Raw genomic sequence first — 57,671 nt, 5'->3', positions numbered from 1 at the left:
CAGAGGCGTCTGCGGTTGCAACAACCTCGATTCCCAAGAGCGCAGCCGAGGCGAGAATCGTGGGAATCGACATCAGCATCGATATTTTTGCCGCGTCATGGCGATTATAGCCCATAAAACGGGCACCTGTGATTGTGATGCCGGACCGTGATGTGCCTGGAATCAGGGCGACGGCCTGCCAAAACCCCAGCATGAGCGCGTCGCGCGTGCCCCATTCGCGGGCTTCTTTGGTCTCTGGTCCCTTTTGGTCGGCCCAATAGAGGACAATGCCGAACAAAAGCATCGTCCAGCCAATGACTTTGACCGACCGCATCGCATCATCAAGGCCGGTGACTTTGAGTGCGAGGCCCAATAAAATAACGGGAATCGTCGCGATAATCAGGCTGAAGGCCAGTCGGTCGCCGTCGCTGTTGATCCGTCCGCGCAGGGCGTTCGGCAGGCCGATCAGGCCCGCTTTGACATCGGACCAGAAGAAGAGAACGACGGCAAAAAGGGTGCCGAAATGCACCGCGACGTCGATGACTTGGCCCTGATCCGCCATGCCGGAGAGGGCGGGTAATAGAATGAGGTGGCCGGAGGAGGAAATGGGCAGAAATTCCGTGATCCCTTGGATCACGGCGACTAGAAATAGATGAAAGAGGGTCATGCTGCGTCCGCAATGGAAATAAATACTGCCGCTGCAGCATAGGGGGTGCTGATATCTTTGGCGAATATTTCCTTTAGGTCCGGATCGGACTTAAAAAAGGCGCCCAAATCGAAAATTTCTGCGCTGCAAAGCCGTAAATCAGAATTTAGGTCAGTACTTATGACTTTTCATCTGATCGATACTGTTTTAATAGGCGCTCAACAGAGAAACCTTTAGGGAGCTGACCACCATGGCGAAGCAACCCATGCTCAAGTTCGTTAAAGTCGAACGCGACATGCCGACGAAGCGGACTGCAGAAGACCGCAAACAGGACTTCAACGAGATTTATGCCGAGTTCGCAGCCGCCAAGGCGAACGAACAGGCCAGCCGTTGCAGCCAGTGCGGCGTCCCTTACTGCCAGAACCACTGCCCGCTGCATAACAACATTCCCGACTGGCTGAACATGACAGCAACCGGTCGTCTGGAAGAAGCGTATGCGATCAGCCAGTCCACCAACACCTTCCCCGAGATCTGCGGCCGTATCTGCCCGCAGGACCGTCTGTGCGAAGGCAACTGTGTGATCGAACAGTCCGGACACGGCACTGTCACCATCGGCGCAGTCGAAAAGTACATCACCGACACCGCGTGGGATAACGGCTGGGTCAAGCCCATCGTTCCCGACGCAGAGCGCACCGAAAGCGTTGGCATCATCGGCGCAGGCCCCGGCGGTCTGGCTGCTGCGGACATGCTGCGCCGCGCTGGCATTCAGGTCACCATCTACGACCGTTACGACCGCGCAGGCGGCCTGCTGACCTACGGCATCCCCGGCTTCAAGCTGGAGAAGGACGTTGTGATGCGCCGCAACAAGCTGCTCGAAGATGGCGGCGTGCGTTTCGTGCTGAACTGCAACATCGGCGAGGACCTGTCGTTCGACGAGATCCGCGAACAGCATGATGCTGTGATTATCGCGACCGGCGTGTACAAAACCCGCGATTTGCAAGGCCCTGGCGCTGGTGCCAAGGGTATCGTTCGCGCGATCGATTACCTGACCGCCAGCAACAAGGCGTCTTTCGGTGACGAAGTGGCTGAGCTGGTCGACGGCACGCTGAACGCCGAAGGCAAGTCGGTTGTGGTCATCGGTGGTGGTGACACCGCGATGGACTGTGTGCGGACCGCGATCCGTCAGGGTGCGACCTCGGTCAAGTGTCTGTACCGCCGTGACCGCGCCAACATGCCCGGCTCGCAGCGCGAAGTGCAGAACGCCGAGGAAGAAGGCGCAGAATTTGTCTGGCTGGCCGCGCCCAAGGCGTTTGCCGGTGACCCCGTCACCAGCGTGAAGGTTCAGCAGATGCGTCTGGGCGCCCCCGATGCGTCGGGCCGTCAGAGCCCCGAAGTGATCGAAGGCGCGGATTTCGACGAATCTGCCGATCTGGTCATCAAGGCGCTGGGCTTCGAGCCCGAGGACCTGCCCAAGCTTTGGGGCACCGATGGTCTGGAAGTGACCCGTTGGGGCACCGTAAAGGCGAACTTTGGCACCGGTGAGACCAGCCTCGATGGCGTCTATGCAGTGGGCGATATCGTCCGCGGCGCGTCGCTGGTGGTCTGGGCGATCCGTGATGGCCGCGATACCGCGCAAGCCATCCTGGAAAAGTTTAACGCCAAGGCAGCCATCGCCGCCGAATAAGGGTCTGGCCCACGTATGGTTCGGGTATGGCACACGTCATGACGTTGTGCCTGCCGCGCCAAGCCAGTGAGATTTGATTAGGGCAACAGCCCTGACCCACCAGCGAAGGAAGGGTTAAAGCAATGCAAAAGTTTGATGAGAACTGGGTCCGCGCCGAGGAAGAAAAGCGCAAGTGGATGGACGAGAACAGCCTCTACCGTGAAGAGGCAGAGCATTCGTCCTGTGGCGTTGGTCTGGTCGTCAGCATCGACGGTAAATCCAGCCGCAAGGTTGTTGAAGCCGGTATCGACGCGCTGAAGGCGATCTGGCACCGCGGTGCCGTGGACGCAGACGGCAAAACCGGTGACGGCGCGGGTATCCACGTTCAGATCCCTGTACCGTTCTTCTACGAGCAGATCCGCCGCACGGGCCACGAGCCCAAGAAAGATCAACTGCTGGCCGTTGGTCAGGTGTTCCTGCCCCGCACCGATTTCGGCGCACAGGAAACCTGCCGGACCATCGTGGAAACCGAAGTCCTGCGCATGGGCTACGGCATCTACGGCTGGCGCCACGTGCCCGTCGATGTGACTTGCTTGGGTGACAAGGCGAACGCGACCCGCCCCGAGATCGAGCAGATCCTGATCTCGAACTCCAAGGGTGCGGACGAAGAGACCTTTGAGCGCGAACTGTATGTCATTCGCCGCCGCATCGAGAAGGCCGCGTCGGCTGCACAGATCAACGGTCTGTACATCGCGTCGCTGTCCTGCCGCTCGATCATCTACAAAGGCATGATGCTGGCCGAGCAGGTTGCGGTGTTCTACCCCGACCTGATGGACGAGCGTTTTGAATCGTCCTTTGCGATCTACCACCAGCGTTACTCGACCAACACCTTCCCGCAGTGGTGGCTGGCGCAGCCGTTCCGCATGCTGGCGCACAACGGCGAGATCAACACCATCAAGGGCAACACCAACTGGATGAAGAGCCACGAGATCCGTATGGCCTCTTCGACCTTTGGTGACATGGCCGAGGACATCAAGCCGATCATCGCGAACGGTGCGTCGGACTCGGCGGCGTTGGACGCTGTGTTCGAAGTTCTGGTCCGTGCGGGTCGCAACGCGCCTATGGCGAAAACCATGCTGGTCCCCGAATCGTGGTCCAAGCAGGCGGTTGAGCTGCCCGAATCGTGGCGCGACATGTACGCCTACTGCAACGCCGTGATGGAGCCGTGGGACGGCCCCGCCGCGCTGGCCATGACCGACGGTCGTTGGGTCTGCGGTGGTCTGGACCGGAACGGTCTGCGCCCCATGCGCTATGTTGTGACAGGCGATGGCCTGCTGATCGCAGGGTCCGAGGCGGGCATGGTGCCCACCGACGAAGCCACTGTTGTGGAAAAGGGTGCCTTGGGCCCCGGTCAGCTGATCGGCGTCGATATGAAAGAGGGCAAGCTCTACCACGACACCGAGATCAAGGACGCTCTGGCAGGCAGCCAGCCGTTCGGTGAGTGGGTCGGCAAGATCAACGATCTGGACGAAGCGCTGGGTCAGGTGACCGAGAAGCCGATGTTCGACGGTGCCGAACTGCGCAAGCGTCAGATCGCGGCTGGTTTCAGCCTCGAAGAGCTGGAGCAGATTCTGGCCCCGATGGCCGAAGACGGCAAAGAAGCACTGGCGTCCATGGGCGACGATACTCCTTCGGCTGTTCTGTCGGCCAAGTATCGCCCCCTGAGCCACTACTTCCGCCAGAACTTCAGCCAGGTGACCAACCCGCCGATCGACTCGCTGCGCGAATTCCGCGTGATGTCGCTGAAGACCCGTTTCGGCAATCTGAAGAATGTTCTGGACGAGTCCTCGTCGCAGACCGAGATTCTGGTGCTGGACAGCCCCTTTGTCGGCAACGCGCAGTGGACTGAACTGCAGAACCACTTCAACGCGACGCTGGTCGAGATCGACTGTACCTTTGCTCCCGGCGCAGACCTGCGCGGCGAGCTGGAGCGTATTCGCGCCGAAGCCGAGGACGCGGTACGTTCGGGTGCAGGCCACATCATCCTGACCGACCACAAGCTGAGCGCAGATAAAGTCGGCATGCCGATGATTCTGGCGACCAGCGCGGTGCACAGCCACCTGACGCGCAAGGGTCTGCGGACCTTCTGCAGCCTGAACGTGCGTTCGGCCGAGTGTGTGGACCCCCACTACTTTGCCGTGCTGGTGGGCTGTGGTGCGACCACTGTGAACCCCTATCTGGCCGAAGATTCGCTGGCCGACCGTATCGAGCGTGGCCTGCTGGAAGGCAGCCTGACCGAGAACGTCAGCCGTTACCGCGACGCCATCGATCAGGGTCTGCTCAAGATCATGGCAAAGATGGGTATCTCGGTGATTTCGTCCTACCGTGGTGGTCTGAACTTCGAAGCTGTGGGTCTGTCGCGCGCCATGTGTGCCGAATACTTCCCCGGCCTGATCAGCCGCATTTCGGGTATCGGTGTTTCTGGCATCCAGAAAAAGGCCGAAGACGTGCACGCGGCGGGCTTCAAGTCGAACCGTGACGTGCTGCCGATCGGTGGTTTCTACAAGTCGCGTCGTCAGGGCGAGACCCACGCTTGGGGTGCAAACAACATGCACCTGCTGCAGTCGGCCTGTGACCGTGGATCGTTCGAGCTGTGGAAGCAGTACTCGGCGCTGATGAAAGCGAACCCGCCGATCCACCTGCGCGACCTGTTGGACATCAAGCCCTTGGGCAAAGCGATCCCGCTGGAAGAAGTTGAATCGATCACCTCGATCCGCAAGCGTTTCGTGACCCCCGGTATGTCGCTGGGCGCTCTGTCGCCCGAAGCGCACAAGACCCTGAACGTTGCGATGAACCGTATCGGCGCGAAGTCGGATTCGGGTGAGGGCGGCGAAGATCCCGCACACTTCCACCCCGAGCCCAACGGCGACAACCCGTCGGCCAAGATCAAACAGGTGGCCTCTGGTCGTTTCGGTGTGACCGCCGAATACCTGAACCAGTGTGAAGAACTGGAGATCAAGGTCGCACAGGGCGCGAAGCCCGGTGAAGGTGGTCAGCTGCCCGGCATGAAGGTCACCGACCTGATCGCCCGTCTGCGCCACTCGACCAAGGGTGTGACCCTGATTTCGCCGCCGCCGCACCACGATATCTACTCGATCGAGGACCTCGCGCAGCTGATCTACGACCTGAAGCAGATCAACCCGCGTTGTAAGGTCACCGTGAAGCTGGTGGCGTCGTCGGGCGTTGGCACCATCGCCGCTGGTGTTGCCAAGGCGAAGGCGGACGTGATCCTGATTTCGGGCCACAACGGTGGTACCGGTGCATCGCCTGCGACCTCGATCAAATACTGCGGCCTGCCGTGGGAAATGGGTCTGACCGAAGCGCATCAGGTTCTGGCAATGAACCACCTGCGTGGTCGCGTGACCCTGCGGACCGACGGTGGCCTGCGCACCGGTCGTGACATCGTCATGGCTGCGATGATGGGTGCCGAAGAGTACGGCATCGGCACCGCGGCTCTGATCGCGATGGGCTGTATCATGGTGCGTCAGTGTCAGTCGAACACCTGCCCCGTTGGTGTCTGTACTCAGGACGAAGACCTGCGTGCGAAATTCACCGGCAACGCGGACAAGGTTGTGAACCTGATCACCTTCTACGCTCAGGAAGTTCGCGAGATTCTGGCATCGATCGGTGCCCGTTCGCTGGACGACGTGATCGGCCGCGCGGACCTGCTGAGCCAGGTCAGCCGTGGTTCGGCGCACCTGGATGATCTGGACCTGAACCCGCTGCTCATCACTGTCGATGGCTCGGAGCAGATCGAGTACGACCGCAACCGTCCGCGCAACGCTGTGCCGGATACTCTGGACGCGGAAATCGTCAAGGACGCGGCACGCTTCCTTGAAGATGGCGAGAAGATGCAGCTGAGCTATGCGGTGCAGAACACGCACCGTACCGTCGGCACCCGCACCTCGAGCCACATCGTGCGTCGGTTCGGCATGCGCAATAGCCTGCAGGCGGACCACCTGACCGTGAAACTGCGCGGTTCGGCGGGTCAGGCCTTGGGTGCGTTCGCAGCGCCCGGTCTGAAGATCGAAGTGTCTGGCGATGCCAACGACTATGTTGGCAAGGGTCTGTCGGGCGGTACCGTTGTGGTTCGTCCCCCGATGGAAAGCCCGCTGGTCGCCGCTGACAACACCATCATCGGCAACACCGTTCTGTACGGTGCGACCGACGGCTACCTGTTTGCGGCTGGCCGCGCAGGCGAGCGTTTCGCCGTCCGTAACTCGGGTGCGAAAGTGGTGATCGAGGGCTGCGGCAGCAACGGTTGTGAATACATGACCGGCGGTGTGGCTGTGATCCTTGGGTCGATCGGTGCGAACTTTGGCGCGGGTATGACCGGCGGTATGGCCTATCTGTGGGATCCTGAAGGTGTCGCTGAAAAGCACATGAACATGGAGACCTTGGTCACCTGCACTCCGGCGAACCCGCACTGGATTGCTCAGCTGAAAGACCTGGTCGAGCGTCACTACGCCGAGACCAGCAGCCGCAAGGCAGGCGAGATCCTGCAGAACTGGGAAGAGAACCTGCCCAAGTTCCTGCAGATCTGCCCCAAGGAGATGCTGAACAAGATGGCGCATCCGCTGACCGCAGATGGCCAAGAGGCAATCCCCGCCGAGTAAGGCACTGCACACTTGAGATAATGAACCCCGCCGCGATACCGTTGGCGGGGTTTTTTCATTTTTGAACAAGGGGATTAGGATGACGGTCGGATTGCTGACGCCCGAAGTGGCCGCAGAGATTGATAGCGCGGTGCTGTGCTGGATGGCGACATCGGACGACGCAGGGCGGCCCAGTGTGTCGCCCAAGGAGATGTTTCTGGTGTATGACGCCGAACGCCTGCTGATCGCCGAGATCGCCTCGCCGCGCAGTATGCGGAACGTCCGGCAGAACGCGCAGGTTTGCGTCAGCGTCTTGGACATCTTTTTGCAGCGGGGGCACAAGATGGAGGGGACCTGCCGGATCGTGAGCCCCGAGGATGCGGATTTCGAAGAGCTGTCCGCGCCGCTCCAAGAGATGGCGGGCAGTTTCGAAGTGCGCCATGTGTTCGAACTGACCGTGACCCGCCTGACGCCCATTCTGGCCCCAAGCTATGTGAAGCATCCCGAGCGGACCGAGGCCTATTTCCGCGAGAATGCCTATCAGGCGTACGGGGTGCGGCCTGTGGACGGGCAATGAGTTCGGCGCAGGCGTTTGGTCCGGCGCGTGCTATCACTTTGATGCGGGTGGGCGTAGGGCCTTGACCGTTCTGGCGGGGCGGGCTTACTGACCTTATGGCAAAGAGCACCAAGAAAAAACCCGCAAAGAGGAAGACAACGCGCAAGACCAAGGTCAGCCTTGGGCAACGGGTGCGGCGGTGGCTGCGCTATGGCGTGTTTGCCGTGATCGGGTTGGTGGCTCTGGCTGTGATCCTGCCGTCGTTTTTGCCCGTGCCGCAGGGGTTCTATATGCGGTCCGAGGCGCGGCGGTTGGGGGACATTCAGCGGGTCTGGACCCCGATGGACGAGATTGCCCCCGTGATGGCGCGCTCTGTCGTGGCTGCCGAGGATGCGAATTTCTGCAACCACTGGGGCTTTGACATGTCGGCCATCCGCGATGCGATTGAGGATGGCGGCAATCGCGGAGCCTCGACCCTGAGCCAGCAGGTGGTCAAGAATGTCTACCTGTGGCAGGGGCGTAACTGGACGCGCAAGGCCCTAGAGGCGCTGATGACCCCGCTGGTCGAGGCGGCGTGGAGCAAACGCCGGATTGTCGAGGTCTACCTGAACGTGGCCGAGTTCGACGAAGGTATCTTTGGCGTTGAGGCAGCCGCCCGCACATATTTCGGCACCACGCCAGAGGATTTGACCGCGCGCGAGGCCGCTTTGCTGGCTGCGCTCTTGCCGAATCCCAAAGAGCGGGACGCCGCCAATCCCAGCCAGTTTGTTGCCCGCCGGGCTTCACAAATTGCGGATGGAGCGGCGACTATCGCAAGAGACGGCCGTGCCGCCTGTTTCGAGGATTGAAAACGGTCCACGAGACAGGCATTGAAGGTGAACTCCCAACAAGATCGAAGGACGCTATGAATCGCCTCTATCATGTTCCGCTCTCGCCGTTCTGCCGCAAGGTCCGTCTGGTGCTGGCCGAAAAGCGGATTGAGGTCGAGCTGGTCGAAGAGCGCTATTGGGAAATGGACACCGATTTCCTGCGCCGCAATCCGGCGGGCAAGGTGCCTGTGCTGCGCTTGAACGGCAAAATCCTGTCCGAGAGCATGGCCATCTGCGAGTATATCGAAGAGGTCTACCCTGACCCCGCCTTGATGCCCTATTCGCCCGAAGAGCGCTACGAAGTGCGCCGGTTGGTCAGCTGGTTCGACGACAAGTTCCATTCCGAGGTCACGCAGAACCTGCTGTACGAGCGGGTGAACAAGAAGCTGATGAAATCGGGCTATCCGGACAGCAAAGCGGTCAAGATGGGCGCGCAGAAGATCAAGTACCACTTGGACTATATGGCGTGGCTCTTGGATCATCGCCGTTGGCTGGCCGGGGACCGCATGACCTTGGCCGATTTCGCGGCGGCGGCGCATCTGAGCGCTTTGGACTATATCAGTGATGTGGACTGGAACCGCAGCGAGGTCGTCAAGGACTGGTACGCGAAGATCAAATCGCGCCCTGCGTTCCGGAGCATTCTGGCCGACCAGATCCCCGGCTTTCCGCAGCCGCCCCATTATTCCGACCTGGATTTCTGATCTGTGGCGACGCGGGGGCCAGCCCCCGCACCCCCGGGGTATTTGGGCAAGAAAGAGATGACTGACGCGTTGAAAGCCCGATTGGTGGCGCAGGCGCGGGCCGAGGGATTTTCCGAGGTTCGCGTGTGTCGCCCTTGGGACGTGCCGGAGGTTCCGGCGCGATTGGAGGCGTTTGTCGCGCAGGGCTTTCATGGCCAGATGGGCTGGATGGAAGAGCGGATGTCTTGGCGGGGCGATCCTGCTGCGCTGTGGCCCGAGGCGCGGTCGGTGATTGTGTTGGGCGAGAGTTATACCCCTGAGGACAATCCGATGGACGTGGTGGGACTGCCTGATCGCGGGGCGATTTCCGTGTATGCGCGGGGCAAGGATTACCACGATCTGGTCAAGAAGCGGCTGAAGCGTTTGGCGCGCTGGCTGATTGCCGAAGGCGGCGGCGAGGTGAAGGTGTTCGTGGACACTGCTCCTGTGCCGGAGAAGCCTTTGGGGCAGGCGGCGGGTTTGGGTTGGCAGGGCAAGCACACCAATCTGGTCAGTCGGCAGATGGGGAACTGGTTCTTTATCGGGTCGGTGTTTACGACACTGGATTTGCCCGTGGACGAGCCCGAGGTGGACCATTGTGGGCGCTGTGACCGGTGTTTGCGGGCCTGTCCGACCGACGCTTTTGTTGCGCCCTATCAGATGGATGCGCGGCGGTGCATTTCGTACCTGACGATCGAGCATAAGGGGCCGGTGGACGAGGCGCTGCGCGGGCGCTTGGGGAACCGGATTTACGGGTGTGATGACTGTCTGGCGGCGTGCCCGTGGAACAAGTTCGCCGTGGCGGCCAGTGACATGCGCTATGCGGCCCGAGAGGGGACTGTGGCGCCGGAATTGCGGGAGTTGGCCGCGCTGGACGATGCGGCGTTTCGCGAGCGGTTCAGTGGTAGTCCGATCAAACGGATCGGGCGCGATCGCTTCGTGCGAAACGTTCTGTATGCCATCGGGAATTCAGGGGATGCGTCGCTGAAAGAGGTGGCCACCGCGCTGTTTACCGACCCCGATGAGGGCGTGGCCGATGCAGCGCGGTGGGCTGCCTTACAACTAGGGTGACTCTATCCTTGTTTCGCGGCGGATACCAGAGCTCTCACTGCGTCGTCATGATAATGTTATAGGGGTTTGCCGAAGGCCTGTGGCGCCCCACATTAGGGACATCCAAGCAAAGAGGAGTGGTCTGTTGGCCAAGTATACCCGTGACCCCGATGTGATCGCTGCGCTGGAGCCTGATGCCTATTACGTGACCCAAGAGAGCGGCACGGAACGGCCCGGCACAGGGCGCTATCTGGGGAACAAGCAAAAGGGCCTCTATGTGGATATCGTCAGCGGGGAGCCGCTGTTCGTGTCCGCGGCCAAATATGAATCGGGCTGTGGGTGGCCGAGCTTTACCCGCCCCGTGAGCGAAGAGTTCATTCAGGAATTGCGTGACACCACCCATGGCATGGTGCGGACCGAAGTGCGGTCGACCTATGGCGACAGCCATTTGGGGCATGTGTTCGATGATGGTCCGCGCGATCAGGGTGGGCTACGGTATTGCATCAACTCGGCGGCGCTACGGTTTGTCCCGCTCGAGGATATGGAGGCCGAAGGGTACGGCGACTTCGTGCCCTTGGTCGAGAAGGAGTAAGAGATATGGCACAAGAGCGCGCAGTTCTGGCGGGCGGCTGTTTCTGGGGGATGCAGGATCTGATCCGCAAACTGCCCGGGGTAGAGTCCACCCGCGTCGGCTATACAGGTGGGGACGTGCCGAACGCGACCTACCGCAACCATGGCACCCATGCCGAGGGGATCGAGATCCTGTTCGATCCGGCGGTGATCAGCTATCGGCAGTTGCTGGAGTTTTTCTTCCAGATCCACGATCCGACCACGCTGAACCGGCAGGGCAACGATCTGGGGATGAGCTATCGCAGCGCGATTTACTATGTGGATGATGCGCAGAAGGCCGTGGCCGAGGATACCATCGCAGACGTCAATGCCAGCGGCATCTGGCCCGGTACTGTTGTGACCGAGGTGGAACCCGTCGGCGATTTCTGGGAGGCGGAGCCAGAGCATCAGGATTATCTGGAGCGGTTTCCGAATGGCTATACCTGCCATTTCCCGCGGCCCGACTGGGTGCTGCCCAAGCGCGACGCAGCGGAATGAACGAAAGCCGGCCTTCGGGCCGGTTTTTCTATGTCCGAGGACCCAAACGAAAGCCCCCCGCGGTGAAGCGGGGGGCCTACTCGTACTTGGGTTACTGGGGATGTGGGTTACTTACCCGTTTCACTCGTTAAAAGCGGTAGGACATCCGAACCTGAGCGGTGGTCGCATCAGCGTCTGTGTTGGTGTCGTCCATATCGATAAAGCGGTGACGCAGGACTTCGCCGCCGACGGTCACATTGTCGGTGACCTTGTGCTCGTAGCCGAGACCGACAAAGCCGCCTTCGTTATAGCCAGCCTCTTCGAAGTTGGCGCCCGCTGCACCGGCGGTGATGTAGGGCAGGCCTTGGCCCATGTCATAGCCAGCCTTCAGTTTCAGGCGGGTGACGTCTTGCAGAGTTTCGTCGCCGTCATCCAGTTCGATGTTGCCTGCGTCGAATTCAATGCCTGCACCCAGAACGTATTTTCCGAAGTCGTAATCATAGCCCAGGTGCACACCGCCGAGACCGCCGTTGCCGTCCATGTCGATTGCGCCTTCGTCGGTTTCGACTTTGCCGCCGCCCGCTTGGATACCGCCGTAGAAGCCGGTCCAGTTGCCATCAACGCTGACAGGTTCGGGTGCCACGATGGGCGCGGGTTCGGTGGGCGGGGGGGTCAGCGAGCCAGCCAGAACAGGTGCTGCCGACAGGGCAATAATCGAAGTGAGGGCTGCGGTTTTGATAGCCATGATCTCAACCTTTCTTTCTTTTAAACAAAACAAATCCGCCGGTGTTCGGCGTTGGTGGATATCTGTGGTGGGATAAGGCATTGTTCAATCACAGGAAAATCACTTGTAAGGCGCGAAGTCGTGACCGGATCGGCGGGAACATGTGCATGAGGTCGGCGAAAAATGCCGATGGCGGGCATGGAGCGCGGGGATTTGGAATAGCGTGTTTGCCGTGGCCGCATGGCTAAAAGCTTGACCGATGGGTCAAAGAGGCGCACTGCCAAGGCATGCCCTACGAAACTTACCAGCCTTTTAAGGCCATTACGCTCAAACTTGTCTCGGTTGTCGCCTTTACCTCTATGGCGGCGATGGTGAAAGCAACAGCGGATGTGGTGCCGACGGGCGAAGCGGTGTTTTTCCGCTCGGCGTTTGCGATGCCGGTTTTGTTCACGTGGCTGTGGATCAGCGGCAGTCTGCGCAGCGGCATCAAAGTGAAAAGCCCGGTTGGCCACGTTCTGCGCGGATTGATCGGATCTAGCGCGATGGGCATGAACTTTCTGGCGCTGGGCTTGCTGCCCTTGCCCGAAGTGACGGCGATCGGGTTCGCGGCACCGCTGCTGACTGTGGTCTTTGCCGCACTGCTGCTCAAAGAGCGTGTGGGGCCGTTCCGACTGTCCATGGTGCTGTTGGGTCTTGTCGGGGTGATGATTGTCCTGTCGCCGCGCATGACGCTGGATACGGCTGCGGATGGTGCGGCCTTGGGCGCTGTGTTGGTGCTGTGCTCGGCCGTGGCGCGGGCGCTTGCGCAAATCCAGATCCGCCGTCTGGTCGAGATCGACAACACGACAGCCATTGTGTTCTGGTTCACAGTCACAACCACGGGGCTGTCCCTGCTGACCGCGCCCTTTGGTTGGGTGATGCCAGACCCGATTTCGCTGGGGCTGCTGATCGGGGCGGGGCTGCTAGGAGGGCTGGGGCAAATCCTGATGACCTCGGCCTACCGGTTTGCCGGAGCGGCGTTGGTCGCGCCGTTTGACTACAGCGCGATCATCATGGCGCTGGGGATGGGGTATTTCCTGTTTGACGAGATCCCGACCGTTCAAATGCTGATCGGATCTTGCGTGGTGATCGCGGCTGGGGGCCTGATCATCTGGCGCGAGCACCGTCTGGGTTTGCGGCGCGGCAAAGCCCGTTCTGGCATGACGCCGCAAGGATAATACTTAGGTATTATCCGCAATACGTAAGTTTTAATCCGTAATTACAAGACATCCGAATCTACTCCGAACGATATTTGCAAAATGAGACCCATTTTTGTTTGCGTATGCGCAAAACAAAGTTTGTGGATGTTAGCGGAAAACCTGACCGGTCGGGTAGATCTATCCGGATAAGAAAATTCCTAAATTCAAATATACTTGATTTTCAGGGCGTTACTACGACCCGAAGGACGTCTAATTCCGGATGCTTTTGTATCCGCAGTGGATAATTCGGCGGTCGCGGTGGGGTATGGTGGGGCGACCCGACTGGGTGAAATACGTTCCTAAGGGCAACTTATTATGTCATAGTGGGCCTATCGGTTGAGAGTAGATGGTTCCTGGTTTTTCGAAACTCTGACCCGCGCAATGATAACGGTTTTTGCCCTTTTACGGGACGCGCAGGTCGGCAATGAAAAGGAACAAACAATGCGTATTCTTATTGCAGACGACCACGAACTGCTTCGGGATACCCTAGAGCTTTACCTCAAGCAGGAAGGCAACATCGAGACCCGCACCGCCGAGGATCTGGATGGCGCGGTTCAGTTGATCGAAGACGAAGGCGATTTCGATCTGGTCCTGCTGGACTTCAACATGCCCGGGATGAATGGGCTGGAAGGTCTGAAAAAGGTCAAAGCCATGAATGGTGGCCAGCGCGTTGCCCTGATCTCTGGTGTGGCCAGCCGCGATGTGGCCGAGCAGGCACTGGCGGAAAATGCGGCAGGCTTCCTGCCCAAGACCCTGTCGGCCCGTAGTGTCGTAAATGCCGTGCGCTTCATGGCGATGGGCGAGCAGTACGCACCGCTGGATTTCATGTCCCAAGAGGACGAAAGCTCTGCACAGAACCATCCGCTGGCGTCGCAACTGTCGCGTCGTGAGATGCAGGTTCTCGAAGGTCTGAGCGGCGGCCTGTCGAACAAAGAGATTGCTCGCAATCTGGACGTTCGTGAGCCCACTGTTAAGCTGCACGTCAAAACCCTGTACCGCAAAATCGGCGTCCATAACCGGACCCAAGCGGCCTTGATCGCGAAAGAGTCCGGCCTGTTCTAAACAGTTGGGCGCTCACGAGATCAGGGAGGAAAGTAATGACCGCACAGACAGTTACGGCATGGATGCAATGATGCGCCGCGCCGGATCGGGCGAGACCCGGCGGGCTGTTGTTGGATGTGCAGGTGTTGACTGATCGACGCAAAGTCTGTGGCCCGAAGAGGGGCAAGGCAATCTAGCGGGAAACCGCTGTTACAACGAAGTGCTGGTGCAAAGCTCTTTTCGTTGGCCTAATCTGCCCCAGAGCACTAGGTGTGGGCCGATGGATAGACTTTTTCGTTCAGTATTTTCGAGCGCGGTTTTGACAGCGCTTTTCACGACTGCAGCTTGGCCTGCGATTGATATCGATCTCTCCGTATCGGGCGGGGATGACGCATTAGAAGACCGTCTGCGGACTGCGTCGCGCCTCTATGCGGCAAACGAGACCGAAGATGTGACGGCGCAAGATTACGCCGCTGCGGCCTTGGCGGAGTACAACACCATCGTGGGTGTTCTGTACGAAGAGGGCTATTATGGACCGAACGTCAGTGTGCGGCTGGATGGCAACGAGGCCAGCCAGCTGAACCCGTTCCGGTTGCCAGCAGAATTTCAGTCAGCCCAGATCACTGTCGAGACCGGACCACGCTTTGTGTTCCGAGAGGCAGAGGTGGGGCCGTTGCCCGACGGCACCGAACCGCCCGCAGAGTTCGCGCGCGGCCAAGATGCGCGTCTGGATGTAATCCGCAGCACCGGTCAGGACGCCGTGGATGCATGGCGCGAGGTGGGCTACGCGAAAGCAGACCTGACCGGACAGCGCATTGTGGCAGATCACCCTGCCGAAGCGCTTGATGTGTCACTGGGGATTACAACGGGGCCGCAGCTGCGGTTTGGCCGTTTGGCCGTCGAAAATAACCGTAATGTGCGCGAAGAGCGTATCCGCGCAATCGCGGGGCTGCCGCGCGGCGAGATTTATGATCCCGCTTTGGTCGCAGATGCGTCGACACGCTTGCGCAATACCGGTGCGTTCAGCGCTGTTGCCATGCGCGAGGCGGACGAGATCCGCGATGGCGATACGCTCGACTTTACGGTGAATGTGGTCGAAGCCAAGCCACGACGCTTTGGGTTCGGGGCGGAGCTGATCTCGGACGAGGGGGTGACGCTGTCCAGCTTCTGGATGCACCGCAACATCCTTGGTGGCGCGGAAAAGCTGCGGTTTGACGTCGAGGTCGCAGGGATCGGCGGAACCACTGGGGGCGAGGACGTAAACCTGACCACCCGTTTCGAACGTCCGGCGACCTTTGACCCGCGCAATATCTTGTTCGTGCAGACCGCGTTGGAGCGCATGAACGAGCCAGAGTATAACAGCGACCAGTTCCGGACCGATGTCGGTATCCTGCGCCGTGCGAGCGATGATCTGACCGTGCAATACGGTGTCGCGTTCCGCCGCGCCACGATTGAGGACAGCGATGGCGAGACCAGCTACAGCCAACTGCTGTTCCCAGTCTCGGCCACTTATGACAAGCGCGAAGGCGGCAGCAACGCCGTGGGCGGCTATTATCTAAGCGGTGAGGTCATGCCTTTTTACGGGCTGAATGACTCGCCAGAGGGCATCCGATCGACTTTTGATGCGCGAACGTATTTCAGCGCGACCGAAACAACGGTGTTTGCCCTGCGCGGTCAGCTTGGCTTTATCGAGGGCGCCAAGGCCGAGGATGTTCCCGCGGACTTCCAGTTCTATTCGGGGGGCGGGGGCACCGTCCGCGGCCAGAACTACCAATCGCTGGGCTATAATGACGGCGGCGGGGCGAGCTTCCTTGGGGCGTCCCTAGAGCTGCGTCAGGGCATCACGGACGCGATCAGCGCGGTTGGCTTTGTCGATTATGGCTTTGTCGGTGGCGAGCTGGGGCTGGACACCGAGGGCGAGGACCACGCGGGTGCAGGGATCGGCGTGCGGTACAACACACCTATCGGCCCCTTGCGACTGGACGTCGCGACGCCAATGAGCGGTGATGACATTGGCCGTGAATACGAAATCTATATCGGGATCGGACAGGCGTTTTGAGACGGATATTTGCAGCATTTTTGGTGCTGCTGCTGCCCGTTGGGGCAGTGGCGCAGGATGACGACGGCCAAGGCTACCTAGAGCGGCTGTTGCAGGACACTTTGTCCGGAGCTGGACGCGAGGTTCGGATCGAAGGGTTCGAGGGCGCGCTTAGCTCCCGCGCGACCATCGACCGTTTGACCATCGCGGACGATCAGGGCGTGTGGCTGGATGCGACAGGACTGGCGCTGGATTGGAGCCGCGCGGCCCTGCTGCGGGGCCGGATCGAGGTGAACGAGCTGTCCGCCGAGAGCATCTCGATGCCGCGCAAACCGATCTCGAACGAGGTTGATGTTCCCGCACCCGAGGCGACGGCGTTTTCTCTGCCGGATCTGCCTGTGTCGGTGAATGTCGACACATTGCAGGTGGATCGTGCGGCTTTGGGCGCCGATGTGATTGGTCAGGACGCGGTTATGACCCTGAGTGGGTCGGCACAACTGGCCAATGGAGCGGGCACTGTTTCCCTAAACGCGGAACGTACGGACGGCCCGAACGGTCAGTTCGAAGTCGATCTGGCCTATGATCCTGGCGAAAATACGGCCTCTATTTTGGTGGCCGCGTCAGAGGATGCGGGCGGGATCGTAGCGACCTTGGCGGGTATTCCGCAAAACCCAAGCATTGATCTGCGGATCGAAGGCGAGGGGCCTGCAGACGATCTGACGGTGGATATTGCGCTGCGGACCGACAGTTCGCTGCGTTTGGGCGGGCAGGTGACCCTGCGCGGACAGGCATTGGACGTCGATCTGGGGGGCGATCTGCGCCCCTTGGTCGAGCCGCTTTACCACGATTTGCTGGGGAATGATGCGCGGGTTGTCGCTTCGGCGGCCAAGGCGGATGATGGCACTCTCACGCTCGATAATCTGTTGATCGAGGCGCGCGCCGCCAATGTACAGGGCGCGGCTGTGATCGGGCCCTCGGGTCTGCCCCAGAGCATTGAACTCGAAGGTTCCTTGCGGGCACCGGATGGATCGCCCCTGACCTTGGCCGAGGATGTCACTGTTAAAAGTGTGACGCTCGATGTGAACCACGATGCCGCGTCGAGCGCGGATTGGCAGGGCGAGGTGGTGCTGAACGGCCTCAACCAAGCGGCTGTGACCCTGCCCAAAGCAGTTCTGACAGGTCGAGGACAGATCACACCGGCGGACGAGAATACGCCCCAGACGGTGACTGCCCGCTTTGATTTCGAGACGACGGACCTGCAAATGACCGACGCGGCGCTTCAGGCGCTATTGGGGCCACAGGTGACGGGTGGTGTCAGCTTGACTGCGGTCGAGGGACAGCCCTTGGATCTGAGCGATTTGGCGATCAACGCGCTAGCCTTTGTGGCCACGGGGTCTGCGACGATTGATGGTCTGGAGAGCGGATATGACACCAAGCTCGACCTGAACGTGACTGCGGATGATCTGTCCAAAGCGCGAGAGATAGCGGGCTTCGATCTGGATGGCGCAGCCGAGTTTGCGGTGTCGGGGACGGTGGTGCCCTTGTCCGGTGCCTTTGACCTGCGGGCGACGGGGGACGCGCGGGCGCTGGAGATCGGCCAAGAGATGCTGGACGGTCTGGTGGGCGGCGATGGCAGTCTGTCTGTCGTGGCACGCCGCGATGAAACGGGCCTGACGATTGACGAACTGCTGGCGAACACGGACGGCGCGCGGGTGCAGGCGAATGGCACTATCGGCAGCGCGGAGACGAATTTCGAGTTTAACACCTTTGTCAAAGATTTCAGCCGGTTGGGTCGGGGCGGTTCTGGCCGGGCAGCTTTGGACGGTGACATTGTTCTGTCGGGCGCGATCCTGAAATCCCTGTCAGTGGACGGAGTTCTGAGCGGACCGAGCGGATTGGTGATCCCCTTGGGCGAGGACCAATTGGCAATGTCGGGAGGCAAAATCGACCTGAGCGCCGGAGATGGACGCTGGAACATCGACACAGACCTGAGCGGCGTGAACCATCCGCTGGGGGCGGTGGCCGAGGCGCTGATCAAGGGATCTGGAAGCTACGCGCAAGGCGAGAACGGCATTGTAGAAGCCGTGCGTGGGTCGATCGATGCGGCGCTGACGGGTCTGAGACTTCAAGATGCTGCGCTGGCGCAGGCTTTGGGGCAGGAGGTCAGTTTCCAAACTTCGTTTGATTACGCTGATGGCAATCCCTTGGTGCTGGACCCGCTGCGCTTGCAGGGGGCGGATTACGGGGCCTCGGGCGATGTGTCAGTGGATATGGAAACACAGATTGCCACAGTCGATCTGACGGCGAATGTGCGGGATGCCTCGCGGTTCTCTGGCTTGGCGGGTCGTCAGTTGCGCGGGGCTGCGCAACTCGATGTGGATGGCACAGTGTCTGCGACCACGGCGGATGTGACGGTGACCGGATCGGGGAGCGGCCTTGATCTGGGGGACCCGCATATCAACGGCGTGCTGGCGGGGCGGTTCGATCTGGACACCCATGTGATCCGTGACGGGAGCAACATCACCATCGAGCGTCTGTCGCTGGACGCTGGTAACCTTAACCTGACAGCGAGCGGGTCCCTGACCGAAGAGGGCAAATCCCTGACCGCGGATGCACGTGTCCCTGATGTGGGGCGGATCAACGGTGACTTCTCTGGCCCTGTCACGGTGAATGCTCAAGTGGGTGGCGACGCTGATACCACGACGATTGATGCCACGCTGACCGGCCCTGCGGGGATGACGGCGAATGTGGACGGCGCGATCCTGAGCAACGGAAATCTGGACCTGACGGCAACCGGCGGTGTGCCCTTGGGACTGGCCAATCCGATGATCGCACCGCGACGCGTGTCGGGAGACGCGCGGTTCGATCTGGCGCTACGGGGGCCTGCGGGTCTGGATGCGCTGAGCGGGACCGTGACCCTGTCGGACGGGCTGTTTTCCGAGCCGTCGTCGGGCATTACGCTGAATAATATCGGCGGCACCGCGACACTTGGTGGCAATCAGGTGCGCCTGGACCTGAACGCAAGCAACAGTCAGGGGGGCAGCATTGGGGTGAGCGGCACCGTAGGGCTGACCGGCAATTACAACGTTGATGCCAATGTCTCGATCGTGGATCTGACCTTGGTCGATCCGGGTCTGTACGAGGCAACTTTGGGCGGCGATTTGCGGTTTCGGGGTCCTGCTCTGGATGGTGGACGCCTGTCTGGGGACATTACTCTGAGCGAAGCTGAACTGCGTATTCCCGAAACGGGCGCGGGCGCGGCAGGCAGTATTCCGGATATTGAGCATCTAGGGACGCCGGCTGACGTGCGTCGGACCTTGGACAAAGCAGGGCTGTCGACGACAGCGACCCCAGAAGCCGCAGACGAAGGCCCCGGCATCGCCATTCCGCTGGATGTCACGATCAGCGCGCCATCGCGTATTTTTGTCCGTGGTCGTGGGCTAGATGCCGAGCTTGGGGGGCAAATCCGTCTGACCGGCACGACAGCGAATATCATCCCGATTGGTCGTTTCGATTTGGTGCGCGGGCGCTTGCTGTTGCTGGGGCAACGCTTTGACTTTGACGAAGGGTATATCAGCCTTGAAGGGGCCTTGGTTCCTGTAATCCGACTGGTGGTCGAGACCGAGCAAGGCGATGTGATGACCTATATCATCGTAGACGGTGAAGCATCGTCGCCCGAGGTGTCCTTTAGCTCTTCTCCGGAATTGCCCGAGGACGAGGTTTTGGCACAGCTGCTGTTCGGTCGTGACATGAGCCGCCTGTCTGCCTTCCAGGCGCTGCAACTCGCAAATGCGGTGGCGGTTCTAGCTGGACGCGGCGGCGAGGGGATCGTCTCTAGATTGCGTCAGGGCTTTGATCTGGATGATCTGGATGTGACCACGGATGAACAGGGCAATGCGGCGCTGCGGGCGGGCAAGTACATCTCTGACAACGTCTACACCGATGTCACCGTGGGGGCGACGGGGCAGACCGAGTTGAACCTGAATATCGATATCAGTCCGTCAGTTACGGCGCGCGGTGGTGTGGATAACGATGGCCAGAGTAGCGTCGGGATTTTCTTTGAGCGGGATTATTAATCTTTTGATAACGCCGGTCAGTAAATTTGACGTTTAGAGTGATACGAATAGTTTCCGTTTAGATTGAAGGCAGGCGGGTACCCTGCTAACCAAACTGCTAACTGCAACTAATTGAGGGTCCAGCCCCGGTGTCACTCTTTCTGATCGCTGCTCTACCCTTCATTGGCGCTTTGCTGCCCGGCCTGATGATCCAGGCGGGGCGGAATACCTGTTCGACCTGGACGGGTATTATCTCTCTGTCCGCATTGATTGGCCTGTTGGTCCATGCCCCCGCCGTGCTGCGGGGCGAAGTGATCACGGCCTCGGTCGAATGGATGCCTGCGCTTGGTCTTAACGCTAGTTTCTACCTTGATGGTTTGGGGCTGCTTTTCGGGACGCTGATCCTGGGTATCGGGTGTTTGATCATCCTGTACGCTCGGTTCTATCTGTCCACGAAAGACCCGATGGGGAACTTCTACACCTACCTCCTGCTGTTCCAAGGCGCGATGGTGGGGATTGTCCTGTCGGATAACATCTTGCTTTTGCTGGTTTTCTGGGAGCTGACCTCGCTGTCGTCCTTCCTGCTGATCGGTTATTGGAAGCACCTGCCCGAAGGGCGCCAAGGCGCACGGATGGCTCTGACTGTGACCGGCATGGGCGGTTTGGCCCTAATCGGCGGCATGCTGATGCTCGGGAATATCGCGGGCACCTACGAGCTGACCGAGCTTTTGGAAAAGCGCGATCTGATCCAAGCGGACCCGCTGTACGTTCCGGCGCTGTTGCTGATCCTTTTGGGTGCGTTCACCAAGTCTGCGCAATTCCCCTTCCACTTCTGGCTGCCGCGCGCGATGGCTGCGCCGACGCCTGTGTCGGCCTATCTGCACTCGGCTACCATGGTGAAGGCGGGCCTGTTCTTGATGGCGCGCCTGTATCCCGTGATGTCTGGCACCGCGGAATGGTTCTGGATCGTCACGCTGGCGGGTCTGATCACAATGGTCTTGGGCGCGCTGATCGGCATCTTCCAGAATGACCTGAAGGGGCTGTTGGCCTACTCGACCGTCAGCCATCTGGGCCTGATCACCATGCTGCTGGGCTTTAGCACCGAAGCGGCTGTAATCGGCGCTGTGTTCCACATCATCAACCACGCGACCTTCAAGGCTTCGCTCTTTATGACCGCTGGCATTGTCGATCACGAGGCGCATACGCGCGACATCACCCGATTGGGCGGCTTGCGGCACTTGATGCCGATCACCTTTATCATTTCGGCTGTGGCGTCTCTGTCGATGGCGGGCATTCCGCCGTTCAACGGCTTCCTGTCCAAAGAAATGATGCTCGAGGCGGCTGCGCACACCTATCTGGGGGACAATCACTGGCTGGTGCCTGCGCTGGCGACCTTGGGCGCGCTGTTCTCGGTTGCGTATTCGTTCCGCCTGCTGATCCACACTTGGTTCGGCCCTGTGCGTGATGACTATCCGCACAAGCCCCACGATCCGCCGTTCGGCATGTGGCTGTCGCCTGCGTTCCTTGCCATTCTGGTGGTGATGATCGGTCTCTTTAGCCAAGCGCTGGTGGGTCCGCTGGTCGATACGACCGCTGCGTCTGTGATGGGCAATGGTGCGCATCCCCATGCGCATCTGAAGTTGTGGCATGGCGTGACACCTGCACTCTACATGTCGGGAATCGCTGTTCTGGGTGGTCTGGTGCTGTTGGCGCTGTACCGGCCGGCCAACGGACTGTGGCATGCGGTGCCCCGTCCCGATGCCAAGGTTATCTTTGATGCTATCGTGGGCGCTGTATCGTCCGCTGCGGCTTGGATCACCGGAACCCTGCACGATGGCAAGCTGACCCGCTATGCGGCGATCTTCTTTGTCTTTGCGGTTCTGGCCTCGTGGCATGCCTTTACCGGTGGCCAAGGTGTAAGCCTGCCGCGCGAGCCGATGCAGGCTGACATCATTCCGATCATTGCGTGGTTTGCGCTGATCGTTGGTACAGGCGTCACTGTCTTCTATCACCGTCATCGCCTGTTGGCGCTGGTCGTGCTGGGGATCATCGGCGTCGTGATTTCGCTGTCGTTTAACTACCTGTCCGCGCCTGACCTTGCCTTGACCCAGTTGTCGGTCGAGGTTGTGACCATCGTCTTGCTGCTGCTGGCGCTGAACTTCCTGCCGGAATTCACGCCGCGTGAGAGCAGCACAGCGCGTAAGGCACGCGACCTGATCATCGCGGGCGGTGTTGGGGTGGCAGTCGCCGCGCTAGCTTATACCGTGATGCTGACCGACTTTGCGATGCCCTCGATCGCGGAATACCATCTGGCCAACAGCCACGATCTGGGTGGCGGGGATAACGTGGTGAACGTTATCCTCGTGGACTTCCGTGGCTTTGATACCTTTGGCGAGATCACCGTTCTGGGGATCGCCGCTCTGATCATCTATGGCGTGACCGAAGGGCTCTTGGGGTCCAAAGTGCGCCTGAGCTTGCTGGAGCGTACGCCGAACCATCCCGTCGCGGGCGACGAGCACCCGCTGATGATGGTGGTCGCGACCCGTCTGCTGCTGCCCATCGCGATCATGGTGGGCGTCTACATCTTCTTGCGGGGTCACAATGATCCAGGGGGCGGCTTCGTCGCCGGTCTGGTCGTGGCTATTGCGCTGCTGATGCAGTACATGGCGTCGGGCTATGACTGGGCTGACCAGCGTCAGCGCTATCCCTACCACGCCACGATCGCGAGCGGTGTGATCATCGCAGCGATCACGGGCATCGGGGCGTTCTTTAACAACATGCCGTTCCTGACCAGTGATTACGGGTACTTCCAGTTCCCGCCGCTGGAGAAGTTCGAGCTGGCGACGGCCATGGGCTTTGACCTTGGGGTGTTCCTCGCGGTTGTTGGCGCTGTCATGCTGACACTGGAAAGCCTGTCGCGTCTGGCTTACCGCCGCGGTGATGTGCCTGATGAATACCCGATGGACATCAACCCATCGCGCCTGCCCAAGAGCGAGGATCACTAACTATGACCATCGAGTTTCTTGTCGCGAGCGCCATCGGTGTGCTGACCGCAGCAGGGATCTATCTGATCCTGCGCTTCCGGACGTTCCCGGTCATTCTGGGAACCTCTTTCCTATCCTATGCTGTGAACATCTACCTGTTCTCGACCGGTCGCTTGATTGTGGGCGCGCCGCCCGTGCTGCAAGGATACGGAGACTATACCTACACGGACCCGCTGCCGCAGGCGCTGGTTCTGACTGCCATCGTGATCGGTTTCGGCATGACTGCCGTCGTTCTGATGATCGCCCTCGCGGCGTATTTGTCGGGCGGCCATGACAAGATCGACATGCAAGACGACGACGCATCGGAGGACCGGGCATGAGCCACTGGATCATTACGCCGATCCTGCTGCCGACCCTTCTCGGCGCATTCATTGTTCTGTCCGTTCGCCATCAAGTGGCGCTGCAGCGGGTCTTCTCGCTGGTCGGACTGTCCTTGCTGCTAATCAACGCGCTCGGCCTGTTTGTCTATGCCCAAAGCGGGGATATCTGGGTTTACGAGCTGGGGGCATGGCCTGCGCCCTTTGGCATTGTCATCATGCTGGACCGGTTGTCCGCGTTGATGGTGCTGCTGACTGCGGTGTTGGCAATGTGCGTCATGCTGTATGCCATTGGGTCCGACTGGGACAAACGCGGCAAGCATTTCCATGCGCTTTTCCAGTTCCAGCTGATGGGCGTGATCGGCGCCTTTATGACGGGCGACGCGTTCAACCTGTTCGTTTTCTTCGAGATCTTGCTGATCGCCAGCTATGGTCTGATGACCTTTGGCGGGGGGACGCGCCGTCTACAGGCAGGTACGCAATACGTGATTTACAACCTGCTGGGATCGACCCTGTTCCTGTTTGCTTTGGGGACGCTGTATAACGTCACTGGCACGCTGAACATGGCAGACATGGCAGCCCGCATTGCTGTGCTAGAGCCGGAGCACACAGCGCTCTTGCGCGTCGGTGTGGTCATGGCGCTGATGGTCTTCGCGGTCAAAGCTGCGATCCTGCCACTGCACTTCTGGCTGCCCGAAAGCTATGCTGCGGGTCCCGCGCCTGTGGCTGCCTTGTTCGCGATCATGACCAAGGTTGGCGCCTACGCGATTTTGCGCATGTTCACGCTGGCCTTCCCGCAGGACTCGCCCGCAATTGCAGGCAGCTATGATGTCTGGCTCTTGCCTGTGATCGTTATTTCGCTTGCTGTTGGCATGATCGGTATTCTGGGGGCCAAATCGCTGTCCAAGATGGTGGCTTACGCTGCCATCGGTTCGGTCGGTACCCTGCTGATCGCGATCGCGCTGTTCACTCCCGAAGCAACTGCCGCCGCGATTTACTACGTGGTGCATTCGACGCTGGCGACTGCAGCGCTGTTCCTGATCGTCGATTTGATCGTCTCCCGCCGGCCACAGTGGCAGGACACCATCCGCGAAGATCGCCCGATGCCGCAGAATGGTTTGGTTGCTGCATTTTATTTCGCCGCCGCGATTGCGATGGCGGGGATGCCGCCGCTGTCCGGCTTCTTGGGTAAGCTGCTGATCCTCGATGCTGCTGTGGGCAACTGGTGGCTTTGGGGCGCGATTCTCATCACCTCGTTGATCGCGATCATGGGCTTTGGTCGCGCCGGTTCGCTGGTGTTCTGGAAGGGCTACGGCCTGCCCGAAACCGACGCGCCTGCTTATGAACATCCCCGTCAGCCCTTGGCCTTTGTCGCCATTGGGGCTCTGATGGCTGGGATTGTTGCGATGACTGTTCTGGCGGGGCCGATGCACCGCTTTGCCATCGCCACCGCAGAGCAACTCTATGACACGGATGCCTATATCTCTGCCGTCATCAACAACACGATGGAAGAGAGCATGGCGCACGAAAAGGATGGCAGCGGTCACGCGCCGGTGGACGAGCATTTGCTTCAGACCGAGGGCGGCGAACATGGCACCGATCATCCGCAAGAGGCCACTGACGGCCATGCAGGGGAGTCCCACTGATGCTGAAACGTATCTTTCCACACCCCTATCTGACGGCTCTGCTCACACTGGTCTGGATGCTGCTCGATAACACTGCCGGTCCGGGCGTGTTCATTGTGGGCCTGATCTTGGGTATCTTTATCCCGATCATCACAGCAGCATACTGGCCGGATCGTCCCGTTCTGAAGCATCCGATCAAGATTGCGGCCTACGTGCTGATCGTCCTGTATGATATCGTCAAATCGAACATCGACGTGGCTCTGATCGTCCTGTTCAAATCCAACGCAGCGCGCAAGCCCGCTTGGGTTACGGTTCCGCTGGATTTGAAAACGCCCGAAGCGATCACGGTTCTTGCGGGTACCATCACCATGACGCCCGGCACAGTGACCGCTGATGTGTCTGCTCAGGGCAGCGCGCTGCTCGTTCATTGTCTGGACGCGCCCGATCCGGATGCCGTTCGTGACGACATCAAATCCCGCTACGAGGCTCGCTTGAAGGAGATTTTCGAATGATCATTTCTTACGCTCTCGATTTCGCCTTCATTTGCTTTGGCCTCGGCCTGCTGCTGACGCTCTATCGCGTGATCTTTGCCCCCGGGGTTGGGGATCGCGTTCTGGCGCTGGATACGATGGTGATCAACGCCATCGCCATTCTGGTTCTGCAGGGCATCCAGCAAGGCACCGAAATCTTCTTCGAAGCGGCAATGGTCGTGGCGATGCTGGGTTTTGTGGGCACCGTGGCCTACGCGCGCTTTATGCTGCGCGGCAACATCATCGAATAAGGGGCATTGGATATGGTTGTAGAAATCATCATCGCGGCCTGTTTGGTCATTGCTGGATTCTTTGGCCTTGTAGGCAGCTTTGGCCTGATCAAGCTGGATCACCCCATGGCGCGTCTGCACGCCCCAACCAAAGCGACCACGCTTGGGGTTGGCGGCGTTCTGATCGCGTCGGTGATCTATTCCTTTGCCTTCGAAGAGCATGGCTCGTTGCACGAACTGCTGATCACGCTTTTCTTGTTTATCACCGCGCCGATTACCGCCAATTTCATTTCCAAGGCCTATTTGCACCGTCACGAGCTTGAGGAAGAACTGCCCGAGCCGAATGGTGACACGAACTGGGCCACCTTGGAGCGTCCCGAGTGGAGCCCCGAGCCGGAGAAAACCCAAGAGGGCTGATCCTTGCTGACATCGCTGCCTGACACCCGCGATCTGGTTTTTGTTGGCGGGGGGCATGCCCATGCCTTGGTGCTGCGGATGTGGGGGATGAACCCGCTTCCGGGCGTTCGGCTGACAGTGATCGACCCGCAGGCGGCAGCACCTTATACCGGTATGCTGCCCGGGCATATTGCGGGCCATTACTCACGCGAAGAGCTGGATATTGATCTGGTGCGCTTGGCGCGGTTCGCGGGCGCGCGCCTGATCCAAGGGCGGGCGGTGGCAATGGACCTCTCTGAACAGGTCGTCACGGTCGAAGGCTATGGTGCGGTGCCGTATGATGTCGCCTCTGTCGATGTGGGGATCACCTCTGACATGCCTGCGATTCCGGGGTTTTCCGAACACGGCGTCGCAGCGAAGCCATTGGGACGCTACTCGGCCGAGTGGGCGGATTTCTTGGAACGAGGCGGTGGCGATGTGGCGGTCATTGGGGGCGGATTGGCCGGTGTCGAGCTGTCCATGGCGATGTCCCATGCCTTGGGCTCCCGAGGGCGAGTATCCTTGATCGAGCGTGGGGCGGTTCTTGCTGAGCAATCTGATCGTCATCAACGCATTCTACGCAAAGAGCTAGAGCGTTGGGGCGTTGCATTGCACGAACAGGCGAACATCGCTCAGGTGCAATCCGACTGTGTTCTGCTAGACGACGACACGCGCGTTCCTGCGGACATGACCGTAGGCGCGGCTGGCGCGCGCCCGCATGACTGGCTGGCACAGACTGGATTGGCATTGGAGCGGGGCTTTATTCGTGTGGATGCGCATCTGCGAACGAGCAATCCAAATGTCTACGCTTGCGGGGATTGCTGCCATCAGGATCCCAGTCCGCGGCCCAAAGCAGGGGTCTACGCGGTCCGCGCCGCGCCCATACTTCTAAATAACCTGAAGGCGGCCTTGGGGGCCGGTCAGGTAAAAGCGTTTCGCCCGCAGAAGACATTTCTGAAGTTGATTTCGCTGGGAGATAAGCGGGCTTTGGCGGACAAGGGCGGGTTTGGGCCGCAAGGTGCCTTGATGTGGAAATGGAAGGACCACATCGACCAGAAATTCATGAACATGTTCCGCGATTTGAAGCGGATGGCAGGCCCTGCTGTACCTGCGCAGGTCGCTGATGGCGTGCGAGAGGAATTGGGTGGCGGCAAACCCCTGTGCGGTGGCTGCGGAGCCAAGGTCGCCGCGGGCCCCCTGCGCGCGGCCTTGGCAAATGTGACGCCGACCAGCCATCCCGATTTGGTCACGGGGCCAGGGGATGATGCGGCAATTGTCCAGATGGGCGAGGTCACCCAAGTGATCACCACTGACCATCTGCGCGCGTTTTGGGAGGACCCAAAGGTCTTTGCCCGCATCACGACCATCCACGCTTTGGGCGATATCTTTGCCATGGGCGCGCGGCCCCAAACGGCCTTGGTCAACTTGACGCTTCCGCGTATGTCCCCGCGCCTGCAAGAGCGGCGGCTGGCCGAAGTGATGGAAGGCATCACCGGCGCTCTGGCGGAATGCGGTGCGGCGTTGGCGGGCGGGCATACGACACTGGGGGCGGAACTGTCTCTAGGTTTGACGTTGACCGGCATTCTCGATGGTCCTGCGCGGACCAAGGCAGGGGCACAAGTTGGCGATGCACTCATCCTGACGCGGCCGTTGGGGTCGGGGGTGATCATGGCGGCCGAGATGCAGCTGGCGGCTGATGGGCGCGATGTGGCCGCGCTGCTCAGGGCGCAGGTCGAACCCCGTACGGCAGAGGCAAACGCGCTGCATGGTGTGCATGCTTTGACCGACGTGACCGGTTTTGGTTTGGGGGGGCATTTGGGCGAGATGCTAGAGGCGAGCAGGTGCGGCGCGGTGATCGACCTGTCTGCAGTGCCCGCCTATTCTGGCGCGCGGGAGTTGCTGGCGCGGGGGCAGAAATCGAGCCTGCATGATCTGAATAGGACTGCGGCGCCGATTGATGGACTGATCCCCCCAGAGGCCGAGATCCTGTACGACCCCCAGACGGCGGGCGGGTTCCTAGCTGCGGTACCACAGAGCGATGTGCCAGCCTTGATCGCGGTATTGAAGGCCACCGGCGCACAGCCCGCAGTGATTGGGGAATGCGTCGCGGGACCTGCGCGGATTACTCTGCGCTAAGGCTCAGGCATTGCTCAGCGGCGCGGTCCAGCGCGGCGGTGTCAATCGCATCGCCAAGGTGAATCCGGCCCAGCAGAGTGTGCGGATAGCGGTTTGCGGATTTTTCGTAGCGGCTGTCGTAGTGCTGCTCCATCAACTCAGCCGCGAGCGTGCTAAAGGCGCCAACCTTGGCCAGCTCCATCCAGTGGTCGACCAGCTCGCGGCTTTGGAAGCTCCGAAGGGGCTCCATCCGTGCCATCAGGGCCTCTGGGTCGTCGATTAGATCGGCATAGGCACGGGTCAGATATTCAGCGCGGGCGGGAATGCTGGCGTCAATACGAATCCGCGGGGCTGCGCACATGGCGGTCCAGACCGACGGGGGCACGAGGCGGTCGCCAATGCGGCTGGACTCGGCCTCGACATACACGGGCTTTGAGGGATCAAGGTGCGCGAGCTGCATAGCCAGTTCGCCCTCTGCCTTCTTTTGGCTGGGTTGGGGGTGGCCAACGGCACCAAGCAGCGATCCACGGTGAGCGTAGATGCCTTCGAGGTCGATGACCTGCGCGCCAGCGGATTTCAGATGCGCCAAAAGATCCGTTTTTGCCGTGCCCGTGGGGCCATCGATCAAGATGAATTTGTGAGGGATCGGCTCGTCGTGCATGCTTTTGACGATCAAACGGCGGTAGCTTTTGTAGCCCCCATCAATCAGACCGACGCGCCAGCCGACCTGCGACAGGATTGTCGCGAACGAGCCAGAGCGCTGACCGCCACGCCAGCAATAGACCAGCGGACGCCAGCCGCCTTGGTAATCGTGAAGCTTTTCCTCAAGATGGCGGGCGACGTTTTTGGCGACCAATGCGCCCCCGATCTTGCGTGCGTCAAAAGGGCTGACCTGCTTGTAGATTGTGCCCACGCGGGCCCGCTCCTCGTCATCAAGGACAGGTAGGTTGATTGCGCCGGGTAGGTGATCCTCGGCGAATTCGGCAGGGGCGCGGGCGTCGATGATGGTGTCATACGGCAGGTCGCGCAGGTCGGTGAGGGCGTTCAGGGTCAGCTTCATGGCGGTGCAATCTAGTGGTTTTGCGGGCGGGGGCTAGCCCAGAAACGAAAAGCGCCCGCCGCGCTCTGCCGCAAGGGCAGGCTTGGCGGGCGCTGTCATGGCCGTGGGGCCATGACGGATCAGCTACGCACCAGAGCTTCGTACTCTTCGGCGATGTTGCGCGTGATGTCGCCAACGGTGAAGGTGTAGTCACCGATCTGGCCCACGGGGGTCACTTCGGCAGCCGTGCCGGTCAGCCAGCACTGTTCGAAATCGGCTAGCTCTTCGGGCATGATGCGGCGTTCGTGCACGGTGATGCCCTTGGCTTTGAGCATGTCGATGACGGTCTGACGGGTGATGCCGTTCAGGATCGCGTCCGGGATCGGTGTGTGCACTTCGCCGTCCTTGACGAAGAAGATGTTCGCGCCGGTCGCTTCGGCCACGTAGCCACGGTAGTCCATGAACAGCGCATCCGAGCAACCTTTAGCCTCGGCGGCGTGCTTGGACATGGTGCAGATCATGTAAAGACCGGCCGCCTTGGCAGCGGTGGGGATGGTTTCAGGCGAGGGGCGCTTCCACTTGGCGATGTCGAGTTTCGCGCCCTGCATTTTGGCGTCGCCGTAGTAGGCACCCCATTCCCAAGCGGCAACTGCCATGCGCACAGGGTTTTTCGAGGATGCGACACCCATGTCTTCGCCCGCGCCGCGCCATGCAACAACGCGCACATAAGCGTCGGTCAGGCCGTTCGCTTCGAGAACCGCTTTCTTGGCTTCTTCGATCTGCTCAACGGTGTAGGGGATCGGCATGTCGAGCAAGCCGCCGGACGCAAGCAAACGCTCCGAGTGCTCGATCGATTTGAAGATTTTGCCGTTGTAGCAGCGCTCGCCCTCGAACACCGAGGACGCATAGTGCAGGGCGTGGCTCAGAATGTGGACGTTCGCATCACGCCATTCCACAAGCTGGCCGTCCAGCCAGATTTTCCCGTCACGATCATCATATGCGCCAGCCATCGTCGGCATCCTTCTCTCAGCACGAAATTTGCGAAAATTGCGCTAGTCTGGTCCGATGCGGACATAAAGTTGCGCAAATTCGAGGATTCGCTAACAGTCTGCTCTTGGAATGTCAACAAGGCTGACTTAAAAACGGGGGACACCGAAGGAAGCGAGGGCACTCCGATGGAAGAGCGAGGACATCCCGGTTTACACAGTGGCGAAAGCCTTCTGTTTCTGACCGATGAGCAACTGCGCAAGGGCATCGAGGCAATGTTCTTTGCTTATCGCGGGTTTACGGCAGATCCGGACCGAATCCTGAGTGGGATGGAGTACGGGCGGGCCCATCACCGCGCCATCCACTTTATTAACCGCAGCCCTGGGACCACTGTTAACAATCTGTTGAACACCCTCGGCGTGACCAAGCAATCGCTGAACCGCGTGTTGCGCACGTTGATTGCGGACGGGCTGGTTGAGTCGCGTGTGGGCGAGAAAGACAAGCGCGAGCGTCACCTGTATCTGACGCCCGAAGGCGAGGGGTTGGAGCAAAGGCTGTCCGATGCGCAGCGTGCGCGTATGCGCGCAGCCTACCGTGCGGCGGGTCCCGAAGCTGTGGCTGGCTTTCGTACTGTTCTCGAGGCTATGATGGACCCCGACATGCGACGCCAATACCTGTCGCTGCGGGAGGAGAATTCATGAGCGAACCAGCGCCCCACATCCTGATTGTCGATGATGACGAGCGTATTCGGGGTTTGCTCCAGAAGTTTCTGGCACGAAATGGCTTTCTCGTGACGACCGCCCGCGATGCTGCTCATGCGCGCCGCATCCTTGGTGGGCTTGATTTCGACTTGATCGTGATGGACGTGATGATGCCCGGCGAGGATGGCGTCAGCATGACGAAATCCCTGCGCGAGGACCGGATGACGCCGATCCTGCTGCTGACGGCCAAGGGCGAGACCGAGGACCGGATCGCGGGGCTCGAGGCGGGCGCGGATGACTACCTGCCCAAACCCTTTGAGCCCAAAGAGTTGCTGTTGCGCATGAATGCCATTCTGCGCCGGATGCCGGAGCCGGTGGAGACCGATGCGGCACCCAAGCTGCTGCAACTGGGTCCCGTGCGCTATGACATCGACCGCGGCGAGATGTGGCAGGGTGACACGCCCGTGCGTCTGACCGCGACCGAGGCGCAGCTGATGCGGATCTTTGCCGCCCAACCCGGAGAGGCGCTGACCCGCACCAAACTGGTCGAAGAATTGGGTCGCGATAAAGGTCAGGCGCAGGAACGCGCTGTGGACGTCCAGATCACCCGCCTGCGCCGCAAGCTGGAAGAAGACCCCAAGCAGCCTCGGTATCTGCAAACTGTGCGCGGGGCTGGGTACATGCTCGCGCCGGATTAACTCTGCTCTGGTTTGGACTGGACAGGGCGCGGGACTCGACCCATCTCAGGGAATGTGATTTTACAAAGGCAGCCGCCGCGTGCGGCTGAACCGGAAATTTATAGGGGCCTTCCGATGACCACCGATACACCTGTCAACGAACTCAGCTTCGAAGCCGCCATGAACGAACTGGAAAAGGTCGTCGGTCAGCTGGAAAACGGTCAGGTCCCGCTGGAAGAATCGATCACCCTGTATCAGCGCGGCGCAGAGCTGAAGAAGCATTGCGAGGCCAAGCTGAAGGCCGCAGAGGAAAAGGTCGCGCAGATCACGTTGGACGGCGACGGCAATCCCACAGGTCTGAAGGCCGCCGAAGGTCTCTGATCCCCGATGCAGCAGTTTTTGGATGGGCAGGCGCGGGCGAAATCCGCGATCCAGTCCGAGTTTGACCGTATTTTTGCGGGCCTGCCGAGCGAGCCTGTGCATCATGCGATGGCCCACGCGGTTTTGAACGGGGGCAAGCGCCTGCGCGGCTTCTTGGTGCTCGAAGGCGCGCGGCTGCACGGCGTCGATCCCGCCCGTGCAATCCTGCCGGCCTGTGCGATCGAAGCTTTGCACGCCTATTCCTTGGTGCATGATGATCTGCCCTGCATGGATGACGACGACCTGCGTCGCGGCCAGCCCACCGTTCACGTAAAATGGGACGAGGCGACTGCGGTTCTGGCCGGCGATGCGCTGCAAACACTGGCGTTTGAACTTTGCGCTGATCCCGCGGCCGGTCCTGCCGAGGTCCGTGCCGACCTGTGTCTGACCCTTGCCCGCGCCTCTGGTGCGCAAGGAATGGTATACGGGCAGGCGCTGGATATCGCGGCCGAAACCGCAGACACACCGCTGACGCTGGAGCAGATCACCAAGCTACAAGACGGTAAAACCGGTGCCCTGATCCAATGGTCGGCAGAAGCAGGCGCCCGTCTGGCGCAGGCCGATGTGATGCCGCTCTCGACCTACGCCAAGGCGCTGGGTCTTGCCTTCCAGATTGCTGACGACATCCTTGATGAAACCGGGGACGAGGCCAAGGCTGGCAAGCGTCTGCAAAAGGATGCCGAGGCGGGCAAGGCGACCTTTGTTTCTTTGCTGGGTCTTGATGGCGCGCGTCAGCGCGCGGCCGATCTGGTGACGCAGGCCTGCGACGCTCTATCTCCATATGGGAAACAGGCCGAGAGCTTGCGGGAAGCGGCTCGTTTCGTTATCTCCCGCGAAAGCTGAAACGCCCCCAAGGAGGCGCGCCCTTATGTCGAACCGTCCCGAGACGCCATTGCTGGACCAGATCACGACCCCTTCGGACATGAAGGGACTGTCGGATGCACAGCTGAAACAGCTGGCGCGCGAAGTGCGGGCCGAGACGATCAGTGCTGTCTCTGAAACCGGCGGGCATCTTGGTGCGGGGCTTGGCGTGGTCGAGTTGACGGTCGCGTTGCATGCGATCTGGGATACGCCCAAGGACAAAATCATCTGGGACGTGAGCCACCAGAGCTATCCTCACAAGATTCTGACCGGCCGCCGCGATCGCATCCGCACGCTGCGCCAAAAGGACGGACTGTCCGGTTTTACCAAGCGTTCAGAAAGCCCCTATGACCCGTTCGGCGCGGCGCATTCCAGCACCTCGATCAGCGCGGCCTTGGGCTTTAGCGTGGCGCGAGATCTGGGGGGCAACTGCCCCGAAGGCTTGGGCGACGGGATCGCCGTGATCGGGGATGGTTCGATCAGCGCGGGCATGGCCTACGAGGCGATGAACAACGCCGGCCACCTGAAAAAGCGCCTGATCGTTATTCTGAATGACAACGAGATGTCGATTGCGCCTCCCGTTGGCGCGATGTCGTCTTATTTGTCGAAACTCTATGCCGAGCGTCCCTTCCATGACCTGAAAGAGGTTGCCAAGGGCGCGGTCGGCTTCCTGCCCGAACCCTTCCGCGAGAGCGCCAAGCGCGCCAAAGACATGCTGAAGGGCATGGCGACGGGCGGCACTTTGTTCGAGGCCTTGGGCTTTAGTTATGTCGGTCCCATCGACGGCCACGATATGGACCAGCTGCTGCCTGTTCTGCGCACCGTCCATGACCGCGCAACCGGCCCGATCCTGATCCACGTCCTGACCCAAAAGGGCAAAGGCTATGCCCCCGCCGAGGCTGCCGCTGATAAAGGTCATGGTGTTTCCAAGTTCGACGTAGTCACGGGCAAGCAGAAGAAAACCCCCTCGAACGCGCCGAGCTATACCGGCGTGTTTTCCAAGGCACTGCTGGACGAGGCCGCGCGCGACACCAAGGTTTGTGCCGTCACTGCCGCGATGCCTGATGGCACTGGCCTGAAGCAGTTTCAGGACCGCTATCCCAGCCGCTGCTTTGACGTGGGTATCGCTGAACAGCACGCTGTAACCTTTGCCGCTGGTCTGGCGGCGGGTGGTTTGCGCCCGTTCTGCGCTCTCTATTCGACGTTCCTGCAGCGTGGCTATGATCAAGTGGTTCACGACGTGGCGATTCAGCGTTTGCCTGTCCGTTTCGCGATTGACCGCGCAGGTCTGGTGGGTGCCGATGGCGCGACCCATGCTGGCGCGTTCGACACCGCGTTCCTAGCCAACCTGCCCGATTTCGTCGTCATGGCGGCGGCAGACGAAGCCGAACTCGTCCACATGGTCGCCACCGCAGCAGCCTATGATCAGGGCCCGATCAGCTTCCGCTATCCTCGTGGCGAGGGCACCGGCGTGGAGATGCCCGAGCGTGGCGAGATCCTAGAAATTGGCAAGGGCCGCATGATCCGCGAGGGTAAAGGCGTCGCGATCCTCTCCTTTGGCACCCGCCTGCAAGAGGTCATGCAAGCCTGCGAGGCATTGGACGCGCGCGGCATTACTCCGACCGTGGCCGATGCGCGCTTTGCCAAGCCGCTGGACCGCGACCTGATCCTGAAGCTCGTGGAGACCCACGATGCTCTGATCACCGTCGAAGAGGGCGCGATTGGCGGCTTTGCCAGCCATGTTTCGCATCTGTTGGCCGAAGAGGGCGTGTTCGATCGCGGCTTCAAATTCCGCAGCATGGTTCTGCCGGACATCTTTATTGACCAAGCCAACCCCCGTGACATGTACGCGGTCGCTGGCCTGAACGCCGAAGACATCGAGGCCAAAGTGCTGGACGTCATGGGCGTCGAGACGCTGGGGAAACGGGCCTAAGTCTCGTTCGGATCAAACGAGTGGTGGACGTGAAACGCCCGCCACGAACCTTTTTGCATCTTCAGACAGAAGGTACTGCGGACCCCCGGTTTCGGGGCGGACGCATAGCGTAGGGTCGCTGATAGCGTGGCCGTATCGCCGTGGAACCAGACCTGCGGGCTATCGATCTCCAGCTGTTCAATCGTTCCGTCGTCGAAGAATGTCTGAACGGCGGTCAGATGCGCGGGCAGGTCGTCGCTGTCATTGCCAACATGATTGTCCCAGAATCGCACCCGATCCTCGGTATAGCAGTCCCTCAACGCGTTGATGTCGCGGGCATAGAAAGCGTTGTTGTAGCGCTCCAGAAAACTCAGAACAGAACTGCGCGGATCCTCGACCGATAGCGATTTCTGCAAGCCAGCGCGGTAGTCGGGATAGGCGAGTTCGACGCCGAGCTCTTCTTTGATGCGGGTGTTATCGACGCGCTTGCTCTCGGCGTAGAAACTGCGGGCCATGGGGGTCATGTCCGCATCTTCGAAGTTCACGGCAGGGGGCAGGGGCATCCCGAGCAGTTCGGCCGCATAGGCGATGACGTCCTGCGGCGGGGCAGGGTCATTGTCACAGACGTTATAGGCGCGGCCGGGGTTGGGCTGCGCGATGCTGGCCGCCAAGACCTGCGCGATGTCGTCCACGTGGATGCGGCTGAAGACCTGTCCCTTTTTGATGATCCGGCGGGCTTTGCCTGTGCGGACCTTTTCAAATGGACCGCGGCCGGGGCCATAAATGCCAGCAAGGCGGAAGATATGCAGAGGCAGTCCGTCGATGCTGCCCCACGCTTGTTCGGCGTTCTTGCGGGACATGCCACGCGGGGTGGCGGGGATCAGCGGTGCGTCCTCTGTCACCCAGCCGCCATCATGATGGCCGTAGACGCCTGTAGTGGACAGATAGCCCACCCATTCCAGTTCACTGGCCCGCCGCGCGATGGTGTCACGATAGAGTGCAAGCACCGGATCGCCCGCATCTTTGGGGCCAGCCGAGATCAGGATGTGGCTGCATTCCTCTAGGGCCGCGCGCACCTCGTCGCTGCCCCAGAGCAGGGGTATCACGCCGCGCGCCTCTAGCTCGGCAAAGTTCTCGGTCGAGCGGGTGGTGCCATAGACGCGCCAACCCTGAGGGATCAGGAGGCGGTCGAGTGCTTGGGCCGAGTAACCGTGGCCAAAGGAAAGCAAAGTCTTTGTCATGCCTCATGTTTGGGCGTGGCCGTGCCGCTTTTCAAGACAAGTGTCGTAAGTCTGTGATCTGAAAATGTGCATTCTGCCCGTATTCTGAGCAACGCCCACTTGCGGCGCTAACAAATTTGGTCACACTCGGTACATGACACAAGCTGCTTTTAAATCATGGCCGGATGTTGCGGCCAATCTGGTGGCCGTCGCCGCGGGGCGTGCGCCGGCTGATCTGGTTTTGAAAAATGGGCGGTGGGTGAATGTCCACACCCGCGAAGTAATTGAAAATACAGACATCGCGATCAAGGATGGGCGGTTCGCCTATTGCGGGCCGGACGCCAGCCACTGCATTGGCGAGGGGACGCAGGTCGTCGATGTGGCAGGGCGCTATATGATGCCTGGTTTGTGCGACGCGCACATGCACATTGAATCGGGGATGCTGACGCCGGCGGAATTTGCCCGCGCGGTGATCCCTCATGGCACGACGACCATGTTCACCGATCCGCACGAGATCGCGAATGTTTTGGGCTTGGACGGCGTGAAGATGATGCATGACGAGGCGCTGATGCAGCCCGTGAACATCTTTACCCAGATGCCAAGCTGTGCGCCCTCGGCGCCGGGGCTAGAGACGACGGGGCAGGAAATCACCCCCGAGGATGTGGCCGAGGCGATGGCGTGGCCGGGGATCATCGGGTTGGGAGAGATGATGAACTTTCCCGGTGTGATCAATGCCGACCCCAAGATGCTCGCCGAGATTGCTGCCACTCAGCGCGCGGGTAAGACGGTGGGCGGGCACTATGCCAGCCCCGACCGTGGGCCCGCGTTTCACGCCTATGCGGCAGGCGGTCCGGCGGATGACCACGAGGGCACCTGCGAAGAGGATGCCATTTCCCGTACCCGTCAGGGGATGCGGCACATGATGCGGCTCGGCTCGGCTTGGTATGATGTGGAGACGCAGATCACCGCCATCACAGAAAAGGGGCTAGACCCGCGCAACTTCATCTTGTGCACGGATGACTGCAACGCTGGCACCTTGGTGAACGATGGCCACATGAACCGCGTGGTGCGACATGCCATCGAGTGTGGTTGCGACCCGCTGATTGCGATCCAGATGGCGACGATCAACACCGCAACTCATTTCGGGTTGGAGCGCGAGCTAGGCTCGATTGCCCCCGGTCGCCGTGCGGATGTGATTCTGACCTCTGACCTGAAGACTCTGCCGATTGAACAGGTCTATGCTCGTGGTCAACTGATCGCCGAGGGTGGGGAATGTCTGGTGGATTGCCCGCATTTCGATTGGCCCGACTCAGCTCGGAACACCGTGCATCTGGATCAGGACCGCGTCGCGGCGGATTTCGAGATCACTGCCCCCGAAGGTAAGAACTCTGTCACGGCCAAAGTGATCGGTGTCGTCGAAAACCAGGCCCCGACCAAGGCGCTGACCGCAGAACTGGCTGTCACCGATGGCTTGGTGCAGGGCGATTCCGCGCAGGACATCTGCCAGATTGCCTTGGTGGAACGGCACCGCGCGACGGGCGGCGTGACCAACGGGTTCGTCAGCGGCTTCGGCTATGACAAGCCGATGGCGATGGCCTCGACCGTGGCGCATGACAGCCACCACATGATCGTGGTCGGTACCGATCGCGAGATGATGGCGCTGGCCGCCAACCGCTTGGCCGAGGTTGGCGGCGGCGTGACCCTGTTCGCTGATGGCGAGGAGAAGGCGCTGGTTGAACTGCCCATCGCTGGCCTTATGTCCGACGACAACGCCGCAACCGTGGCGGCCAAGGCAACCGCCTTGGGACACGCCATGCAGGCCTGCGGCTGCACCCTGAACAATGCGTTCATGCAGCACTCGCTGCTGGCGCTGGTCGTCATCCCCGCCCTGCGTATCAGCGATCTGGGGCTTGTAGATGTCACCAAATTCGAAATTACGGACCTGTTTGAAGAAAGCTAATCCATAAATGAACAAGCCCGAACTACCGATTGAAACCCCCGAAATTCGGGGCCACGAATACTTTACCGACGCCAAGGCCGCCGTGGCGCGCTTGCGTGAACTCTATGACGAGTCGACAGGCTACCTGCATGACCGCTTTCAAGAGTTGATCGAAGGAGCTGAGCATCGGTCTCGTTATCGCGCCTACTACCCCGAGATCCGCTTTGTCACGTCGACCTTTGCCAAGCTGGACAGCCGTCTGAGTTTTGGTCACGTGGTCGAGCCAGGCACCTATGCCACGACCATCACGCGGCCCGATCTATTTTCGAACTACCTTGAGCAGCAGATTGGCCTTCTGATCGAGCATCATGACCAGCCGGTCGCTATTGGTCCCTCGCAAACGCCCATGCCGATTCACTTTGCCGTTCTTGGCGACGAAGAGATCGTGATCCCTCAGGATGGCGCGGCAACCTTCCCCCTGCGAGATGTGTTCGACGTGCCTGACCTGAATATTACCCATGATGCCATCGTGAATGGTGAAGGGTTCACCTATCCCGATGGCGCGCGTCCCTTGGCCCCGTTCACCGCACAGCGCGTGGACTATTCGCTGGCACGTCTGGCCCACTATACAGCCACTGATCCAGCGCATTTCCAGAACCACGTTCTGTTTACAAACTATCAGTTTTACGTCGAAGAATTCGAGGCTTACGCTCGCCAGATGTTGGCGAACAAGGCCAGCGGCTACACGTCCTTTGTCTCGACCGGAAATGTAGAAATCACCGAGGCGGACCAAGAGCTGGAAACGCCCAAAAAGATGCCTCAGATGCCAACCTACCATCTGAAGAAGGAGGACGGCAGCGGTATCACTTTGGTAAATATTGGTGTCGGCCCGTCCAACGCTAAAACGGCCACCGATCATATTGCCGTCCTGCGCCCGCACGCTTGGGTGATGGTGGGTCACTGCGCTGGGTTGCGGAACACGCAGGCCTTGGGTGACTTCGTTCTGGCGCATGCCTATTTGCGCGAAGATCATGTTCTGGATGCAGATTTGCCGGTCTGGGTCCCGATCCCTGCACTGGCTGAAATCCAGATTGCGTTAGAAGATGCGGTAGAAGAGGTTTCGGAACTCGAAGGCTACGAGTTGAAGCGCATCATGCGCACGGGAACAGTTGCGACCATTGACAATCGTAACTGGGAGCTTCGCGATCAGTCGGGGCCGGTTCAACGACTGTCCCAGTCGCGTGCCATCGCGCTCGACATGGAAAGTGCGACCATCGCTGCCAATGGCTTCCGCTTCCGCGTGCCCTACGGAACGCTGCTCTGTGTGTCGGACAAACCGCTCCACGGAGAGCTGAAATTGCCTGGTATGGCGAGTGACTTCTATAAAACTCAGGTTGCACGTCACCTATTGATTGGCATTCGGGCAATGGAAAGGCTGAGTGAGATGCCGCTAGAGCGTATCCATTCCCGTAAACTACGGTCATTTGAGGAAACAGCCTTTCTCTGAACTGTGATAAATCCGCAAAAATCTGCAATGTGGCCTTGAAAAAAAGGCCATTCAGATTGTCTTGTCCTGATATTTCGCGTTAGATGCCCCAACACGTACCCAGCGACGACTGGGAATAAAAATATACGGAGACCAGAAATGGCAAAGCCTATGACGAAAACCCAACTGGTTGCGGCTCTGGCCGAGGAGATGGGGGCAGAAAAGAAAGCAGCTGCGCAGGCACTGGACGCAGTGACCGCGATCATCACTCGCGAAGTTGCAGAGGGTGGTTCGGTAACCCTGCCTGGCGTTGGCAAATTCTACTGCCGCGAGCGCCCCGAGCGTATGGTACGTAACCCCGCCACCGGCGAGCAGATCAAAAAAGAGGCCGACAAGGTCGTCAAAGTGACTGTTGCCAAGGCACTGAAAGACAGCGTCAACGGCTGATCTTTTTGCGGGTTCCGCAAGGTTTCAGAGGGTCTCTGCCACTGCAGGGGCCCTTTTCTTTTTGCCGGGCTTTCTTGCGTCCGCTGCATGGCTGACATGACGCAGCTTTCGCTGGCGCCGCACCAATGTCTCTGGCAGGGTTCGCCGACGACCAACCCGGAGGGACCCCATGGATATTCGCGCGATGCTGGCCGGACTGGCTTTTGGACTGATGTGGTCCTCGGCCTTTACCTCTGCGCGGATGATTGTCGCCGAAGCGCCCCCACTGACGGCCCTCTCCCTGCGATTTCTGGTATCGGGTGTCATCGGCATGGCCATTGCCTATGCGCTTGGGCAGCGCGCGCGCCTATCTGCGGCCCAATGGCGGGCGACAGTGATCTTTGGTCTTTGTCAGAACGCCTTGTATTTGGGCCTGAATTTCATCGCTATGCAGACGGTCGAAGCCTCACTTGCGTCAATTGTCGCCTCGACCATGCCGCTCTGGGTCGCACTTGTGGGCGTGTCGTTCTTTGGCCAGACTGTCCGCCCAATTGGCTGGATCGGCCTGATCGCAGGCATCGCAGGGGCTGCCCTGATCATGGGAACGCGGGTGCAGGCAGGCGCTGATCCTTTCGGTCTGCTGCTCTGCGCGATTGGCGTGGCGTCCCTCTCTGCCGCGACATTGTCGGTGCGTGTCGCCTCGGCCGGAGGGAACCGCCTGATGGTTGTCGGTCTGCAAATGATGGTCGGCTCCATCGCGCTTCTGCCGTTCGCGATGATCTACGAATTCCCGACGCTGGACGTCACGCTTACCCCGCGCCTCACCCTCGCCTTCCTGTACACCACTCTCATTCCGGGACTTCTGGCCACCCTCGTGTGGTTCTGGCTGGTCGAGCGGATCGGAGCCGTGCGCGCCGCGACCTTCCACTTCCTGAACCCCTTCTTCGGGGTCGCAATCGCCGCGCTTCTGCTTGGCGAAACCATTGGTACCCTCGATATCGTCGGTGTGGCGATCATTGCGGCGGGCATCCTCGCCGTCCAACTCTCCAAAGAGGCCCCGCAAACAGAAAAGCGCACCGCGTAACAGCTGGGGCGCCCTTATTTCATCTTTGCCAAAATACTCCGGGGTCCGGGGTAGAGCCCCGGCGTTCAGCCGATTTTACCTTGGTTTTCGCCAACGTGACCACGGTGCAGCAGCAGGTGGTCAAGGATGACACACGCCATCATCGCCTCACCCACGGGCACCGCACGGATGCCAACGCAGGGGTCATGACGGCCCTTGGTGATGATCTCGGCCGGCTCGCCCGATTTGGTGATGGTCTTGCGCGTTGTCAGGATCGAGGAGGTCGGCTTCACCGCAAAGCGCACGACCACATCCTGACCAGTCGAAATCCCGCCCAAGATACCGCCCGCGTGGTTCGAGCTATACTCTGGTCCGTTCGGCCCCATGTAAATCTCGTCCGCATTCGCGCTGCCAGTCAGAGCCGCAGCCGCCATGCCTTCGCCAATCTCCACAGCTTTCACCGCGTTGATGCTCATCATCGCCGCCGCCAGATCGGTGTCGAGCTTGCCATAAATCGGAGCACCCAGTCCCGCAGGAACGCCCCGCGCGACCACTTCGATCACAGCGCCAACGCTTTCGCCCGACTTGCGAAGACCGTCCAGATAGTCGGCCCACTCAGCCGCCGCCACAGCGTCCGGCGTCCAGAAGGGGTTTTGCTCAACCTGGTCCCAATCGAACCGCGCACGATCAATCCCGTGGGGGCCCATCTGGGTCATGTAGCCTTTGATCTCGATACCGGGCACCAGCTTGTCCAGCGCCGCACGGGCCAACCCACCTGCTGCCACGCGGGCCGCCGTTTCACGGGCGGATGAGCGCCCGCCGCCGCGATAATCGCGGATACCGTATTTCTGCCAATAGGTGATGTCAGCGTGACCGGGACGGAACTTCTCGACGATATCGCCATAGTCCTTGGACCGCTGGTCGGTGTTGCGGATCATCAGCTGGACCGGCGTGCCGGTGGTCTTGCCCTCGAAAACACCGGACAGGATTTCGACCTCGTCAGGCTCGCGGCGCTGGGTGGTGAACTTGTTCTGACCGGGCTTACGCTTGTCCAGCCAGACCTGCAGCATCTCGGGCGTGATCTCGACGTTCGGCGGGACCCCGTCCACCGTTGCGCCCAAGGCAGGTCCGTGGCTCTCACCCCAAGTGGTGACGCGGAAGATGTGACCAAAGGTATTCAAGCTCATTGGGCTGGCTCCTGTTGCTTGGGGACGTTCGATAAAGGACGCCTGCGCCAGTGGCAAGCGCGGCCCTTGCATCATGCCCCGCGCCGCTCTAGGTGTTGGGACACCTCGGGGTGGCCGGAAACGGCCTGAGATGCGTCATCGCGAACCCGTTGAACCTGAACCGGTTAGGACCGGCGGAGGGAAGGTTGGTTTTCTGGTTCACAGGTCCAAACCGTCTCCGCCCGTAACAGTAGGAGACGCCCCATGAACAAGGCGCTTGTATTTGCAACGGGTCTGATCGCAGCCACTTCGGCAGCCGCCGAAGACAAACCTGTGCTGACGATCTATGCCCCCGACTATTTCACCAGCGAATGGGGCCCCGGTCCCAGCATCGAACAGGGTTTCGAGGCGATTTGCGCCTGTGACGTCCAGTATCAGGCCGGCGACGTGCTCCCCCGCCTGTTGTTGGAAGGCGAGCGCAACCGCGCGGACGTGGTGATCGGCCTGAACACCGACGTCAGCAAACAGGCCCGCGAGAGCGGCCTTTTCGCGCCTCATGGTCAGGATCTGTCCGGTCTGACCTTGCCGATCGAGTGGAACGACGACACGTTCTTCCCCTTCAACTGGGGCTACACCGCGTTCGTTTACAACAACGAGAAAATGGCGAACCCGCCTGCGTCGTTCGAAGAACTGCTGAACGCGCCCGATGATGCATTCAAAGTGGTGCTTCAGGACCCGCGCAGCTCGGTTTCGGGTCTGGCGACCCTGCTGTGGGTCAAAGCGATCTATGGCGACAAGGCGCCCGAGGCATGGGCCAAGCTGGCGCCCAAAGTGCTGACCGTGACCAAAGGCTGGTCCGAAAGCTACGGTCTGTTCACCGATGGCGAAGCGGACATGGTGATGAGCTACACGACCTCGCCCGCCTATCACATCATCGCCGAGGGCGACACGACCAAGCAGGCCGCGATCTTCCCCGAAGGTCACTACTTCATGGCCGAGCTGGTGGCGAAAACTGCGACGACCCAGCAGCCCGAGCTGGCGGATCAGTTCTTGGCCTATGTCCTGAGCGAAGAGTTCCAGAAGATGATCCCGACCGCCAACTGGTCCTACCCGTCGGCGCTGCCGCGGGATCAGTGGCCCGATGGCTTCCGTGAACTGCCCATGCCGGATCAGGCGATCTTCTACTCCGAAGACGAAGCCGCTGCCTTGCGCGACGCCGCGCTCGAGGAATGGCTGACCGCCTTCGGGGGCTGATCCCCCTCATTGCCGCCGCGCTCGTGGGTGCGGCGGTGCTCTTGCCTTTGGCTGCCGTTATCTGGCGGGCCGGAGGTCTGTCCCCTTTGGATAGCCGGTCGTGGGATGCGGTCTGGTTCACCCTGTGGCAGGCCGCCCTGTCGGCAGTGCTGTCTGTCGGGCTGGCGGTGCCTGTGGCCCGGGCATTGGCGCGGCGCCGGTTTCGCGGTCGCTCGGCGCTGGTGGCTTTGCTTGGTGCGCCGTTCATTCTGCCGGTGATCGTGGCGATACTGGGGTTGCTAGCGGTGTTTGGGCAAAAGGGATGGCTGTCTGACGTGCTGGGGCTGTTTGGTCTGCCTGCGGTCAGGATTTACGGGCTGCACGGCGTGCTCTTGGCCCATGTGTTTTTCAACCTGCCCTTGGCGACGCGCTTGTTGTTGCAAGGATGGCAGGACATTCCGGCCGAGCGGTTCCGTCTGGCTGCCACGTTGAACTTCCGCCCTTGGACGATGTTCCGGCTGATCGAATGGCCGATGCTGCGCCGGATTGCACCGGGGGCGGCAATGGTGATTTTCGTAATCTGCCTGTCATCTTTTGCGGTTGCGCTGACCTTGGGTGGTGGGCCCAAGGCGACGACGGTCGAGTTGGCGATCTATCAGGCCTTCCGCTTTGATTTCGACATTGGCAAGGCCGCGCAATTGGCCGTGGTGCAGCTGGTGTTGGCCGGTGGGGCGGCTTTGATTGCCATGAAACTGACGCTGCCTGAGGCTGGCTTCGGCGGATTGGACCGTGTGGTTCCGCGGTGGGATGGGAGCCGCATTGTGGACGGGTTCTGGATTGCGCTGGTCGCGCTCTTTCTGCTGTTGCCGTTGGCCGCGATTGGCCTGCGCGGCGCGGGGGCTTTGTTCAGTTTGCCAGCTTCGGTTTGGCAGGCTGCAGTTTACTCTGTCTCTGTGTCGATCGGGGCGGTCGTTGTGACCTTGGCTTTGGCGCTGCCGCTGGCGCTGTCCCGCCGGAAGTGGGTGGAGCTGGTTGCGCTCCTTGGGATCGCCAGTTCCCCACTCGTCTTGGGCACAGGCTTGTACTTGATGATAAATCCGTTCATTGCGCCGTGGGATGTGGCGCTGCCAGTCACTGCGGGCGTTAATGCTGTGATGGCGCTGCCCTTTGCTCTGCGCATTCTGCGCCCTGCAGCGGCGCAGATCGAGGCAGAGCATGGACGGCTTGCTGATAGCCTTGATCTACGCGGGTGGGCGCGTCTGAGATGGCTGATGTTGCCACGCCTGGGGCGCCCCTTGGGGTTTGCGGCAGGCTTAACAGGTGCCCTCGCTATGGGGGATTTGGGGGTCATCACACTATTTGCGGACCCCGATACTGCGACCTTGCCATTGCAAATGTACCGCCTGATGGGCGCTTACCGGATGGAACAGGCGGCGGGCGCGGCGTTATTGCTGCTCATCCTGAGCTTCGGGCTGTTCTGGATTTTTGACCGTGGAGGACGCGCCAATGCTGATGCTTGAGCAACTGAACATTGTGCAAGGTGACTTTGGCTTGCGCGCGGACTGGAGTGTGCCTGCAGGCACCCGAGTGGCTATTATCGGTCCCTCAGGCGGGGGAAAGTCGACCCTGTTGGGGGCCATTTCTGGATTTGTCGAGGCGTCTGGTCGAGTGCTGTGGGCGAATGCGCGACTGGATGGCTTGGCGCCTGGCAAGCGGCCAATTGCGATGTTGTTTCAGGACCAAAACCTCTTTCCACACCTAACTGCCGCGCAGAACGTCGGATTGGCGCTGAGCCAGAAGCGGTTGGCAGAGGCAGAGCGCTCGCGCGTCGAGAACGCTCTCGTGCGCGTGGGGCTGGAGGGGCTCAACAATCGTAAACCCGCGCAGCTGTCGGGCGGACAACAAAGCCGCGTCGCGCTGGCGCGGCTGTTGTTGCAAGACAGGCCACTCTGGCTGCTCGACGAACCCTTCGCGGCGCTCGGTCCCGGTTTGCGGTCGGAAATGCTGGCCTTGGTGCACCAGATCGCCGGAGAAGTTGGCGCCACCGTATTGATGGTGACCCACGACCCCGAAGATGCGCGCCGCTTTGCCCAAGCAATTGTTATGGTTGACCAGGGCATCGCGCAGGCGCCCCGTCCCACGGGACAGGTCTTTGCCAATCCAGATGCGGCACTGCGCGACTATCTGGGCCTATAAGCGGTTTGGAAATCCCCAATGCGGCACGACGGCCATTTGCCAAGAAGCCCCATTCCGCCTAATGGAGAACCAGAGCGTCAGGCATGCCTTGCCTGCGCCCCCTAATTTCGAGCGAGAGATCTGCCCATGACCGCCAAGAAACGTATCGTCCTGTCCAGCGACCACGCCGCGATCGAGCTGCGTCAGGCCATTGCCAAGCACATCGAAGAGAAAGGGTACGAGGCCGTAGACATCGGTCCGACCACGCCGGACAGCGTGCACTACCCCTCGATGGGTGAGGCCGCGGCGCAGAAGATTACGTCTGGTGATTGCGAGCTTGGAATTATCCTATGCGGCACCGGTCAGGGCATCATGATGGCTGCGAACAAAGTTAAGGGCATCCGCTGCGGTGTCTGCAACGAGACCTTTTCGGCCAAGATGATCCGCGCGCACAATGACGCGCAAATCCTGTCGATGGGCGCGCGCGTGGTTGGCCAAGGGCTGGCGCTAGAGATTGTCGACGCGTTCTTGTCTACCGAGTTCGAGGGCGGCCGTCATGGGCTGCGTGTAGACATGATCAAGGCGATGGAAGACTGATCCTTCCCTGTTGATTGTTTGAAGAGGCCGGTGCGAAAGCGCCGGCCTTTTTCCTTGGCGCGCCACACCCAAAGAAAAAGCCCCGCCAGATTGCTCTGACGGGGCTTTTTAATTCGTGCATCAGACGATTAGTCGTCTTTGCGGCCGTACTTGATGGGGGCCCAGATGCGCTTGTTGGTCAGGTACAGCAGAACTGCAAGAACCGCGAGGAAGATCACACCGGTCAGACCTGCGGTCTTGCGCTGCATCATCTTGGGTTCTGCGGTCCACATCAGGAACGCAGCAACGTCCTGAACTTCGTGGTGCAGTTCGTTCGAGTGACCATCGTCAAACTCAACATCTTCGCCCATCAGCGGGGGCGCCATGCCGATCCAGCTGCCGGGGACGGTGTGGTTGCCGTCTTCGTCTTTACACTCTTCGGGGAAGCCACCGGCGGTGAAGACGGTGTTGTAGTAGCCGGTGAAGTCCTCGGGGGCACACTCGGGTGCCTCGTGGTAACCAGCCAGCAACGACGCGATGTACTCGGGGCCGCCCATGCCTTTGACGATCTGGTTGATGCCCAGACCGATGGGGCCGTGGAAGCCCGCACGGCCTTTGGCCATCAGCGACAGGTCAGGTGCGTCTACAGCGTCGTTCGCAGGGAACTTGTCTGCAGGAGTCGCGGGACGGAAGTCGTCGATCGATGCGTCAAAGACTTCGATTTCCGACGCGTAGGCACGGACTTGGTCTTCTGGCAGGCCGGGGCCGGTTTCATCACCCAGAGTGCGCAGCGGTACGTAACGCAGACCGTGGCACGCCGAGCAAACCTCGGTGTAGATCTTCAGGCCGCGCTGCAGCTGGTTCTGATCGTAGGAGCCGAAGGGACCTTCGAAAGAGAAGTCGAAGTCTTCGACGTGGGCTTCGCCGCCTGCTGCCAGCGCACCCCCGGCCGACAGGCCGAGAGCAGCGATCGCAGTAAGGGTCAGTTTCCTAATCATTTGGGTCACCTTTCTTACTCGGCAGGGGTGGCGTCAGCCGACTTGCCGTAATGCGCTTTGAAGTCGTCTTCGATGGTCGCGACCGGGGTCTCGGGCTTCTCGAAGATGCCAAGCAGCGGCAGAACTACCAGGAAGTATGCGAACCAGTAGGTTGCACCCAGCAGCGAGATGTAGGGGTAGATACCTTCGGCGGGCATTGCACCGGCCCACATCAGAACCATGAAGTCGACGCAGAGCAGGCGGAACCACCATTTGAAGGCAGGGCGATAGCGGCCCGAACGAACGCTAGAGGTGTCCAGCCAAGGCGCCAGCGCCATGACAGCGATCGCACCGAACATCGCCAGAACACCAAAGAACTTTGCGTCGATGATGCCGAACGAGATCCAGCTTGCGAACTGAACAACCCAGACTTCCGAGTCAAACGCACGCAGGATCGCGTAGAAGGGCAGGAAGTACCATTCGGGAACGATGTGCGACGGAGTCGCCAGCGGGTTTGCTTCGATGTAGTTGTCAGGGTGGCCAAGGTAGTTGGGCATGAAGCCAACAACTGCAAAGAACACGGCCAGAACAACTGCCAGAGCGAACAGGTCCTTGATCACGAAGTAGGGCCAGAAGGGCAGAGTGTCTTTCTCTGCTTCGGCTTTCGAGGTGCGGCGCACGTCAACACCCGAGGGGTTGTTGTTGCCGGTGTGGTGGAACGCCCAAATGTGGACGACAACCAGACCTGCGATCAGGAAGGGCAGCAGGTAGTGCAGCGAGAAGAAGCGGTTCAGCGCGGGCTGACCGACAGCCGAAGCACCCAGCAGCCAGGTCTGGATCGATTCACCGATGAAGGGGATCGCGCCGAACAGGCCGGTGATAACTGCGGTACCGTGGAACGACATCTGGCCCCAGGGCAGAACGTAGCCCATGAACGCGGTGCCCATCATCAGCAGGTAGATCAGCATACCGATGATCCAGGTGATCTCACGGGGCGCTTTGTACGAGCCGTAGAACAGGCCACGGAAGATGTGCAGGTACACAGCAGTAAAGAACAGCGATGCGCCGTTCATGTGTAGGTAGCGGATAAAGTGACCGCCGTTCACGTCACGCATGATGTGTTCGATCGAAGCGAACGCCATGTCGACGTGGGGGGTGTAGTGCATAACCAGAACAACGCCGGTAATGATCTGCAGAGCCAGACAGAAGGTCAGAATGATGCCCCAGATCCACATCCAGTTCAGGTTCTTGGGGGTGGGGATCATCAGAGTGTCATACAGCAGGCCGATGATCGGCAGACGGCTGTTGACCGCTTTGGTGAAGCCGGACTTCGGCTCATAATGGTCGTGTGGGATACCCGACATAGTTAAATCTCCTCTCCCTTAACCCAGTTTGATCGTGGCATCGTCCACGAACTCGGCAACGGGGATGTGCAGGTTCTGCGGCGCGGGTCCTTTGCGGATGCGGCCAGCGGTGTCGTAGTGCGAACCGTGGCAGGGGCAGAACCAGCCACCGAAGTCACCTGCGCCGTCACCCAGAGGCACACAGCCTAGGTGGGTGCAGACACCCATCTGAACCAGCCATTCGCCGTTTTCGTCCATTGCGCGGTTCTCGTCAGTCGCCAGAGCGTCTGCGGGATCGTTTTCGTTCCGCGCGTTGGTGTCGATCAGGTCGCCCATTTCGACGGCACGAGCGGCTTCGATCTCGGCTTCGGTGCGACGACGGATGAAAACAGGCTTACCCTGCCACAGCACGGTCATCTGCGATCCGACTTCCAGTGCGCTCACGTCCACACGGATCGACGACAGCGCTTTCACGTCTGCCGAGGGGTTCATCTGATTGACGAGGGGCCAAATAGCGGCACCTGCAGTCACCGCACCTGCGCCAGCTGTGGCGTAGTAGAGGAAATCTCTGCGGGTGCCTTCGTGATCTTCTGCGTGGGACACGAGGTTTCTCCATTCTCTTGTCGGCCGAACCCCAAAGAATGTCAGAGCAAAGCCGAACCGATACAGATTTGGGCCACGGATTGCCGCAGCCCTTGTCATCACGCGCTATTTAACGAGAGGGTTTGCATCCGTCCAGCGGACATTCGAGCGCATCTGCAGCATGACGGTCGGGAAAATGGTCCGAGTCGCCGCAAATCAACAGTTATGCGTCAGAACACCACATCTAATCAGCGGAAGGGTGCATTCAATAGCACCCGTCGGAGAATCAGTTTTGCCTGTGGTTTGGGCGATCCTGCGATGTCGCGACGCCCAAGTGATTCTGGCGGAAATCCTGAGACTTCCGCGTAGCTTATGCCAGAAGTTGCCCGCCAGAAATGCCCCGAATGGTGGCTCGGACGATCTGGCTTTCGGGCTGATCGGTGTCGAACAGAACTTCGGTGAATTGCTCGGTCCGGCCCATGCGGTTGTTTTCCAGCAAAATCGAATGGTCCCGACCGACTTGCGACGAAAGGTGCATCTGTACGCGGCGCTCGCCGGCATCACGCAGGCGCGCGGCCCGTTCCTTGATGGCTTTGCCGTTCACTTGGGGCATCCGTGCGGCAGGAGTGCCGGGGCGGGGCGAATACGGGAAGACATGTAGCCAGGTCAGGTGACACTCGTCCACCAGCTTTAGCGAATTTTCGAAGTGCGCGTCGGTTTCCGTAGGGAAGCCCGCAATGATGTCCGCGCCAAAGGTCATGTCGGGACGCAGCTTGATCGCCTCTTCGGCAAAGCGAATGGCGTCGTCGCGCAGGTGGCGGCGTTTCATACGCTTTAGGATCAGGTCGTCGCCGTGCTGCAGAGACAGATGCAGGTGAGGCATCAGGCGCGGCTCGGTCGCGATGGCCTGCATCAGGGCTTCGTCGACCTCGATGGAATCAATCGAAGAGATTCGCAGGCGGGGCAGATCGGGCACCAGTTTCAGGATGCGCAGCACCAGATCCCCTAGCTTGGGGGAGGCGGGCAGATCCGCGCCCCAACTGGTCAGGTCCACGCCGGTCAGAACCACTTCGTTATAGCCGCGCTGTACCAGACGCTTGATCTGATCCACAACGACGCCCGCAGGCACAGACCGTGAGTTGCCGCGGCCGTAGGGAATAATGCAGAAGGTGCAGCGGTGATCGCAGCCGTTCTGGACCTGCACATAAGCGCGGCTGCGGGTGCCGAAGCCGTCGATCAGGTGGCCAGCGGTTTCGGTGACAGACATGATGTCGTCGACCTGCACGCGTTCGGTCTCGCCGATAAAGTTCGGGCCCTTGGCCAGCCCTTGCCACGTCTCGGCCTGCATCTTTTCGGTATTGCCGATGATGTGGTCGACCTCTTCCATCTCGGCAAAGGTCTCTGGCTCGGTCTGCGCGGCGCAGCCGGTCACGATGATCTTGGCGTCTGGGTTCTCGCGGCGGATACGGCGGATTTCCTGACGGGCCTTGCGCACAGCCTCAGAGGTGACGGCACAGGTGTTCACCACATGCGCGTTAAACAGGCCGGCTTGCTGGCTCAGCTCTTCCATCGCGTGGGTTTCATAGGCATTTAGGCGACAGCCCAGAGTGGTGAACTTGGGCACATCAACCATTGTGAGCCTCTAGGAATGCCGGGGTAAAGGTGCCGCTGAACACATGGGCAGTCGGCCCCTCCATCCAGACACCATCGTCGCGCCAGTCGATGACCAGATCACCAATCTCGAGGCTGATGCGGACCTTGCGGCCAGTGATGCCACGGCGGGCAGCAGCGACGGCGGTCGCACAGCTGGACGAACCGGACGCCATGGTGATGCCGGTGCCACGCTCCCATACCCGCATCCGCAGGTGGTCGGGGCCGATCAGGTGCGCGACCTGAACGTTGGTGCGCTCTGGGAACATCGGATGATGTTCGTGGGCAGGGCCAAAGGTCGTCAGGTCCACAGACTCGGCATCGTCGACAAAGAATGTGCAGTGCGGGTTGCCCATGCCGGTCGCGACGGGGTCGCCATCAATCGGCAAATGCAGGGTGTCGATGTCCTGCGCAATGGGCACTTCGTTCCACGCCAGCAGCGGCGCGCCCATATTCACGCGGGTCAGGCCGTTGCCTGCATCCTCGCAGCGCAAGAGGCCGCGCTCGGTCTCTAGCACCAGACGGTCTACGCGGCGGGTGTCCATCAAATGGCGGGCGATGCAGCGGGTGGCGTTCCCGCAAGTCGCCGACAAGGAGCCATCGGCATTATAAAAGACCAAACGCGCGTCGGCGCGAACCGATTCCTCAATCACGGCCAACTGGTCGAAACCGACGCCCGTATTGCGGTGGGCAATCGCGGAAACCAGCGAATCCGACAGTCCACCGGCGACGTCGGTTCCATTGATCACTACGAAGTCGTTGCCTAGCCCGTGCATTTTCATGAAGGGCAGGCCGGAAGAAGCGGTCTGTGTCTGCATGGCGGGGCATATACGCCTGCCGTCCAGATGAATCCAGCGGGTGACACAAAAAGTTTGCAATTCTCTATTGACCGATGTCCCGCAAACCCATAGAGGAGGCCCCCTAAGTGGGCCGTTAGCTCAGTTGGTAGAGCAACTGACTTTTAATCAGTGGGTCGCAGGTTCGAATCCTGCACGGCTCACCACTTATCCAAAACATCGCTGTTTTCCCGTTTCTTTCAACGGGGTTACTGCGTCTTGGCGTTGGTGTCAGGCGCGCAGGAAAAAGAGTCAGCTTTTTCGGATTCTTCTATTGACCGCCTTGCCGCGACCCCTTAGAGGAACGCCTCAAGTGGGCCGTTAGCTCAGTTGGTAGAGCAACTGACTTTTAATCAGTGGGTCGCAGGTTCGAATCCTGCACGGCTCACCACTTACCAGAAAATATGAATATTTGGTCGCGTCTTGGCGCGTTCTGATTCTGAGTGCTTCGTCGGCATGACAGAATGAACAGGGCGCCCGTAGGCGCCCTCTAAGTCATCAGATGTCGAACTTGACGCCCTGCGCCAGTGGTAGTTCGCGCGAGTAGTTGATCGTGTTCGTGGCACGGCGCATGTACCCCTTCCACGCGTCCGATCCGGATTCGCGGCCCCCGCCGGTCTCCTTCTCGCCCCCAAAGGCTCCGCCGATCTCGGCGCCAGATGTGCCGATGTTCACGTTGGCAATCCCGCAATCGCTGCCAGCCGCCGAGAGGAACAGTTCTGATTCTCGCAGGTCGGTGGTGAAGATGCTAGAGGACAGACCTGCCGCGACGGCATTGTGCGCTTCTATCGCCTCCTCAAAGTCGGCGTATTTCACGATGTAGAGGATCGGCGCGAAGGTTTCCTCCAGCATTGGTCCGCATTGCGAGGGCATTTCGACGATGGCCGGGCGAGCGTAGTAGGCATTTTCTGCGCCCGTATCCACGCGGCCCCCGCCGTGTACAGTGCCGCCCGCAGCCTTGGCGTCGGCCAGAGCCTTTTCCATATTGTCGAAGGCCGCTTTGTCGATCAGCGGACCAACCAGAGAGTCGGTTTCCAGCGGATTGCCGACACTGACGGATGCGTAGGCTTTGATCAATCCGGGGACGAGATCATCATAGACGTCTGCGTGGACGAAGAGACGGCGCTGGGTGGTGCAGCGCTGGCCTGCGGTGCCCATTGCGCCGAATGCGACGGCCCGCAGTGTCATGTCCAGATCAGCCGAGGGGCAGACGATCCCGCCGTTGTTCCCGCCAAGCTCTAGGATGCAGCGACCGAAGCGTGCGGCGACTTTTGGTGCGACGATGCGGCCCATGCGGGTCGAGCCGGTGGCAGAAAGCAAGGCGACGTCGGGGCTTTCGACCAGAGCGTTCCCCACATCAGCGCCGCCGATCAGAACCTGGGCCAAGCCTTCGGGTGCGTCACCAAAGCGAGCGATGGCACGCTTCAGAATGGCATCGCATGCCAGCGCCGTCAGAGGCGATTTTTCTGACGGTTTCCAGACGACCGAGTTGCCGCAGACCAGTGCCAGCGCGGTATTCCAAGACCAGACCGCCACGGGGAAGTTAAAGGCTGAAATGACACCGACTACACCCAAGGGGTGCCACTGCTCCATCATCCGGTGGCCAGGGCGTTCTGTAGCTATGGTCAGGCCGTAGAGCTGGCGCGACAGGCCGACCGCAAAATCGCAGATGTCGATCATCTCTTGCACTTCACCAAGGCCCTCGGACGGGATCTTGCCTGCCTCGATGGAAACCAGACGACCAAGGTCCTCTTTGGCGGCGCGCAGTTCCTCGCCAAACAGGCGGACCAGTTCGCCGCGTTGCGGGCCGGGGGTGACGCGCCACGCCTTGAAGGCCTGTTTGGCAGTCGCGATCGCGGCGTTGGCGCTGTCGATGGTTGCTTCGGGCAGAGCGCCTGTCTGCTCGCCAGTGACTGGGCTGTAGCTGGCGAGCGTGCCGCCGGTATAGGCGGCCTCGCCTACGCCGAGTTTCGACAGAATCTCTGCAGCAGCGTTGGAAAGGGTCATTCTTACTCTCTTCTGTTGTGCCCTTCGGTCGGGCGAAGGAGGCGCGTCACTCTGCGGCGGCGGCGCCTGTGGTCAGGATGGAAATGCAGCGAATGCGCGATTGGTCTTCGATCCGCTGATAGTGATCAAATTCGTTAAGCACGGGCTGGCCCAAATCGGCTTCGAAGTGCTGTTGATTGGGGCTTGCGGCGAATTCCTGTGCAGACTCGTCGCCGAGATTTGACTGGAAGATGCCAGCGGCGCTGACGGGTAGGAAATCTTCGTAGATGATTGGGTCGATGCGCAGGTAGCCAGCCGCCAGTAGGCTGTCTGCGTCTGTCTCGGTTAGTTGTCCGGCGGCGGCCGCACCTTTGTCGGTGAGGGACCATTCAAAATACCCCAAACCTGCCGCGCGGATCTCGGTCAGATCGTCCGGAAAGTCCGAAAACGTCGCGCTTAGGGTCGACATATACTCTGCCGCGTTAGAGCCATCTGCTGCGGGCAGACACTTGGCGCGCGTCGCTGTAAGCAGTTGATCGTACAGGGCGCGGCCCTTGGGGGTCAGTGCCTGACCGCGCGCCTCTATTTCGCCAAAGCGGGCGGTGTGGGACCCTTCGACTCCGTCGAAACTGACCGCCTCTGACAGTGCCTTGAAACTAGTCTGGCGCAAGAGAATCGGGCAGTCGCGGCGCGGTGGGCCTTCGACGACGGCTTTGGGGGCGATACCGTGATCGGGCATCAACTGTTGGACGCGGTCGATATCCAGTGTGCGCGGGGTTAGATGATTGATGTGCGGCCCGCGAAAGGACACCACGTCCGCGATTAGTCGGTGGGCGTCGTGAAGCCGTTTGTAGAGGTCCGCGTTGACGTTGGCTTCGGGGTGCCAGCGAAAGGTTTCGAGCGCTTCGGCGACAAAGGCATTCGCCTCTGCATCGGTCAGCCCACCTTGCTTTTCCGCCCGTTCAATGAGCTCTAGGCACCGTGGGGTGTAAATCTGCCGCGCGTCCAGCACCATGCGAGCAGTATCACGGAGAGCTTCGTCCGCTATCAAGTCGAGTCGCAAGAGTGAGGTAAAGACTCGAAACGGATTGCGGCGCAGAGCTGCCTCGCCTACGGGGCGGAACGCGGTAGAGTGCACGGGGACGCCTGCTTCGGTCAGGTCGTAGTACCCGACAGGGTGCATGCCCATGATAGCGAAAAGCCGCCGGATCGTTTCCAGTTCCTCGGCTGTGCCGAGCCGGATCGCTCCGTGCCGTTCTTCGGAAATACGAGACAGCTGATCTGTTTCCTCAAGATCTGCGCGCAATGTAGTGTTGCCGTCCAGCACGTCGGCATTCACGTCTGCAACGATCTGCATGAGGGTGCCGTAAGCTGGGACTTCGGTCCGATACATCTCTGACATTGCTGCGGAAAAGCGGCTACGGATGTCGTCGGGATGGGTGAATTCTGGTTCTGACATCAGGATGACCTCAATGTGGCAAGCGAATTGCAATGACCTTACATGATGTGACGGGGAAATGTTGTGACGCCTTGGCTCGACGTTATTCCCAAGTGGAATGATCAAGCCTTTGCGCGACAAAGTCACGGTCTGTTTTGAAGAGAAAAAAGGGAGGTCCGAAAAGAAAATGACCCGACGCGATGCGCCAGGCCATTCCCAATTTCACTGAAGCCGCTCTGCTTCTTTAAACGAGCACTCGATACCAAAAAACTTGGAACTCATACTCGACAGCACAACACGCTGTCGTTGGGATGGTTGTATACAATCAACTACCCTAAGTCTATAATACCTTAGACACAAAACACGTAAGCTTACGTTACGTTACCTTACGTTAACGGCAACTAGAGGGCTACCTAGTATCGCTTCAATGTATCTCCGAAGGCGATGCGCGGTGTCAGCTCCACGATTCTCTCGGGATCTGGGGAATCTGCGTCGTTTCTTGCTGCGATGATTTCAGCAGCTTTTTGGCCGATCTCTTTGCGGCAGGCATCCATTGTCGCCAGCTGGCGCGGCAGACCGTCCAACAGCTCGACCCCGTTAAAGCCAGCGAGGCCGATCTGACCCGGGATGTCGATCCCTTGCTCCAGTAGCCACAGCATGCCGCCTGCGCCGATCATGTCGTTCGAGTAATAGATGAAGTCCAGATCTGGCGTGCGTTCGAGCAACTCTTGGGTCAGCTCGCGCCCTTTGAGCAATGCAGACCCGCCAGAGTAGAACTCCTGATCTGCGATCTCGATACCTGCTTTGGCGAGCGCCTCTGTAAACCCTTCGAAGCGTTTGCGGGCACGGTGATCCATCGGCATCTTGGTGCCAAGGAAGCCGATGCGCTTGTAGCCTTGCTTGATGATCGCCTGTGCCATCTCGCGGCCGGCACGGCGATGAGAAATACCGACCATGCTGTCGACGCATTTGCCATCCACGTCCATGATCTCAACAATAGGAATGCCCGCAGCGACCATCATCGCACGTGCGGCATCCGAATGTTCAAGACCTGCGATGATGACGCCCGACGGCCGCCAAGAAAGCATCTCGTACAAAACGCGCTCTTCGGTCTCTGGATTGTAATCGGTTACGCCCACAACGGGCTGCAAATCAGTCTTGCTCAGGACCTCGTTGATGCCAGTCATCACGTTTGGAAAGACCATGTTCGACAGGCTCGGAATAACGACGCCCACCAGATTAACGCGCTGGCTAGCCAACGCTCCGGCAATCTTGTTCGGGACATAGCCCAGTTCACGCGCCGCCTTGAGGACCCGTTCGCGGGTTGCCTCTGACACGTCGCCGCGGTTCCTGAGAACGCGGCTGACTGTCATTTCGGAGACGCCCGAGGCTTCGGAAACATCACGCAGGGTAAGCGGGCGCGTCGGGGTATTGGTCATGGCCGTTCCGTCTATTGCTTATTTCCATCTTTGTCCCAACCGGCCCGAGTGTCCAGTACGAACCATTAGGGTTGCGCTGGACATTTGTTTTAGCCACAAGAGGCCCGCGTGGCCCCGTGGCTCAACTGGATAGAGCAGCCCCCTCCTAAGGGGCAGGTTACAGGTTCGAATCCTGTCGGGGTCACCAAGGTCAAACAAAGAAATGGCTACTGGGCATGCTCGCTTTGTTTGAAAGACTTACTCAAACATCAGACGCGTCGCAGATACCATCTTCGCGAAACGCCTTGGGTTCTTTACTAACATTTTTGCCATAATTTCTGTAGTCGCGGAGAAAGCTTCTATGGTTTCTCTATTGAAATAATCCCCAACTTCCATGGACTGGCTTTCTCTGGTTGCCTTCGTGCCACAACTTTCCAGCGCCGTGCTCATAGCATTGCCACCAAAGAACGTCTCATCAAGTGCATTTGCATCTTTCGAGTATCTTGTTTTCACCCGCTCAACAAATACGTCTGGAAGACGCAGTTTGGCGCCATTTTCTCCGAGCTTACGGGCATTGATATGTTCGCTTATGCTGCGGCCGAAAGAGCTTCTCGCTTCAAAAAATGAAGGATTTTTCTTTGGCTCTGTAGAGGGGCGATGACCATCGAGAACTAGATGCGCGAGGCGAAGCAACGAAAGCTGTGGCAGCGTTAGTGAAGTATTTGAAGATGCAGTGCCTGATATTGTGAAGTTCTCGTGTCCCAGTGAAAATTTGAAAAAATCTTCAACTACATCGTTCTTGTAGAACTCTGATCGAACAAAAGGTTTGGCTACAAATCTCTCACCAAAGGTAAGCATTCGGCGTAGGCCACGGCGCGGTCAATGCGCGTGGTCTTGATCCATTTCGATGCGCTCTTTCAGGTTTTCGATCCCGAACGGAGAAAA

At 60.0% G+C, this 57,671-nt stretch carries 47 protein-coding genes, 3 tRNA genes, 1 pseudogene and 1 riboswitch (1 of these 52 running past the window's edge); of the genes and pseudogenes, 35 read left to right on the top strand and 16 right to left on the bottom strand.

Features of this window, described 5'->3' with window-relative positions; translation table 11 throughout:
- Window positions 1-646, bottom strand: partial view of an undecaprenyl-diphosphate phosphatase gene (locus BM225_RS07855; RefSeq protein ID WP_072708675.1) — the 5' portion only. It extends 161 nt beyond the left edge of the window; only the first 646 of its 807 coding nucleotides appear in the window; the start codon lies at window positions 644-646; the stop codon falls past the left edge of the window.
- Window positions 647-875: 229 nt separating this feature from the next.
- On the opposite strand from BM225_RS07855, the gene BM225_RS07850 reads away from it, so the two are divergent.
- The 8 genes from BM225_RS07850 (at window position 876) to msrA (ending at window position 11,244) form a co-directional block, all read left to right on the top strand.
- The gene (locus BM225_RS07850) at window positions 876-2,309 is read left to right on the top strand and encodes an NAD(P)-dependent oxidoreductase (protein ID WP_072708673.1); all 1,434 of its coding nucleotides are present in this window, start codon (window positions 876-878) and stop codon (window positions 2,307-2,309) included.
- 122 nt (window positions 2,310-2,431) lie between these two features.
- Window positions 2,432-6,964 (top strand): glutamate synthase large subunit, encoded by a 4,533-nt coding sequence (gene gltB, locus BM225_RS07845; RefSeq protein ID WP_072708670.1) that lies wholly within the window; start codon window positions 2,432-2,434, stop codon window positions 6,962-6,964.
- 79 nt (window positions 6,965-7,043) lie between these two features.
- A complete protein-coding gene (locus BM225_RS07840) occupies window positions 7,044-7,520 on the top strand; it encodes a pyridoxamine 5'-phosphate oxidase family protein (RefSeq protein WP_072708667.1) in 477 nt (158 codons plus the stop codon).
- A 95-nt stretch (window positions 7,521-7,615) separates the two neighbouring features.
- The gene (mtgA, locus tag BM225_RS07835; protein WP_072708665.1) at window positions 7,616-8,347 is read left to right on the top strand and encodes a monofunctional biosynthetic peptidoglycan transglycosylase; all 732 of its coding nucleotides are present in this window, start codon (window positions 7,616-7,618) and stop codon (window positions 8,345-8,347) included.
- A 56-nt stretch (window positions 8,348-8,403) separates the two neighbouring features.
- On the top strand, window positions 8,404-9,069 hold the full coding sequence (gene fzlA / locus BM225_RS07830; RefSeq protein ID WP_072708661.1) for an FtsZ-binding protein FzlA: 666 nt from the start codon (window positions 8,404-8,406) through the stop codon (window positions 9,067-9,069).
- A gap of 57 nt (window positions 9,070-9,126) precedes the next feature.
- Window positions 9,127-10,158 (top strand): tRNA epoxyqueuosine(34) reductase QueG, encoded by a 1,032-nt coding sequence (gene queG / locus BM225_RS07825; RefSeq protein WP_072708658.1) that lies wholly within the window; start codon window positions 9,127-9,129, stop codon window positions 10,156-10,158.
- A 124-nt stretch (window positions 10,159-10,282) separates the two neighbouring features.
- The gene (msrB, locus tag BM225_RS07820) at window positions 10,283-10,729 is read left to right on the top strand and encodes a peptide-methionine (R)-S-oxide reductase MsrB (RefSeq protein ID WP_072708656.1); all 447 of its coding nucleotides are present in this window, start codon (window positions 10,283-10,285) and stop codon (window positions 10,727-10,729) included.
- A gap of 5 nt (window positions 10,730-10,734) precedes the next feature.
- Window positions 10,735-11,244 carry a peptide-methionine (S)-S-oxide reductase MsrA gene (gene msrA / locus BM225_RS07815; RefSeq protein ID WP_072708653.1) on the top strand — a complete coding sequence of 170 codons (510 nt, stop codon included), beginning with the start codon at window positions 10,735-10,737 and terminating at the stop codon, window positions 11,242-11,244.
- A 127-nt stretch (window positions 11,245-11,371) separates the two neighbouring features.
- On the opposite strand, the gene BM225_RS07810 is transcribed toward msrA, so the two are convergent.
- On the bottom strand, window positions 11,372-11,968 hold the full coding sequence (locus BM225_RS07810) for an outer membrane protein (RefSeq protein WP_072708650.1): 597 nt from the start codon (window positions 11,966-11,968) through the stop codon (window positions 11,372-11,374).
- Window positions 11,969-12,234: 266 nt separating this feature from the next.
- On the opposite strand from BM225_RS07810, the gene BM225_RS07805 reads away from it, so the two are divergent.
- The 11 genes from BM225_RS07805 (at window position 12,235) to selD (ending at window position 28,636) form a co-directional block, all read left to right on the top strand.
- Window positions 12,235-13,164: a DMT family transporter gene (locus tag BM225_RS07805; RefSeq protein WP_072708647.1), complete on the top strand. Its 930-nt coding sequence runs from the start codon at window positions 12,235-12,237 to the stop codon at window positions 13,162-13,164.
- Between the two features lie 462 nt (window positions 13,165-13,626).
- A complete protein-coding gene (locus BM225_RS07800; RefSeq protein ID WP_072708645.1) occupies window positions 13,627-14,247 on the top strand; it encodes a response regulator transcription factor in 621 nt (206 codons plus the stop codon).
- Between the two features lie 298 nt (window positions 14,248-14,545).
- Window positions 14,546-16,285: an autotransporter assembly complex protein TamA gene (locus BM225_RS07795; protein WP_177218584.1), complete on the top strand. Its 1,740-nt coding sequence runs from the start codon at window positions 14,546-14,548 to the stop codon at window positions 16,283-16,285.
- The gene (locus BM225_RS07790; RefSeq protein WP_143095353.1) at window positions 16,282-20,340 is read left to right on the top strand and encodes a translocation/assembly module TamB domain-containing protein; all 4,059 of its coding nucleotides are present in this window, start codon (window positions 16,282-16,284) and stop codon (window positions 20,338-20,340) included. The genes BM225_RS07795 and BM225_RS07790 overlap by 4 nt, the downstream gene beginning before the upstream one ends.
- 128 nt (window positions 20,341-20,468) lie before the next feature.
- The gene (locus BM225_RS07785) at window positions 20,469-23,324 is read left to right on the top strand and encodes a monovalent cation/H+ antiporter subunit A (protein WP_072708636.1); all 2,856 of its coding nucleotides are present in this window, start codon (window positions 20,469-20,471) and stop codon (window positions 23,322-23,324) included.
- An 8-nt stretch (window positions 23,325-23,332) separates the two neighbouring features.
- Window positions 23,333-23,683, top strand: coding sequence for a Na+/H+ antiporter subunit C (locus BM225_RS07780; RefSeq protein WP_072709401.1), 351 nt, complete (start codon window positions 23,333-23,335; stop codon window positions 23,681-23,683).
- Window positions 23,680-25,326, top strand: a complete 1,647-nt coding sequence (locus BM225_RS07775) for a monovalent cation/H+ antiporter subunit D (RefSeq protein WP_092464150.1) — start codon at window positions 23,680-23,682, stop codon at window positions 25,324-25,326. The genes BM225_RS07780 and BM225_RS07775 overlap by 4 nt, the downstream gene beginning before the upstream one ends.
- Window positions 25,326-25,817 (top strand): Na+/H+ antiporter subunit E, encoded by a 492-nt coding sequence (locus tag BM225_RS07770; protein ID WP_072708631.1) that lies wholly within the window; start codon window positions 25,326-25,328, stop codon window positions 25,815-25,817. Before BM225_RS07775 ends, BM225_RS07770 begins: the two co-directional genes overlap by 1 nt.
- The gene (locus tag BM225_RS07765) at window positions 25,817-26,086 is read left to right on the top strand and encodes a K+/H+ antiporter subunit F (protein ID WP_072709399.1); all 270 of its coding nucleotides are present in this window, start codon (window positions 25,817-25,819) and stop codon (window positions 26,084-26,086) included. Before BM225_RS07770 ends, BM225_RS07765 begins: the two co-directional genes overlap by 1 nt.
- 6 nt (window positions 26,087-26,092) lie before the next feature.
- Window positions 26,093-26,482 carry a Na+/H+ antiporter subunit G gene (locus BM225_RS07760; protein WP_072708628.1) on the top strand — a complete coding sequence of 130 codons (390 nt, stop codon included), beginning with the start codon at window positions 26,093-26,095 and terminating at the stop codon, window positions 26,480-26,482.
- A 3-nt stretch (window positions 26,483-26,485) separates the two neighbouring features.
- Window positions 26,486-28,636, top strand: a complete 2,151-nt coding sequence (gene selD / locus BM225_RS07755; RefSeq protein WP_072708626.1) for a selenide, water dikinase SelD — start codon at window positions 26,486-26,488, stop codon at window positions 28,634-28,636.
- Here the strand turns inward: selD and mnmH are convergent.
- Together mnmH and BM225_RS07745 are read right to left on the bottom strand one after the other, a co-directional pair.
- Window positions 28,623-29,675, bottom strand: coding sequence for a tRNA 2-selenouridine(34) synthase MnmH (mnmH, locus tag BM225_RS07750; RefSeq protein ID WP_072708624.1), 1,053 nt, complete (start codon window positions 29,673-29,675; stop codon window positions 28,623-28,625). The two genes, selD and mnmH, sit on opposite strands and share 14 nt — an antisense overlap.
- 119 nt (window positions 29,676-29,794) lie before the next feature.
- Window positions 29,795-30,664, bottom strand: a complete 870-nt coding sequence (locus BM225_RS07745) for a branched-chain amino acid aminotransferase (protein ID WP_072708622.1) — start codon at window positions 30,662-30,664, stop codon at window positions 29,795-29,797.
- Between the two features lie 165 nt (window positions 30,665-30,829).
- On the opposite strand from BM225_RS07745, the gene BM225_RS07740 reads away from it, so the two are divergent.
- The 5 genes from BM225_RS07740 to dxs all read left to right on the top strand — a co-directional run bounded on the left by BM225_RS07740 (window position 30,830) and on the right by dxs (window position 35,233).
- The gene (locus tag BM225_RS07740) at window positions 30,830-31,342 is read left to right on the top strand and encodes a MarR family winged helix-turn-helix transcriptional regulator (protein WP_072708619.1); all 513 of its coding nucleotides are present in this window, start codon (window positions 30,830-30,832) and stop codon (window positions 31,340-31,342) included.
- Complete coding sequence (locus BM225_RS07735) at window positions 31,339-32,040, top strand: response regulator (RefSeq protein ID WP_072708617.1); 702 nt, start codon at window positions 31,339-31,341, stop codon at window positions 32,038-32,040. Before BM225_RS07740 ends, BM225_RS07735 begins: the two co-directional genes overlap by 4 nt.
- 114 nt (window positions 32,041-32,154) lie before the next feature.
- Window positions 32,155-32,400: an exodeoxyribonuclease VII small subunit gene (locus BM225_RS07730; RefSeq protein ID WP_072708614.1), complete on the top strand. Its 246-nt coding sequence runs from the start codon at window positions 32,155-32,157 to the stop codon at window positions 32,398-32,400.
- A gap of 6 nt (window positions 32,401-32,406) precedes the next feature.
- The gene (locus BM225_RS07725) at window positions 32,407-33,282 is read left to right on the top strand and encodes a polyprenyl synthetase family protein (RefSeq protein ID WP_072708612.1); all 876 of its coding nucleotides are present in this window, start codon (window positions 32,407-32,409) and stop codon (window positions 33,280-33,282) included.
- A 25-nt stretch (window positions 33,283-33,307) separates the two neighbouring features.
- Window positions 33,308-35,233, top strand: a complete 1,926-nt coding sequence (gene dxs / locus BM225_RS07720) for a 1-deoxy-D-xylulose-5-phosphate synthase (protein WP_072708610.1) — start codon at window positions 33,308-33,310, stop codon at window positions 35,231-35,233.
- Here the strand turns inward: dxs and BM225_RS22095 are convergent.
- Window positions 35,230-35,628, bottom strand: coding sequence for a YybH family protein (locus BM225_RS22095; protein ID WP_276326942.1), 399 nt, complete (start codon window positions 35,626-35,628; stop codon window positions 35,230-35,232). The genes dxs and BM225_RS22095 overlap by 4 nt on opposite strands.
- Window positions 35,605-36,453, bottom strand: a pseudogene (locus BM225_RS07715) (SDR family oxidoreductase); the annotation flags it as partial. The pseudogene BM225_RS07715 and the gene BM225_RS22095, both read right to left, overlap by 24 nt.
- A 133-nt stretch (window positions 36,454-36,586) precedes the next feature.
- Between BM225_RS07715 and ade the strand changes: the two are divergent.
- From ade to BM225_RS07695, 4 genes are all read left to right on the top strand, one after another.
- Window positions 36,587-38,392 (top strand): adenine deaminase, encoded by a 1,806-nt coding sequence (gene ade, locus BM225_RS07710; protein WP_072708608.1) that lies wholly within the window; start codon window positions 36,587-36,589, stop codon window positions 38,390-38,392.
- A gap of 7 nt (window positions 38,393-38,399) precedes the next feature.
- Window positions 38,400-39,878, top strand: a complete 1,479-nt coding sequence (locus BM225_RS07705; protein ID WP_072708606.1) for an AMP nucleosidase — start codon at window positions 38,400-38,402, stop codon at window positions 39,876-39,878.
- A gap of 138 nt (window positions 39,879-40,016) precedes the next feature.
- Window positions 40,017-40,304: an HU family DNA-binding protein gene (locus BM225_RS07700; RefSeq protein WP_072708604.1), complete on the top strand. Its 288-nt coding sequence runs from the start codon at window positions 40,017-40,019 to the stop codon at window positions 40,302-40,304.
- A gap of 169 nt (window positions 40,305-40,473) precedes the next feature.
- Window positions 40,474-41,367, top strand: coding sequence for a DMT family transporter (locus BM225_RS07695; RefSeq protein ID WP_072708602.1), 894 nt, complete (start codon window positions 40,474-40,476; stop codon window positions 41,365-41,367).
- Window positions 41,368-41,432: 65 nt separating this feature from the next.
- Here the strand turns inward: BM225_RS07695 and aroC are convergent, their stop codons facing one another.
- Complete coding sequence (gene aroC / locus BM225_RS07690; protein ID WP_072708600.1) at window positions 41,433-42,533, bottom strand: chorismate synthase; 1,101 nt, start codon at window positions 42,531-42,533, stop codon at window positions 41,433-41,435.
- A gap of 96 nt (window positions 42,534-42,629) precedes the next feature.
- Window positions 42,630-42,732: riboswitch (TPP riboswitch) on the top strand.
- A gap of 44 nt (window positions 42,733-42,776) precedes the next feature.
- Between aroC and BM225_RS07685 the strand changes: the two genes are divergently transcribed.
- The 4 genes from BM225_RS07685 (at window position 42,777) to rpiB (ending at window position 46,517) form a co-directional block, all read left to right on the top strand.
- Window positions 42,777-43,766, top strand: coding sequence for a thiamine ABC transporter substrate-binding protein (locus tag BM225_RS07685; protein WP_092464148.1), 990 nt, complete (start codon window positions 42,777-42,779; stop codon window positions 43,764-43,766).
- Entirely contained in the window at window positions 43,742-45,265 is a 1,524-nt protein-coding gene (locus BM225_RS07680; protein ID WP_092464146.1) for a thiamine/thiamine pyrophosphate ABC transporter permease ThiP, read from the top strand. Before BM225_RS07685 ends, BM225_RS07680 begins: the two co-directional genes overlap by 25 nt.
- Window positions 45,252-45,941: a thiamine ABC transporter ATP-binding protein gene (locus BM225_RS07675; RefSeq protein WP_092464144.1), complete on the top strand. Its 690-nt coding sequence runs from the start codon at window positions 45,252-45,254 to the stop codon at window positions 45,939-45,941. The genes BM225_RS07680 and BM225_RS07675 overlap by 14 nt, the downstream gene beginning before the upstream one ends.
- A 126-nt stretch (window positions 45,942-46,067) precedes the next feature.
- Window positions 46,068-46,517 (top strand): ribose 5-phosphate isomerase B, encoded by a 450-nt coding sequence (gene rpiB / locus BM225_RS07670; protein WP_092464142.1) that lies wholly within the window; start codon window positions 46,068-46,070, stop codon window positions 46,515-46,517.
- Between the two features lie 128 nt (window positions 46,518-46,645).
- On the opposite strand, the gene BM225_RS07665 is transcribed toward rpiB, so the two are convergent.
- The 5 genes from BM225_RS07665 to dapF all read right to left on the bottom strand — a co-directional run bounded on the left by BM225_RS07665 (window position 46,646) and on the right by dapF (window position 51,866).
- The gene (locus BM225_RS07665) at window positions 46,646-47,494 is read right to left on the bottom strand and encodes a cytochrome c1 (protein ID WP_092464141.1); all 849 of its coding nucleotides are present in this window, start codon (window positions 47,492-47,494) and stop codon (window positions 46,646-46,648) included.
- Window positions 47,495-47,508: 14 nt separating this feature from the next.
- On the bottom strand, window positions 47,509-48,837 hold the full coding sequence (locus BM225_RS07660; protein ID WP_092464139.1) for a cytochrome b: 1,329 nt from the start codon (window positions 48,835-48,837) through the stop codon (window positions 47,509-47,511).
- An 18-nt stretch (window positions 48,838-48,855) separates the two neighbouring features.
- Complete coding sequence (gene petA / locus BM225_RS07655; protein ID WP_092464137.1) at window positions 48,856-49,419, bottom strand: ubiquinol-cytochrome c reductase iron-sulfur subunit; 564 nt, start codon at window positions 49,417-49,419, stop codon at window positions 48,856-48,858.
- 349 nt (window positions 49,420-49,768) lie between these two features.
- Window positions 49,769-51,031, bottom strand: coding sequence for a tRNA (N(6)-L-threonylcarbamoyladenosine(37)-C(2))-methylthiotransferase MtaB (gene mtaB / locus BM225_RS07650; RefSeq protein WP_092464135.1), 1,263 nt, complete (start codon window positions 51,029-51,031; stop codon window positions 49,769-49,771).
- Window positions 51,024-51,866, bottom strand: a complete 843-nt coding sequence (gene dapF / locus BM225_RS07645) for a diaminopimelate epimerase (RefSeq protein ID WP_092464133.1) — start codon at window positions 51,864-51,866, stop codon at window positions 51,024-51,026. Before dapF ends, mtaB begins: the two co-directional genes overlap by 8 nt.
- A 109-nt stretch (window positions 51,867-51,975) precedes the next feature.
- Here dapF and BM225_RS07640 point away from each other — a divergent pair.
- Both BM225_RS07640 and BM225_RS07635 read left to right on the top strand, forming a co-directional pair.
- Window positions 51,976-52,051 (top strand) — tRNA-Lys (locus BM225_RS07640).
- 148 nt (window positions 52,052-52,199) lie between these two features.
- Window positions 52,200-52,275 (top strand) — tRNA-Lys (locus BM225_RS07635).
- 107 nt (window positions 52,276-52,382) lie between these two features.
- On the opposite strand, the gene amaB is transcribed toward BM225_RS07635, so the two are convergent.
- The 3 genes from amaB to BM225_RS07620 all read right to left on the bottom strand — a co-directional run bounded on the left by amaB (window position 52,383) and on the right by BM225_RS07620 (window position 56,747).
- Window positions 52,383-53,891: an L-piperidine-6-carboxylate dehydrogenase gene (gene amaB, locus BM225_RS07630; protein ID WP_092464131.1), complete on the bottom strand. Its 1,509-nt coding sequence runs from the start codon at window positions 53,889-53,891 to the stop codon at window positions 52,383-52,385.
- Between the two features lie 46 nt (window positions 53,892-53,937).
- A complete protein-coding gene (gene hglS / locus BM225_RS07625) occupies window positions 53,938-55,329 on the bottom strand; it encodes a 2-oxoadipate dioxygenase/decarboxylase HglS (protein WP_092464129.1) in 1,392 nt (463 codons plus the stop codon).
- Between the two features lie 392 nt (window positions 55,330-55,721).
- The gene (locus tag BM225_RS07620; RefSeq protein ID WP_072708573.1) at window positions 55,722-56,747 is read right to left on the bottom strand and encodes a LacI family DNA-binding transcriptional regulator; all 1,026 of its coding nucleotides are present in this window, start codon (window positions 56,745-56,747) and stop codon (window positions 55,722-55,724) included.
- Between the two features lie 110 nt (window positions 56,748-56,857).
- Here BM225_RS07620 and BM225_RS07615 point away from each other — a divergent pair.
- Window positions 56,858-56,934, top strand: a tRNA-Arg gene (locus BM225_RS07615).
- A 50-nt stretch (window positions 56,935-56,984) separates the two neighbouring features.
- Here BM225_RS07615 and BM225_RS07610 read toward each other — a convergent pair.
- Window positions 56,985-57,584, bottom strand: coding sequence for a hypothetical protein (locus BM225_RS07610; RefSeq protein WP_092464127.1), 600 nt, complete (start codon window positions 57,582-57,584; stop codon window positions 56,985-56,987).
- Window positions 57,585-57,671 lie beyond the last annotated feature (87 nt).

Source organism: Donghicola eburneus, assembly GCF_900115865.1.
GTDB lineage: Bacteria > Pseudomonadota > Alphaproteobacteria > Rhodobacterales > Rhodobacteraceae > Donghicola > Donghicola eburneus.
The sequence above is the reverse complement of the archived record's forward strand: the minus strand, read 5'-3'. Positions and strand labels throughout refer to the sequence as shown.

What these genes read in the sequence shown, in the direction of transcription:
- BM225_RS07850 (WP_072708673.1), top strand. Translation starts at nt 876, where the DNA reads ATGGCGAAGCAACCCATGCTCAAGTTCGTTAAAGTCGAACGCGACATG.
- gltB (WP_072708670.1), top strand. Translation starts at nt 2,432, where the DNA reads ATGCAAAAGTTTGATGAGAACTGGGTCCGCGCCGAGGAAGAAAAGCGC.
- BM225_RS07840 (WP_072708667.1), top strand. Translation starts at nt 7,044, where the DNA reads ATGACGGTCGGATTGCTGACGCCCGAAGTGGCCGCAGAGATTGATAGC.
- mtgA (WP_072708665.1), top strand. Translation starts at nt 7,616, where the DNA reads ATGGCAAAGAGCACCAAGAAAAAACCCGCAAAGAGGAAGACAACGCGC.
- fzlA (WP_072708661.1), top strand. Translation starts at nt 8,404, where the DNA reads ATGAATCGCCTCTATCATGTTCCGCTCTCGCCGTTCTGCCGCAAGGTC.
- queG (WP_072708658.1), top strand. Translation starts at nt 9,127, where the DNA reads ATGACTGACGCGTTGAAAGCCCGATTGGTGGCGCAGGCGCGGGCCGAG.
- msrA (WP_072708653.1), top strand. Translation starts at nt 10,735, where the DNA reads ATGGCACAAGAGCGCGCAGTTCTGGCGGGCGGCTGTTTCTGGGGGATG.
- BM225_RS07810 (WP_072708650.1), bottom strand. Translation starts at nt 11,968, where the DNA reads ATGGCTATCAAAACCGCAGCCCTCACTTCGATTATTGCCCTGTCGGCA.
- BM225_RS07805 (WP_072708647.1), top strand. Translation starts at nt 12,235, where the DNA reads ATGCCCTACGAAACTTACCAGCCTTTTAAGGCCATTACGCTCAAACTT.
- BM225_RS07800 (WP_072708645.1), top strand. Translation starts at nt 13,627, where the DNA reads ATGCGTATTCTTATTGCAGACGACCACGAACTGCTTCGGGATACCCTA.
- BM225_RS07775 (WP_092464150.1), top strand. Translation starts at nt 23,680, where the DNA reads ATGAGCCACTGGATCATTACGCCGATCCTGCTGCCGACCCTTCTCGGC.
- BM225_RS07770 (WP_072708631.1), top strand. Translation starts at nt 25,326, where the DNA reads ATGCTGAAACGTATCTTTCCACACCCCTATCTGACGGCTCTGCTCACA.
- mnmH (WP_072708624.1), bottom strand. Translation starts at nt 29,675, where the DNA reads ATGAAGCTGACCCTGAACGCCCTCACCGACCTGCGCGACCTGCCGTAT.
- BM225_RS07745 (WP_072708622.1), bottom strand. Translation starts at nt 30,664, where the DNA reads ATGGCTGGCGCATATGATGATCGTGACGGGAAAATCTGGCTGGACGGC.
- BM225_RS07740 (WP_072708619.1), top strand. Translation starts at nt 30,830, where the DNA reads ATGGAAGAGCGAGGACATCCCGGTTTACACAGTGGCGAAAGCCTTCTG.
- BM225_RS07735 (WP_072708617.1), top strand. Translation starts at nt 31,339, where the DNA reads ATGAGCGAACCAGCGCCCCACATCCTGATTGTCGATGATGACGAGCGT.
- BM225_RS07730 (WP_072708614.1), top strand. Translation starts at nt 32,155, where the DNA reads ATGACCACCGATACACCTGTCAACGAACTCAGCTTCGAAGCCGCCATG.
- BM225_RS07725 (WP_072708612.1), top strand. Translation starts at nt 32,407, where the DNA reads ATGCAGCAGTTTTTGGATGGGCAGGCGCGGGCGAAATCCGCGATCCAG.
- dxs (WP_072708610.1), top strand. Translation starts at nt 33,308, where the DNA reads ATGTCGAACCGTCCCGAGACGCCATTGCTGGACCAGATCACGACCCCT.
- ade (WP_072708608.1), top strand. Translation starts at nt 36,587, where the DNA reads ATGACACAAGCTGCTTTTAAATCATGGCCGGATGTTGCGGCCAATCTG.
- BM225_RS07705 (WP_072708606.1), top strand. Translation starts at nt 38,400, where the DNA reads ATGAACAAGCCCGAACTACCGATTGAAACCCCCGAAATTCGGGGCCAC.
- BM225_RS07700 (WP_072708604.1), top strand. Translation starts at nt 40,017, where the DNA reads ATGGCAAAGCCTATGACGAAAACCCAACTGGTTGCGGCTCTGGCCGAG.
- BM225_RS07695 (WP_072708602.1), top strand. Translation starts at nt 40,474, where the DNA reads ATGGATATTCGCGCGATGCTGGCCGGACTGGCTTTTGGACTGATGTGG.
- aroC (WP_072708600.1), bottom strand. Translation starts at nt 42,533, where the DNA reads ATGAGCTTGAATACCTTTGGTCACATCTTCCGCGTCACCACTTGGGGT.
- BM225_RS07685 (WP_092464148.1), top strand. Translation starts at nt 42,777, where the DNA reads ATGAACAAGGCGCTTGTATTTGCAACGGGTCTGATCGCAGCCACTTCG.
- BM225_RS07680 (WP_092464146.1), top strand. Translation starts at nt 43,742, where the DNA reads ATGGCTGACCGCCTTCGGGGGCTGATCCCCCTCATTGCCGCCGCGCTC.
- BM225_RS07675 (WP_092464144.1), top strand. Translation starts at nt 45,252, where the DNA reads ATGCTGATGCTTGAGCAACTGAACATTGTGCAAGGTGACTTTGGCTTG.
- rpiB (WP_092464142.1), top strand. Translation starts at nt 46,068, where the DNA reads ATGACCGCCAAGAAACGTATCGTCCTGTCCAGCGACCACGCCGCGATC.
- BM225_RS07665 (WP_092464141.1), bottom strand. Translation starts at nt 47,494, where the DNA reads ATGATTAGGAAACTGACCCTTACTGCGATCGCTGCTCTCGGCCTGTCG.
- BM225_RS07660 (WP_092464139.1), bottom strand. Translation starts at nt 48,837, where the DNA reads ATGTCGGGTATCCCACACGACCATTATGAGCCGAAGTCCGGCTTCACC.
- mtaB (WP_092464135.1), bottom strand. Translation starts at nt 51,031, where the DNA reads ATGGTTGATGTGCCCAAGTTCACCACTCTGGGCTGTCGCCTAAATGCC.
- dapF (WP_092464133.1), bottom strand. Translation starts at nt 51,866, where the DNA reads ATGCAGACACAGACCGCTTCTTCCGGCCTGCCCTTCATGAAAATGCAC.
- amaB (WP_092464131.1), bottom strand. Translation starts at nt 53,891, where the DNA reads ATGACCCTTTCCAACGCTGCTGCAGAGATTCTGTCGAAACTCGGCGTA.
- hglS (WP_092464129.1), bottom strand. Translation starts at nt 55,329, where the DNA reads ATGTCAGAACCAGAATTCACCCATCCCGACGACATCCGTAGCCGCTTT.
- BM225_RS07620 (WP_072708573.1), bottom strand. Translation starts at nt 56,747, where the DNA reads ATGACCAATACCCCGACGCGCCCGCTTACCCTGCGTGATGTTTCCGAA.
- BM225_RS07610 (WP_092464127.1), bottom strand. Translation starts at nt 57,584, where the DNA reads ATGCTTACCTTTGGTGAGAGATTTGTAGCCAAACCTTTTGTTCGATCA.